Origin of the sequence: Flavobacterium sp. (assembly GCF_036515215.1) — a bacterium.
Taxonomy (GTDB): domain Bacteria; phylum Bacteroidota; class Bacteroidia; order Flavobacteriales; family Flavobacteriaceae; genus Flavobacterium.
Genome location: NZ_DATBVQ010000060.1, coordinates 1 through 57,671 on the forward strand (window position 1 = coordinate 1; position 57,671 = coordinate 57,671).

General features: G+C 37.9%; 42 protein-coding genes and 3 tRNA genes (1 of these 45 running past the window's edge). 25 read left to right on the plus strand and 20 right to left on the minus strand.

Annotated elements, in window-relative coordinates:
* Positions 1-65 precede the first annotated feature (65 nt).
* From VIH09_RS04425 to VIH09_RS04440, 4 genes are all read left to right on the plus strand, one after another.
* Positions 66-860, plus strand: coding sequence for a HipA family kinase (locus tag VIH09_RS04425; RefSeq protein ID WP_331578296.1), 795 nt, complete (start codon positions 66-68; stop codon positions 858-860).
* Entirely contained in the window at positions 838-1,221 is a 384-nt protein-coding gene (locus tag VIH09_RS04430; RefSeq protein ID WP_331578298.1) for a DUF3037 domain-containing protein, read from the plus strand. The genes VIH09_RS04425 and VIH09_RS04430 overlap by 23 nt, the downstream gene beginning before the upstream one ends.
* 116 nt (positions 1,222-1,337) lie before the next feature.
* Entirely contained in the window at positions 1,338-1,868 is a 531-nt protein-coding gene (locus VIH09_RS04435; RefSeq protein WP_331578300.1) for a carboxymuconolactone decarboxylase family protein, read from the plus strand.
* 129 nt (positions 1,869-1,997) lie between these two features.
* Positions 1,998-2,537, plus strand: coding sequence for an NADPH-dependent FMN reductase (locus VIH09_RS04440; RefSeq protein ID WP_331578302.1), 540 nt, complete (start codon positions 1,998-2,000; stop codon positions 2,535-2,537).
* Between the two features lie 191 nt (positions 2,538-2,728).
* Here VIH09_RS04440 and VIH09_RS04445 read toward each other — a convergent pair whose 3' ends face one another.
* On the minus strand, positions 2,729-3,226 hold the full coding sequence (locus VIH09_RS04445; protein ID WP_331578304.1) for an SRPBCC domain-containing protein: 498 nt from the start codon (positions 3,224-3,226) through the stop codon (positions 2,729-2,731).
* A 53-nt stretch (positions 3,227-3,279) separates the two neighbouring features.
* Positions 3,280-3,789, minus strand: coding sequence for a GNAT family N-acetyltransferase (locus tag VIH09_RS04450; protein WP_331578306.1), 510 nt, complete (start codon positions 3,787-3,789; stop codon positions 3,280-3,282).
* A 247-nt stretch (positions 3,790-4,036) separates the two neighbouring features.
* Here VIH09_RS04450 and VIH09_RS04455 point away from each other — a divergent pair, with 247 nt between their 5' ends.
* From VIH09_RS04455 to VIH09_RS04470, 4 genes are all read left to right on the plus strand, one after another.
* Positions 4,037-4,576 carry a YSC84-related protein gene (locus VIH09_RS04455; protein WP_331578308.1) on the plus strand — a complete coding sequence of 180 codons (540 nt, stop codon included), beginning with the start codon at positions 4,037-4,039 and terminating at the stop codon, positions 4,574-4,576.
* Between the two features lie 2 nt (positions 4,577-4,578).
* Positions 4,579-4,761 carry a hypothetical protein gene (locus VIH09_RS04460; protein WP_331578310.1) on the plus strand — a complete coding sequence of 61 codons (183 nt, stop codon included), beginning with the start codon at positions 4,579-4,581 and terminating at the stop codon, positions 4,759-4,761.
* Positions 4,762-4,977: 216 nt separating this feature from the next.
* Positions 4,978-5,391 (plus strand): nuclear transport factor 2 family protein, encoded by a 414-nt coding sequence (locus VIH09_RS04465; protein WP_331578312.1) that lies wholly within the window; start codon positions 4,978-4,980, stop codon positions 5,389-5,391.
* An 11-nt stretch (positions 5,392-5,402) separates the two neighbouring features.
* A complete protein-coding gene (locus VIH09_RS04470) occupies positions 5,403-6,290 on the plus strand; it encodes a helix-turn-helix domain-containing protein (RefSeq protein WP_331578314.1) in 888 nt (295 codons plus the stop codon).
* Between the two features lie 192 nt (positions 6,291-6,482).
* On the opposite strand, the gene VIH09_RS04475 is transcribed toward VIH09_RS04470, so the two are convergent.
* The 4 genes from VIH09_RS04475 to thrA all read right to left on the minus strand — a co-directional run bounded on the left by VIH09_RS04475 (position 6,483) and on the right by thrA (position 13,576).
* A complete protein-coding gene (locus VIH09_RS04475; protein ID WP_331578316.1) occupies positions 6,483-8,468 on the minus strand; it encodes a multicopper oxidase domain-containing protein in 1,986 nt (661 codons plus the stop codon).
* A gap of 315 nt (positions 8,469-8,783) precedes the next feature.
* Entirely contained in the window at positions 8,784-10,073 is a 1,290-nt protein-coding gene (gene thrC, locus VIH09_RS04480) for a threonine synthase (protein WP_331578318.1), read from the minus strand.
* A gap of 34 nt (positions 10,074-10,107) precedes the next feature.
* Positions 10,108-11,031 carry a homoserine kinase gene (locus VIH09_RS04485; protein ID WP_331578320.1) on the minus strand — a complete coding sequence of 308 codons (924 nt, stop codon included), beginning with the start codon at positions 11,029-11,031 and terminating at the stop codon, positions 10,108-10,110.
* Between the two features lie 97 nt (positions 11,032-11,128).
* A complete protein-coding gene (gene thrA / locus VIH09_RS04490) occupies positions 11,129-13,576 on the minus strand; it encodes a bifunctional aspartate kinase/homoserine dehydrogenase I (protein ID WP_331578322.1) in 2,448 nt (815 codons plus the stop codon).
* A gap of 683 nt (positions 13,577-14,259) precedes the next feature.
* Between thrA and hutH the strand changes: the two genes are divergently transcribed.
* Positions 14,260-15,759: a histidine ammonia-lyase gene (gene hutH, locus VIH09_RS04495; RefSeq protein WP_331578324.1), complete on the plus strand. Its 1,500-nt coding sequence runs from the start codon at positions 14,260-14,262 to the stop codon at positions 15,757-15,759.
* Positions 15,760-15,851: 92 nt separating this feature from the next.
* On the opposite strand, the gene rimK is transcribed toward hutH, so the two are convergent.
* Together rimK and VIH09_RS04505 are read right to left on the minus strand one after the other, a co-directional pair.
* On the minus strand, positions 15,852-17,243 hold the full coding sequence (gene rimK / locus VIH09_RS04500; protein ID WP_331578326.1) for a 30S ribosomal protein S6--L-glutamate ligase: 1,392 nt from the start codon (positions 17,241-17,243) through the stop codon (positions 15,852-15,854).
* Positions 17,244-17,382: 139 nt separating this feature from the next.
* On the minus strand, positions 17,383-19,932 hold the full coding sequence (locus VIH09_RS04505; RefSeq protein ID WP_331578328.1) for an ATP-dependent Clp protease ATP-binding subunit: 2,550 nt from the start codon (positions 19,930-19,932) through the stop codon (positions 17,383-17,385).
* Positions 19,933-20,192: 260 nt separating this feature from the next.
* Here VIH09_RS04505 and gyrA point away from each other — a divergent pair, with 260 nt between their 5' ends.
* Together gyrA and VIH09_RS04515 are read left to right on the plus strand one after the other, a co-directional pair.
* The gene (gene gyrA / locus VIH09_RS04510; RefSeq protein ID WP_331578330.1) at positions 20,193-22,814 is read left to right on the plus strand and encodes a DNA gyrase subunit A; all 2,622 of its coding nucleotides are present in this window, start codon (positions 20,193-20,195) and stop codon (positions 22,812-22,814) included.
* Between the two features lie 52 nt (positions 22,815-22,866).
* Complete coding sequence (locus VIH09_RS04515; protein WP_331578332.1) at positions 22,867-24,138, plus strand: tetratricopeptide repeat protein; 1,272 nt, start codon at positions 22,867-22,869, stop codon at positions 24,136-24,138.
* 53 nt (positions 24,139-24,191) lie between these two features.
* Here the strand turns inward: VIH09_RS04515 and VIH09_RS04520 are convergent, their stop codons facing one another.
* Together VIH09_RS04520 and VIH09_RS04525 are read right to left on the minus strand one after the other, a co-directional pair.
* On the minus strand, positions 24,192-24,953 hold the full coding sequence (locus VIH09_RS04520; protein ID WP_331578334.1) for a C40 family peptidase: 762 nt from the start codon (positions 24,951-24,953) through the stop codon (positions 24,192-24,194).
* A 72-nt stretch (positions 24,954-25,025) separates the two neighbouring features.
* A complete protein-coding gene (locus tag VIH09_RS04525; protein WP_331578336.1) occupies positions 25,026-26,204 on the minus strand; it encodes an acetyl-CoA C-acyltransferase in 1,179 nt (392 codons plus the stop codon).
* A gap of 241 nt (positions 26,205-26,445) precedes the next feature.
* On the opposite strand from VIH09_RS04525, the gene VIH09_RS04530 reads away from it, so the two are divergent.
* The 5 genes from VIH09_RS04530 to VIH09_RS04550 all read left to right on the plus strand — a co-directional run bounded on the left by VIH09_RS04530 (position 26,446) and on the right by VIH09_RS04550 (position 32,822).
* Positions 26,446-26,529: transfer RNA gene (locus VIH09_RS04530), tRNA-Ser, on the plus strand.
* A gap of 87 nt (positions 26,530-26,616) precedes the next feature.
* Positions 26,617-26,691 (plus strand) — tRNA-Pro (locus tag VIH09_RS04535).
* A gap of 22 nt (positions 26,692-26,713) precedes the next feature.
* Positions 26,714-26,787 (plus strand) — tRNA-Arg (locus VIH09_RS04540).
* A 345-nt stretch (positions 26,788-27,132) separates the two neighbouring features.
* Positions 27,133-32,055 carry a LamG-like jellyroll fold domain-containing protein gene (locus VIH09_RS04545; protein ID WP_331578338.1) on the plus strand — a complete coding sequence of 1,641 codons (4,923 nt, stop codon included), beginning with the start codon at positions 27,133-27,135 and terminating at the stop codon, positions 32,053-32,055.
* 107 nt (positions 32,056-32,162) lie between these two features.
* A complete protein-coding gene (locus tag VIH09_RS04550; protein ID WP_331578340.1) occupies positions 32,163-32,822 on the plus strand; it encodes a M15 family metallopeptidase in 660 nt (219 codons plus the stop codon).
* Here VIH09_RS04550 and VIH09_RS04555 read toward each other — a convergent pair whose 3' ends face one another.
* The 8 genes from VIH09_RS04555 to tsaD form a co-directional block, all read right to left on the minus strand.
* On the minus strand, positions 32,823-33,389 hold the full coding sequence (locus VIH09_RS04555) for a hypothetical protein (RefSeq protein ID WP_331578342.1): 567 nt from the start codon (positions 33,387-33,389) through the stop codon (positions 32,823-32,825).
* A 4-nt stretch (positions 33,390-33,393) separates the two neighbouring features.
* On the minus strand, positions 33,394-34,572 hold the full coding sequence (locus tag VIH09_RS04560) for a THUMP-like domain-containing protein (protein WP_331578344.1): 1,179 nt from the start codon (positions 34,570-34,572) through the stop codon (positions 33,394-33,396).
* Positions 34,573-34,574: 2 nt separating this feature from the next.
* Positions 34,575-35,666 (minus strand): AI-2E family transporter, encoded by a 1,092-nt coding sequence (locus tag VIH09_RS04565; protein WP_331578346.1) that lies wholly within the window; start codon positions 35,664-35,666, stop codon positions 34,575-34,577.
* Positions 35,667-35,820: 154 nt separating this feature from the next.
* Complete coding sequence (locus VIH09_RS04570) at positions 35,821-36,771, minus strand: zinc metalloprotease (RefSeq protein WP_331578348.1); 951 nt, start codon at positions 36,769-36,771, stop codon at positions 35,821-35,823.
* A gap of 726 nt (positions 36,772-37,497) precedes the next feature.
* On the minus strand, positions 37,498-38,454 hold the full coding sequence (locus VIH09_RS04575) for a zinc metalloprotease (RefSeq protein WP_331578350.1): 957 nt from the start codon (positions 38,452-38,454) through the stop codon (positions 37,498-37,500).
* Between the two features lie 603 nt (positions 38,455-39,057).
* Positions 39,058-39,696, minus strand: coding sequence for a DUF4159 domain-containing protein (locus tag VIH09_RS04580; RefSeq protein WP_331578352.1), 639 nt, complete (start codon positions 39,694-39,696; stop codon positions 39,058-39,060).
* Between the two features lie 19 nt (positions 39,697-39,715).
* The gene (locus VIH09_RS04585; protein ID WP_331578354.1) at positions 39,716-40,423 is read right to left on the minus strand and encodes a 16S rRNA (uracil(1498)-N(3))-methyltransferase; all 708 of its coding nucleotides are present in this window, start codon (positions 40,421-40,423) and stop codon (positions 39,716-39,718) included.
* A 3-nt stretch (positions 40,424-40,426) separates the two neighbouring features.
* Positions 40,427-41,449, minus strand: a complete 1,023-nt coding sequence (gene tsaD, locus VIH09_RS04590; protein WP_331578356.1) for a tRNA (adenosine(37)-N6)-threonylcarbamoyltransferase complex transferase subunit TsaD — start codon at positions 41,447-41,449, stop codon at positions 40,427-40,429.
* Positions 41,450-41,652: 203 nt separating this feature from the next.
* Between tsaD and VIH09_RS04595 the strand changes: the two genes are divergently transcribed.
* The 4 genes from VIH09_RS04595 to VIH09_RS04610 all read left to right on the plus strand — a co-directional run bounded on the left by VIH09_RS04595 (position 41,653) and on the right by VIH09_RS04610 (position 49,532).
* Entirely contained in the window at positions 41,653-46,083 is a 4,431-nt protein-coding gene (locus tag VIH09_RS04595; RefSeq protein ID WP_331578358.1) for a translocation/assembly module TamB domain-containing protein, read from the plus strand.
* Positions 46,084-46,486: 403 nt separating this feature from the next.
* The gene (gene pfkA, locus VIH09_RS04600; protein WP_331578360.1) at positions 46,487-47,473 is read left to right on the plus strand and encodes a 6-phosphofructokinase; all 987 of its coding nucleotides are present in this window, start codon (positions 46,487-46,489) and stop codon (positions 47,471-47,473) included.
* Positions 47,474-47,543: 70 nt separating this feature from the next.
* On the plus strand, positions 47,544-48,548 hold the full coding sequence (gene gap / locus VIH09_RS04605; RefSeq protein ID WP_331578362.1) for a type I glyceraldehyde-3-phosphate dehydrogenase: 1,005 nt from the start codon (positions 47,544-47,546) through the stop codon (positions 48,546-48,548).
* Between the two features lie 132 nt (positions 48,549-48,680).
* Entirely contained in the window at positions 48,681-49,532 is an 852-nt protein-coding gene (locus tag VIH09_RS04610) for an N-acetylglucosamine kinase (RefSeq protein WP_331578364.1), read from the plus strand.
* Positions 49,533-49,560: 28 nt separating this feature from the next.
* On the opposite strand, the gene VIH09_RS04615 is transcribed toward VIH09_RS04610, so the two are convergent.
* Positions 49,561-49,941: a RidA family protein gene (locus VIH09_RS04615; protein WP_331578366.1), complete on the minus strand. Its 381-nt coding sequence runs from the start codon at positions 49,939-49,941 to the stop codon at positions 49,561-49,563.
* A 61-nt stretch (positions 49,942-50,002) separates the two neighbouring features.
* Positions 50,003-52,756, minus strand: a complete 2,754-nt coding sequence (locus tag VIH09_RS04620; protein WP_331578368.1) for a putative LPS assembly protein LptD — start codon at positions 52,754-52,756, stop codon at positions 50,003-50,005.
* A gap of 82 nt (positions 52,757-52,838) precedes the next feature.
* Here VIH09_RS04620 and VIH09_RS04625 point away from each other — a divergent pair, with 82 nt between their 5' ends.
* From VIH09_RS04625 to VIH09_RS04645, 5 genes are all read left to right on the plus strand, one after another.
* On the plus strand, positions 52,839-53,981 hold the full coding sequence (locus VIH09_RS04625; protein WP_331578370.1) for an N-acetylmuramoyl-L-alanine amidase: 1,143 nt from the start codon (positions 52,839-52,841) through the stop codon (positions 53,979-53,981).
* A 44-nt stretch (positions 53,982-54,025) separates the two neighbouring features.
* Positions 54,026-54,991 (plus strand): MlaD family protein, encoded by a 966-nt coding sequence (locus tag VIH09_RS04630; RefSeq protein WP_331578372.1) that lies wholly within the window; start codon positions 54,026-54,028, stop codon positions 54,989-54,991.
* Positions 54,992-54,997: 6 nt separating this feature from the next.
* Positions 54,998-56,335: a (Fe-S)-binding protein gene (locus VIH09_RS04635; protein WP_331578374.1), complete on the plus strand. Its 1,338-nt coding sequence runs from the start codon at positions 54,998-55,000 to the stop codon at positions 56,333-56,335.
* Positions 56,336-56,478: 143 nt separating this feature from the next.
* Positions 56,479-57,270 (plus strand): (Fe-S)-binding protein, encoded by a 792-nt coding sequence (locus VIH09_RS04640; RefSeq protein WP_331578376.1) that lies wholly within the window; start codon positions 56,479-56,481, stop codon positions 57,268-57,270.
* A gap of 188 nt (positions 57,271-57,458) precedes the next feature.
* Positions 57,459-57,671, plus strand: the 5' portion of a protein-coding gene (locus tag VIH09_RS04645) for an ABC transporter ATPase (protein WP_331578378.1). The gene runs 270 nt beyond the window's last position; 213 of the gene's 483 nt are visible here — the first part of the coding sequence; it begins with the start codon at positions 57,459-57,461; its stop codon lies off the right edge, out of view.

The following is a 57,671-nucleotide window of genomic DNA, read 5'->3' on the forward strand; positions in this document are numbered from 1 at the left end:
AAGACCAAACAATCACTAATTTCAGCTTACTTATTTGTAAGTTTGTACTTCAGTAAATTCCGAATATGATAACCAACTTCAATCTTCGAACCGTAAATGTAACGCGGTACATCTCTCCTTTACGTGAAGGCGGCTCCCTGCCAGCTCTGGCGGAAGCCGACGATGATTTCAAATACGTGCTTAAATTCAAAGGTGCTGGTCACGGTGTCAAAGCCTTAATCGCCGAGTTAATTGGTGGTGAAATCGCCCGCGCCTTAGGCATGAAAATGCCAGAGTTGGTTTTTGCCAATCTCGATGAGGCTTTTGGAAGGACAGAAGCTGATGAGGAAATTCAGGATTTACTTCAGGGAAGTCAAGGGATGAATCTGGCTTTACATTTTCTTTCTGGCGCGATTAATTTTGATCCTGTTGTCACTATTGTCGATTCCGCTCTAGCATCGCAAATTGTATGGCTGGATGCGTATATCACTAATGTTGACCGTACCTTCAGAAACACCAATATGTTGATTTGGCGCAAGGAATTGTGGCTCATTGATCATGGCGCAAGTTTGTATTTCCATCACTCTTGGACCAATTGGGAAAAACATGCCCGAAGCCCTTTTGCTTTGATCAAGGACCACGTATTGTTGCCGCAAGCGGCAGTATTGTCTGAAACGGATACCGCTTTCAAAAAGCTGTTGACTCCCGAAGTATTGGAATCAATCGTAAACCTAATCCCAGAGGATTGGTTGCAGTGGGAAGAGGTGGAAGACAGCCCAGCAGAATTGCGAAACGTATACTTGCAGTTCCTACTAACCCGATTAAATCATTCAGAAATCTTTATTAAGGAAGCCCAAAATGCAAGAGAAAAACTTATATGAGTATGCCGTAATTCGCGTTGTGCCTAGGGTAGAACGCGAAGAATTCCTCAACGTAGGGATTGTTCTTTTTTGCAAAAAAGCCAAATTTATAAAGGTGATCCATTCCCTTGACGTCGACAAAGTGCTGTCCCTATCCGAAGAAGCGGATGTGGAGCAAATACAAATGAATTTATCCGCATTCGAGAAAGTGGCCCACGGCGCCAAAGATGGCGGACCCATTGGGCTGATGGACATTCCTTCACGCTTCCGTTGGCTAACGGCTCTTCGCAGCTCCGTAATCCAAACCTCAAGACCGCATCCAGGATTGTGTGACGATTTGGATAAAACAGCCAAACGCCTGTTTGAGGAGTTGGTCCTCTAAATAATTATACCGAGTAAAATCGTCCATCAACTGGAGTTTATTGTCCATTTTATACTGTTCGGTGCTGTCGCATCTTTGCTAAGTCAATATCGACAACCAATTTAAACAAAAATAAAATGACAACATTCACAGTTCCAACAAGAGAACAAGTAGCGCCGGCAAACCAAGACATTTTCGACAATTTACAAAAAGCTTTAGGATTTGTTCCTAATTTGTATGCCACGATTGCCCATTCCGATAACGGTTTATCTCGTTTTTTGGCGTATCAAAACGCAAAAACCTCTTTGAATAACAAAGAAAAAGAAGCGGTAAACTTAATCGTAAGCCAAGTAAATGGTTGTGTCTATTGCCAAAGTGCACATCTTGTTTTGGGTAAAATGAACGGCTTCTCTGAAGATCAATTATTGGATATCCGCAAAGGAAAAAGTAATGATAGCAAACTGAATTCGTTGGTGCAACTTTCGGCAGAAATCACTGCAAACAAAGGAAATGCTAGTACAGAATCAGTGGATGCTTTTTTCGCTCAAGGCTATACCAACGAAAATTTGGTGGATTTGATTCTCCAAGTGAGCGACAAAACAGCGATGAATTTTTTGCATAATTTGACTCAGGTGCCTGTCGATTTCCCTATAGCTCCCGCTTTGTAAATATAAGTCGCATTTATTCTTTTAGGCCTTACGGAAGAATTTTATAAAATAAGAAACGCATTCAAAAAAGTAAAAACTAAGCAGCAGCTATTAGTTTTTACTTTTTTACTTTTGAAACAAATAGGTAACATGAAACAAATCACTAGAATTGTTGCTATTTCGGGAAGTTTGAAATCGACATCGGCGAATACTAATATTTTGTGGGAAATGGCCAAAATCGCTCCGGAAAATGTCATCGTAAATATACTTGAGGGATTAGACCAATTGCCCCATTTCAATCCAGAAATAATCCAAGAAATTACTGCGGTTACTGATTTCAGAAACCAAATTAAAGCGGCAGATGGCGTTATATTCTCCACTCCCGAATACGCTTTTGGAGTGCCTGGCGTGTTAAAAAATGCCTTGGATTGGCTTGTCTCTTCTGGTGAATTGAATGGCAAAGCAGTTGCTGCGATCAGCGTGTCACCCTTGCACACTGGCGGGGACAAGGCTTTAGCGTCTCTGTTGTTGACGCTTTCTGCGCTGGGTACTACCAAGAGCCCAAATACTGCCGTGGCTATTGGAAGCATCAAAAGTAAAATGAATGAAACGGGGCAGATCACAAATCCTGGAACGCTTGGGGATTTAAACGCGATTCTAGCTTCTTTGTTAGACAGTATAAATCCATAAACAGCTTTTATGATTTTTTGGGCGTAACCCCAAAGCAGAAACCCCCGCTGTAGAATCATGAATCTGCCGCTTTGGGGTTGGGCTTTTGGCTGTATCTTTATTTTTTAAAAGGAAAAAAATAAAGGATGCCGCCGCAATCCCTTACGCGAGCGCTGCAAATGACAGCAGAAGTTTTAGGTTCAATAGGCTCGCTATATTTTATTTCCCTGAAACAAGGTTTCCAATTGCTCAAAACAGGCAGTAATTCCCTGTTCAAATCCCATTTCAATAATGGTTTCTACCTCCTTTTCGGTGGAATATACCATCTTGAATACAACCAAAGTGCCAGTCTCAGTTTTGGTAAAAACGATCGATCCTGTAGAAACGGGCAGGGCAGTGTTAACATTTCCGTCCTCATCACAAAAACTGTCTCTGATTTGAATACTTTCAAGGGGCGCAATGGCGATGTAATCCATGCGTCCCCAATGCTTTTCATTTTCAGGGCTTACCATGGCATATAGCCAATATCCGCCAACTTCGAAGTTCATGCTTTTGGTTTCCGCTTTCCACGGAAGTGGTGCCCACCATTTTTCCAGCAATTCGCTTTCGGTATAGGCGCGCCAGACTTTTTCAAGCGGGGCAGAAAACGCTCTGGATACACGGACTGATTTCTCTTTTAAATCTTTTACAACGACTGTTTTATTGTCCATTTTATTTCGATTTAGTATTTGTTGCTAGCCCGTTCGTTTTCGCGAAGGAATAGTTAGCCTAGTTTTTTCTCCAGTACCATAAACTCCAACGGTGTTTCTGATATCGGGATGTGTACCTCGCTTACAGGGAATGGTTCTCTCGCGCCAGTATCAACATAACCATGGCGTTTGTACCAGGAAATCAATTCTTCCCTGATTGATATTACCGTCATAATGATTCTAGTCAACCCCAATGCAGAGGCATGAATGTCGGCCTGCTGCAGTAATTTTTTCCCGACGCCGCTGTTTTGCAATTCGGGCGAAACCGTCAGCATGCCTAAATACAGTTCTTGTTCCTTCGCCACTAGCAAAACGCAACCTATAATCCGTGAGTTCTCGGTAAATTTAAGAATAGTGTTTTTCGCATTCTCCAATGTTTTCGTTAGCTCCTCTTCGGTGGTTCTGATTCCTTCCAGAATGTTCGCTTCTGTGGTCCATCCTTTTTTCGAGGATTCCCCGCGATAGGCTGAATTGATCAATTTATTTAATTGGGAAACATCCCCTAAAGTTGCTTTTGTAATCATGCGTAATGGCTTTTGTTTTTTGTTTTTCAAAGGTAGAAAAAAGCATAACAAAATGGCATTAGGTTCCAGATCTTGTTTGTCTCTAAATTATGGAGGGATTCTCCAATTTTGATTAAAAAAACATCCAATAAAGGTAATTAAAAATAAATCATATTTTATTGATAGTCAGTTAAATAAGTGGTTATTTTAAGAAAATAAGCTTACCTTTGAAAGTAGAAAATTCACAACAATTTAATATATTAAAGACATGAAAAATTTAAATATTATTTGGGTAATAGTGATGGCATGTGCACTAAATATATCACCAGTATTTGGGCAATCGAGAGCCAAAAAGAATAAAATTATCGCTGACAGTCAAACTGCAAAGGCGGAGTTCATTGCACAAGACGGGCTCATGAAAGGTCTTTTTGATAGGGCTTATGGTTATGTGATTTTTCCCAACGTAGGCAAGGGAGGGCTTGGCGTTGGAGCGGCGGCCGGGAATGGTGCCGTTTATGAACGGGGTAAGGTCATAGGAATGGCAAAGATGTCGCAACTGAGTATAGGATTCCAGGCGGGAGGGCAAGCCTACAGTGAGGTGATATTTTTCGAGTCCAAAAAGGAACTGGATCGTTTCAAAGACAGCCGCTTCGAGTTTGCCGCCCAAGCTTCGGCCGTGGCCGTGACCGAAGGCGCTTCGGCTAATGTGAAATATACTGACGGTGTGATGGTGTTCACCATGGAGAAAGGTGGACTCATGTATGAGGCTTCCATTGGCGGTCAGAAGTTTAAGTATAAAAGGTTGTAAGTGTGCTTGATGCACTTATTGGTCGGGAAATTTGGGATTTATCGGTTCACATTGTGGTCGCGAGCTTCCCAATCATGGCAGCTGCAACTTATAATGCATTCATTTCTTCTTGTGTTTGCGACTGGGACGCTAGCGCCGGCGTTTCGGCCGCAATCTTTCAGTTTTTCGTGGGTTTCAATTTTTGATTCACTTTATATTTTCTTAATACAATGCTTTCAATTTGTATTGGGATCAATTTTTCCTTCGAGGTGACCATATATTTGACTGGATAATCTATTTCCAAAAAAAACAATTTTAAAAAAAGAGAAAATTGTCCATGGCTTTGCGTGCATTCTCCATTATTGTTCTGTGATTATGTGATAACTTTGTTATTATTAAAAGTAATCACTAATAATCAACTGATGGAACAGAAACTGCCCCTTCCGCCGTTTAACATGGAAACCGCTTTGCAAAAAGTGCAACTGGCCGAGGATGCCTGGAACAGCAAAGACCCGGAACGGATTGCCTTGGCATACACCGTCGACACAGTATGGCGCAATAGAACCGAATTCATCAACGGCAGGGAAGCGGTGAAGGAATTCCTGAAAAGCAAATGGGAAAAAGAGTTAAATTACACCCTCAAAAAAGAGCTTTGGGGTTTTCGCGAAAACCGAATGGCGGTGCTTTTTGAGTACGAATACCACAACGCCGACGGACAATGGTTTAGGGCCTATGGAAACGAAAACTGGGAGTTTGACGAGAACGGTTTGATGTGCAAACGTTTTGCCAGCATCAACGATCTAGCCATTGACGAAAAAGACAGAAAGTTTAGATAAAACGCTCTTTTATGACAGATAAAAATGCCCATACTTTAGTCAATCCCCAAAACGGGAATCTGGCTTTCAAACTCTTTACTTTTGAAGACAACAGTTCTTTCGACCACTTGCAACGGCTGAATTACTATTCGCTGATATGGATTAAAAAAGGAAAAGGTACCGTAAAAGTGGATTTCTCTGAGCATCATTTTCAGGAGAATGTTTTGTTGGCTTTTGCGCCATACCAGCCTTTTATGCTGTCCACCCAAGAAAAAATAGAGGGAGTTGTGTTGAATTTTCATCCCGACTTTTTCTGTATTCACAAGCACCAAGCCGAGGTCGCTTGTAACGGTATTTTGTTCAATAACATTTACGAACCGCCATTTGTTTCGATCGATGAAGCCGCCGAGAACACTTTAGATATGGTTTTGGAACAAATAAAGGTAGAAATGCAAAATCCGGCTTTGGCACAATACGAACTGCTGATTTCCTATCTGAAGATTTTCCTGATTACCGCTTCCCGATTAAAAGCTCAGTCGGAAGTTCCTGAATCAAAAGCGGTTTTGGATGCTAAAGAACCGTTCGTGCTTCAGAATTTAAAGAACTACATCGAACTTCATTTCAAGACGAAACATTCCGCAAGCGATTACGCCGATTTGTTGCACCTGACTCCAAAAGCCTTGGCGAAAATCACCAAGACGCATTTCAATAAAACCCTTACCGAGTTGATCTCGGAGCGTATTATCATTGAGGCCAAAAGAGAATTGTACCTGACAAACAAGGCAGTCAAAGAAATCGCTTACGAATTGGGGTATGAGGACGAGCATTATTTTAGCCGTTTCTTCAAAAATAATGCTGACGTTTCTCCTCAAATGTATCGAGATACGGTGGGTTTTGCCCGCGCCATGACTACGCCATAAAAACCGTCACTTCGAATGATTTTAAATGGCAATGGCCTTGCTTTCTGAAATTGTATCGAGAAGCCAAGATTATTTCAGGATTCTCGATACTTCATTCTTTTATGCTCTAACGCAGCAGTCAACTCGAATTGACACATACACAACCGGGGAGCAATAATGCAATCTAAAAATGTTACAATATTCTCCTTATAATTAACGCTCCAGCAGCATTTTATAAGTTTGATTTCCGTCAACTCCTTGTATGAGCAGAAAATAAATTCCGCTTCCAATCTTGTTGTTTCCTGTTCCTGTTCCGTTCCATGGTAAATTATAAATTCCTTTTTCATAATATGCATCAGTAAGTGTGGTGATATGCTGCCCAAAGAGATTGTAAATTTCTGCCTTGTAATTTCCGCTGATTCCAGCTTCTAACTTGATGGTGGTTTGGTTACTGAACGGATTGGGGGCAATATTGGCATTGAATGACCCGTTCCTGTTTTCCGCTAGGAGTGTAGCCGGCATATCTCCCACATAAAAGGGGCGCATCATATCATGGTCCTCATGAGAGAGAATATGACAATGCCATACATACAAACCCTTGAGGTCAAATCGTGCCCTAATCCGCGTAACTTCCCCCGGATACATCACGGCTGTGTCTTTCCATCCGCTTTCATCGGCAGTTGGGAATTTGGATTGCCCCTGTAATTGAAGTGAAGAAGGATCGCCGGGAACGTAGCGTGCTACGTTGAATTTTTGCCTGCTCACAATTTGATAACTCACCAAATGCAGGTGAACGGGATGCGCGTCGGGTGTAGCGTTGATCACTTGCCATTCTTCTAGCGCATTGTGCATTGGATTTTCAGTAATGGGGGAATTGAAATCCAACGCGCCGAGTGCTGAGGTTCCTAATTGTGGTTTGAGGCGCTCAAACTCATCTTCTTTTTCAATCAGTAGAAGCTGACGCGTATTATCGGGAGTACCTAATGCCGCAATTGGGGTAGTCCTGAGAACAGGAGGAATCACACTGTTATCCGCTCCGTTAAGCGCAAGATTAACTCTGAATGCCATGATTTGTCCCGCAACCCTGGGATCGACGGTTTCCCCCGTCGGAAAAGGCGAACGTGCATTATTTTTCATGATTAAGGTTTGTCCAAAGAGCGCGGGATCCGAAAAATCGACGATTACGTCTTTACGCTCTCCCGGAGCCAGCAACATCTGATTTAACGTGACTGGAGCATTTAGCAATCCGCCGTCAGTACCAATTTGAATAAAAGGAATGGTATTGCCTAAAAATAATTTATAAAAACGGGAGTCAGAGCCATTGAGAAAACGAAAACGGTATTTCCTTGGTTCCACGTTCAATACTGGCCATGTTTTTCCGTTTACAACAATGAAATCCCCGAACATTTCGGGTAATATACTTGGGTTTGGTTGACCTGCTTCCTCTGGCATCGAAGGATAAAACAATTGTCCATCGTCCGTAAACATTCGATCTTGTATTACAATGGGAATTTCATAATTTCCGGATGGCAGGTTAAGGTTATCTTCAGATTCTTCGCGCAATAAATAAAAACCGGCAAGCCCGGCATAGACATTTAATCGCGTTATCCCCAAGGCATGGTCGTGGTACCATAAAGTGGTTGCTTCCTGGTCATTAGAATAATTATATACCTGTTGAGACCAGTATGGCCCGGTTTCACCGAAGTCGGGAGTGAACCATGCTTCAGGGTTTCCGTCGCTGGCAGATTCGACATGACCGCCATGAAGGTGCGTCACCACTGGCACTCCATAATTTGGATAATTTTCGGATAAAATAGAAGTGTCAACAGGCAGCAAGTGCGCAAGAGGATTGTTGCCGTCCACTAACTCATTTTTCCATTTTACAGTGATGGGAGTATTTTTTCTAGCCTCGAATGTCGGACCGGGATAACTGCCGTTGTAGCCCCAAACAGTTGTATACATTGGGTTACCGGAGCCGTCCTTCAGTCCCAAATCCTGTTCAAACTGCGTCATGCTCACTTCATAATAAGTTCCACCGGGTACGACAGGCTGAATTACCGACGGAATAGGTAAGGGACTAACGAATTTTTGTTGCGTGGATGGATCCAGTAAAGACTGACCTTGGGCGTCTGTCGTTGCAGCCACCAACATTCCTGTGATTAACACAAACAATGTTCTCATTCTGTAATTTTTTGCCATGATGCTTCGTTTTTAAAATTAATAATTTTAAAATTAGAAGTAGGTCCAGAAAGAAAAAGGTAAGATTTGGAGGGGCTAAATTCGGGTCGATTGCCTAAATAAAGATAAATAAATTTCTTGCTAAATCAAAGCCTAAAACGGATATTTTTTAACTTATCTTTTTAATTTTCAATATTTTATGATTTGAATAAGCCTATCGGAAATTGCCTCGTCAGAACGCAAAATTAATTTTCTGAATTTCAATCGATGATCCATAAAAAAACGACCGAAAATTACCTCCCAGTCGTTAGTATATAATAATACGCAATTTGAGATTTATCCCAAAAACGCTTTCAGTTGCTCGTAGGTTTTGATTTTGGTACTCACTTTATCTTTCCCGAGTACGCTTTCAATTTGTGGAGGGATCGGCAGTTTTACGTTTAGTGCTGGTTCGACAGTATCCAAAAACTTGATTGGGTGGGCAGTTTCAAGGAAAATGCCAACAGCATTCGGGTGGTTTTGGAGTTCTTTTTTCAGTCCCAGATATCCAACGGCACCATGCGGTTCCGCGATGTAACCGTCCGTATTGTATATGGTTTTCATGGCGGCTAAAGTCTCTGCATCGGTGAACGTAAACGAGGAAAAATCTTTTTTGAACTGTTCCAAATCGTTTTGGTACATTTCCTGGATGCGGATGAAATTGCTCGGGTTTCCCACATCCATAGCATTCGAAATCGTTGCTCTGGATGGTTTAGGGTCGTAAATTCCGTTTTCCAAGAATCGTGGCACGGTATCGTTCACATTGGTGGAGGAAACAAAATGTTCCACCGGCAGTCCCATTTTTTTGGCGATGATACCCGCACATATATTCCCGAAGTTTCCGCTCGGACAGGAGAAAACCAAAGGTTTGTTCTGTTTTTTGAGGGCTTTATAGGCAAAGAAGAAATAGAACATCTGTGGCAACCAGCGCGCGATATTGATCGAATTCGCCGAAGTCAGATTGTGGTGTTTCAAACTGTCATCCAAGAACGCTTTTTTGACCATGTCCTGGCAATCGTCAAAAACGCCGTCCACTTCAAGAGCCTTGATGTTTTGTCCCAGCGTCGTCAACTGTCGTTCCTGAATGTCGCTCACTTTGCCCGACGGATAAAGGATAATCACCTCGACTCCCTTTACGCCAAGAAAACCGCTTGCAACGGCACCGCCAGTATCACCCGAAGTAGCGACAAGTACCGTGTTTTTACTATCTTTTTTGTCTCTATTGAAATATCCCAAACAACGGGACATGAATCTTGCGCCCACGTCCTTGAAAGCCATCGTGGGGCCATGAAACAATTCAAGGGAATAGATTCCTTCTTCGACTTCCACCAGCGGGAAATCAAAACAAAGCGTTTCGGCAATGATTTCTTTCAATTTGTCTTCTGGAATTTCGTCACCCACGTATTGACGAATGGCCTGATATGCAATCTCTTCGTTGCTAAGGTTTTCGATAGTGTCAAAAAAACTTTGCGGCAAAGGCGTTATCGTTTCCGGAAAATACAATCCTTTATCGGATGCCAGACCCTGTATTACCGCTTCTTTAAAAGAAACTTTTGGGGCGTTATGGTTTAAACTGTAGTATTTCATTTTTTGTTTCATTGGGAGGCACGAAGCCATCTCATTATCTAATTATTCTAACGCCATCAGGATTCACTTTTGAAACGTGAATCTCGTACGGCAAATTCATTTTGTCATAAATGGCACTCATGGCTTTGGCAATTTGATTGGCTGTTGCCTCTCCTTTGCTTAAAGCAAAAATAGAAGGACCAGAGCCTGATATCCCAGAACCAAGCGCTCCGTTTTCTAAAGCCGTCTGTTTGACCAGATCGAAACCGGGAATCAATACGCTTCTCAAAGGCTCCACGATCTCATCATGCAGTGATCGACCGATTAAATCATAATCTTTGGTGTACAGACCGGCAATCAGTCCGCCCACATTTCCCCATTGCATGATGGCGCTTTTCAGGGAAACCGTTTGCTTCAATACTGAGCGCGCATCGGATGTTTTTAACTCAATTTGTGGATGCACCACAGTGGCATACAATTCAGAAGGACTTTCTATTTTGATTATGTCCAGCGGACTGTAACTGCGCACCAATGTAAAACCTCCCAACAGGGCAGGAGCGACGTTATCGGCATGGGCATTTCCGCAAGCCAGTTTTTCGCCTTGCATGGCAAAAGGAACCAAATCTTTAATTTCAAATGGTCTTCCCAGCAATTCGTTGATGCCAAAAACGGCACCCGCTGAACTGGCCGCGCTGCTGCCGATTCCGCTTCCCGCCTTGATGTTTTTGTAGATTTCTATATCAAAACCCGCATCAGACCTTAAAGCGTCAAGCATAGCCAATGCGGCAACTCCCGCCACGTTTTTTTCGGTTTCAAGCGGTAGGTCGGCACCCACAAGTTTTGTGATGCGAATTCCTTTTTGGTCTGATTTCCGAATAATCATTTCGTCACCCACATTGTCCAAACACAAGCCAAGGACATCAAAGCCACAGGATAGATTAGCGATTGTCGCAGGACAAAATATTTTTATTTCGTTCATATATTTTTGTTTCAGGTTTAAAGTTTAAAGTTTCAGGTTAAAAAAAAGTGTTCTTCAACAACGATCTAACTTGAAACATTAAACTTGAAACTAATTTTTATACATTCCCAATTCTGATCACATCGGCAAAAATACCCGATGCCGTTACGGCTGCTCCGGCCCCGGCCCCTTTAATCAATAAAGGCTGATCTACATAACGGTCTGTGTAGAACAATACGATATTGTCTTTTCCTTCCAAATTATAAAATGGATGCTCTTTTGGGATGAACTGCAAACCGACGCTCGCTTTTCCGTCTTCAAATTGAGCCACAAACTTTAATCGGCTATCTTTTTCATTCGCTTCGGCTAAAATGCTTTCGAAATGACTGGCGTGTGCAATTAAGGACTTAAAGAAATCCTCATTATTAGCTGTTTCCATACATGCTGCAGGAAGAAAAGATTCGTTTTCTATTTCTTCAATTTCCATTTTGTATCCGCTCTCACGAATCAGGATTAATATCTTTCTGGCGACGTCAATTCCGCTCAAATCAATCTTTGGGTCGGGTTCCGTGAATCCTTGTACTCCGGCTTCTTTTACCACATCATGGAAAGAATTGTTTTCATCGAAATTATTGAAGATAAAGTTCAAACTTCCTGATAAAACAGCCTGTATTTTATTGACTTTATCACCCGATGCAACTAAATTTTTTACGGTGTCAATAATAGGTAATCCTGCGCCAACATTCGTTTCAAACAAGAATGGGGCGTTGTATTTTCGAGATAAGTTTTTAAGGTTTTTGTAATTATCGAACGCCGATGAACAGGCTATTTTATTACAAGTTACCACTGCTATATTTTGTCGTAAAAAATGTTCGTAAGTTTGAGAAACACTTTCGTTCGCCGTGATATCCACAAAAATACTGTTACGTAAATTGAACGCTTTTACATTAGAAATGAAAGCTTCCTTATCTGCAATTTCGCCTTTTTCCAAAGCTGATTCCCATTTTTTTAAATCAATGCCGTCTTCATCAAAATGCATTTTTCTGGAATTGGACAATGCGATAACTCGCAGGTTTATTTTTAAGTTGTCTTTCAGGAATTTATTTTGTTGTCTGATTTGGTCGATGAATTTTTCGCCAACATTTCCAACTCCCATAACGAACAGGTTCAATTGTTTAGTATTGTCTTCAAAAAAACGCTCGTGAAGTGTATTCAATGCTTTTTTGACGTCTCTTTCATTGATTACAGCCGAAATGTTTCTTTCGGATGCACCTTGGGCAATCGCGCGAATATTGACGTTGTTTTTTCCTAAAGTGCTGAACATTTTACCGCTCAGTCCTTGGTGGTTTTTCATGTTTTCACCAACTAAGGCGATGATGCATAGGTTTTTCTCCACGATGCAAGGATCGATTTTGTGCTGTAAAATCTCTATTTCAAACGCTTTATTTATGGCCTCTTCAGCCGCTTGGGCATCTGAATTTAGAATTCCTATACAAATGGAATGTTCAGAGGAAGCTTGGGTAATAAAAATAACATTGATATTCTCATTTGATAAAACTTCAAACAGTCTTTTTGAAGAGCCCGAAACACCAATCATTCCAGGTCCTTCAAGCGTAATCAAAGTGATGTGTTCGATATGGCTGATTCCTTTTACGGGAGAACCATTCGAGAGGCTATTGTTTGATATAAAGGTTCCTTCTGCCTCTGGTTCGAAAGTGTTTTTGATATGAATAGGAATGTTCTTTCTCAATACCGGCTGAATAGTTGGAGGAAATAAAACTTTGGCGCCAAAATGGGACAACTCCATGGCTTCTTGATATGAAATAGAGGTAATGGGTTGGGCCTGTTTTACGATTTTTGGGTTGGCAGTATACATTCCATTCACGTCAGTCCAAATTTCCAAATCAGTTGCGTCTAACGCGGCAGCCATGATTGCGGCAGTATAATCAGATCCGCCCCGACCCAAAGTGGTATTGATTCCGTCAAGGGAGGAAGCGATAAAACCTGGTATAACAACAACTCGGGAATCATTCGAACCAATAAAATCAGCGATTAATTGGTTTGTAACTTCAAAATTAACCGCCGCTTTTCCAAAATTATTATTGGTTTTAATCAATTCACGGCTGTCTTTATAACTGCTGTTTTCTAAATTTTGTTTTAGCGCTTCGGCAATGATGTAGGATGACAGTAGTTCACCGAAACTCAAAATTGTGTCGGATGTTCTATTGGATAATTCACCCAAAAGAAAACAACCATCCAATAAAGTCTCCAGATGGTTTATGATTCTCTTGATGTGGCTTAGCGAACCGCTCTGTTCGCTAACAGGAATCAATTCTTTTAAAGCGTCCAGATGTTTTTTCTCTATATCGGCAACAATCTCTTTATATGTTTCATCATTAGAGGCCGCCTTTTCAGAAGCCAATTGCAGTAAATCAGTAACTTTGCTGAGCGCTGAAACTACTATGATCAATTGGTCTTGTTTTGCTTTATTGGATACGATGTCTAGGACACGTTTTATATTTTGGGCATTGGCTACTGAAGTCCCGCCAAATTTTAATATTTTCATTTTGTTCGTTTTGATTTAAAAAAAAAGCAACTTATTTATACATCCAGTAACTTTCTTTCTTAAAAAAGAAAAATAGTACGATAGGATTATATGTAAAATGTATACCCCTAAGGGGTAGTAGTCGTTGTAGCAGTAAATGTAGCGGTAACAGAAATCTCAACCCAAATTTGAGTTGTTATCGAAGAGTGATATGTAGATCTGTTGTCTTTCATTATTGTTTTCCAAAAATACAGTTTTTTATAAAGAGCAAAAAAACTTTTCTCTGTTTTTGCGAATATTTTAATAATCCAATGAGAATTTGCTTCCCGCTGAGCATTTCTCATTTTATGCGCTTATTGGCGGGACAATCGGGATTTTTTCTCAAATGCAGAGTCTGCAAAAACGTGTTTATGATTCTTTTTTTTCAAATTAGGATGCCAATTTGCCCTTGTTTCGACTTGATAAACAAGGTATTCGTTTATTATGTGGGCTAATTGCATTTTTGAATGCCGTTTGACACAGTAAAATGTAGGAGTTCGGCATATTTTTGAAACCGCATTGCCATAAAGGAAGAATATTCTTGTGATTTCTGCATCAAGTTCATTTAATCAATATTTTTTGACATAGTTTTTAAATTATTGACAATATATGTTGCTTTTTAATATTGATTTATTGAATTTTGGCTACTCAAAATTCAATGCAAAATGGACAATACACATTATATAAGTACTGAGGTGCTTTCTCTCGAAATAGTGCAAGAAATTATTTCGCAACACAAATTATTGGAATTGTCTGATGAGGCCAAAATAAACATTCAAAAATGTCGTGATTTTTTAGATAAAAAAATGGCTTCCCATTCGGAGCCTATTTATGGTATAAACACTGGTTTTGGGTCGCTTTGCAATGTGAAAATCTCAAACGAGAACCTATCTAAACTGCAGGAAAACTTAGTGAAATCGCATTCTTGCGGTACCGGTGAAGAAGTCCCGACTGCCATTGTAAAATTGATGTTGTTGCTTAAAATTCAATCTTTGAGCTACGGACATTCGGGAATACAATTGCAAACGGTGGAGCGACTAGTTGCCTTTTACAACAATGATATATTGCCTGTAATTTACACCCAGGGTTCGTTAGGTGCCTCAGGGGATTTAGCTCCTTTGGCGCATCTGTCATTGCCGTTGTTAGGTGAGGGTGAAGTGTATTTTGAAGGCAAAAAAGTACATACAAGTGTGGTAATGAAACACTTTGACTGGGAGCCAATCATATTGAAATCCAAAGAAGGTTTGGCTTTGTTGAACGGTACTCAATTCATGAGCGCATATGGAGTCCATATTTTAATGAAAGCGAACAAGTTCTCTTATTTGGCTGATCTAATAGCGACAATCTCTTTGGAAGGATTTGATGGTCGCATCGAACCATTTCATGAACTGATACATTTCATCCGACCTCACAAAGGGCAAATTGTAACCGCTAGCCGCGTTAAAGGATTTTTGGAGGGCAGTGAAATCATCGAGCAAGAGAAAACGCATGTGCAAGATCCGTATTCTTTTCGTTGTATCCCCCAAGTTCATGGGGCTTCAAAAGACGCTTTCGAGTACGTGAAAAAAGTATTCAAGACAGAAATTAATTCGGTTACGGACAATCCCAATATATTTATCGAAAGCGACCAAATTATATCCGGAGGTAATTTTCACGGACAACCTTTGGCATTGGCATTGGATTTTATGGCAATTGCTTTGGCTGAATTAGGAAGTATTTCAGAGAGAAGGACCTATCAATTGATTTCAGGATTGCGCAATCTGCCTGCATTTTTGGTGGACAATCCCGGATTGAATTCCGGATTGATGATTCCCCAATACACGGCAGCCAGCATTGCAAGTCAGAACAAACAATTGGCGACACCATCAAGTATTGACAGTATAGTATCGAGCAATGGCCAAGAAGACCATGTAAGTATGGGAGCAAACGGAGCCACAAAAGCATTGAGAGTGATGGATAATATCGAGCGCATTTTGGCAATAGAGTTAATGAATGCATCCCAAGCCATTCAATTCAGAAGACCCTTGCAATCCGGCGATTTTATCGAAATGTTTTTAACGGCCTACAGAGAAGAGGTTCCTTTTATAAGAGAAGACCGCATTTTGCATTATGATATCGAAAAAACGGTGTCTTTCTTAAACAGTTTCCAGATCGAGGAAGATTGATTAGCTTAGTTTTTTAAAACAAAAAATAAAAAAAAACCATCCGAATTTTTGAAATTGGATGGTTTCATTTTTTATGTCAAATTAGAAATATGCTATATAGATTGGGGCCGAATTACTTTATTCTTGAAGTTCTTTTCGATGGCCTTAATCATTTCACCCGCTATATCTTTATTTGTCGCTCCTTCGATTCCTTCCAGTCCCGGAGAAGAATTAACCTCCAATAGTAAAGGACCTTTTGAAGAACGGATGATATCGACCCCTGCCACTTTCAAATCCATCGCTTTTGCCGCTTTAATCGCGATGCGTTTTTCTTCCATGGTCACATTTATAACCGAAGCGGTTCCGCCAAGATGAATGTTGGCTCTAAACTCACCAGGCATGGCTTCACGTTGTATTGAAGCTACCACTTTACCATCTATTACAAAACAACGAATGTCTTTTCCGTTCGCTTCTTTGATAAACTCTTGGACTAATATATTTGCATTAACGCTTTTAAAAGCATTGATTACACTTTCAGCAGCTTTTTTTGTTTCGGCCAAAACAACTCCTTTTCCTTGAGTTCCCTCCAATAATTTCACAATCAGCGGCGATCCTCCAACCATTTTGATTAAATCATTGGTATCTAATGGTGAATTGGCAAACCCAGTTGTTGGAATACCTATTCCGCTATTTAGGAGTAACTGTAGTGAATATAATTTGTCTCGAGATTGCGTAATTGCGCTTGCCGAGTTCAAACAAAATACTTTTAATGCTTCAAATTGTCTAGTTAAGGCGCATCCGTAAAAGGTGATGCTCGGTCGTATCCTTGGAATAATGGCGTCAAATTGGTTCAGAATTATCCCGCCTCTATAATGAATTTCTGGTGTATCCGCATCAAGTTTCATGTAGCATTCCTTGATGTTTAAAAAATGCATTTCGTGACCGCGCATTTCACCTGCCTCCATGATTCTTTTGTTGCTGTATAGTTCAGGGTTGCTTGCTAAAACACCAATTCTTAAGCCCGTTTTCGCTTTTTCGGTATTCTTATATAACTCTTTAAGGCTGTCAGATGTAGGTTGGCCTAAAAGGTATTGTTGTTCAGGATCAACCAGAACTCTTCCGCTCATGGCTTCTCTTCCTAATAACATACGAAACCCCATTGAATCTCTATTGGTCAATGTCATTTCAATAGGCCATTGGGAATCCCCAATTTGTAAATTGGTTTGAATCACATAGCGTTGTTCTCTAAAGCCACTGGAGCTTTTTACGATTCGTTTGTCGATTAAAGGCGCCTCACAGTGGATAACTGTTTTGAGGTTGTTCTGAATCGGGTTGATGTCAAATCGGACCCAGTTAGCCTCGTTTTTGAGGAAAGGGGCTATGTTTATGGCATGTAAGGCAGATGTTTTTGCACCCGAATCTACACGTGCTTTTATTGTAGGAATTCCCAATTCAGGAAATGAACACCATTCTTCGCTACCAAGGATTACTTTATTTTGTGACATATGTTAATTTGTTTGAGCTGTAATTAATGTTCAAATGTAAATATTTGTTTTTAATAATAACGGGGAATTGATATAAAGAATAAACCCGCTATGTTATAAAAACGTAACGGGTTTGCTTTTTGATCGCTGATTAAACTTTTTATTGATTTGTAGGTTCCTCAGCTTTATGAACTTTTACGGTCAATTCTTGTGCGCCATCTTCAATGTCCATGAAAATGTCGTCGCCCGAAGCAATTTTAGAAGTGATAATCTCTTCTGCAAGTGCGTCTTCTACGTATTTTTGGATGGCTCTTTTTAATGGTCTTGCGCCAAATTGTCTGTCAAAGCCTTTTTCTGCAATGAATGCTTTCGCTTTATCCGAAAGGCTCAAATTATAACCTAATTCAGACACTCTAGCATATAGTTTTTTCAATTCAATTTCGATAATCAGATCGATATCGTGTTTCTCTAGAGCATTGAATACTATTACGTCATCGATTCTATTAAGGAATTCTGGCGCAAATGTTTTCTTTAACGCATTTTCAATAATGCTCTTAGAATTATCATCGGCTTGTGCCACTTTTGCTGCAGTACCAAAACCTACGCCTTGACCAAAATCTTTTAATTGTCGAGCTCCGACATTGGAAGTCATTATGATGATAGTGTTTTTGAAATCAATTTTTCGACCCAAACTATCAGTTAAATATCCATCATCAAGAACTTGCAATAACATATTAAATACATCTGGATGCGCTTTTTCTATCTCGTCCAACAGAACGACACAATATGGTTTTCTGCGAACTTTCTCTGTCAATTGCCCACCTTCTTCATAACCGACGTATCCCGGAGGAGCACCAACCAAGCGGGAGATTGCAAATTTCTCCATGTATTCACTCATATCGATTCGTACCAAAGCGTCTTCAGAATCAAATAATTCCTTTGCGAGTACTTTAGCCAATTGTGTTTTTCCAACTCCAGTCTGTCCAAGAAAGATAAACGAACCAATTGGTCTGTTCGGATCTTTCAACCCAGCACGATTTCTTTGGATGGAACGGGCAATTTTCATCACTGCCTCATTTTGACCAATAACATTACTTTCAATAAGTTCAGGTAATTTGGCCAGTTTGTTGCTTTCCGTTTGCGCGATGCGATTCACGGGGATTCCAGTCATCATCGATACTACATCTGCGACATTGTCTTCTGAAACTTCAATTCGGTTGTTTTTCGCATCTTCTTCCCATTGTTCTTGGGCTACAGCCAATTCTTTTTCGATGCGTTTTTCATCGTCGCGAAGCTTGGCCGCTTCCTCATATTTTTGTTTTTTGACAACGACATTTTTTAATTCTCGAATATCCTCTAACTGGCGTTCCAGATCCAGGATTTTTTTAGGAACCTCGATATTGGTGATATGCACACGGGAACCCGCCTCATCTAAAGCGTCAATTGCCTTGTCCGGCAAGAATCGTTCGGACATGTACCTATTCGTTAATTTTACACAGGCCTCAATTGCCTCGGGAGTGTAAGTAACGTTATGGTGGTCTTCGTATTTGTTTTTGATATTGTTCAGAATTGTGATCGTTTCTTCAACAGAAGTTGGTTCTACGATTATCTTTTGAAAACGTCTTTCTAAAGCGCCGTCTTTTTCGATATACTGTCTGTACTCGTCAAGTGTGGTAGCCCCAATACATTGAATTTCTCCTCTTGCCAAAGCAGGTTTAAACATATTGGATGCATCCAAGGAACCGGTAGCTCCACCAGCGCCAACGATAGTGTGTATTTCATCTATAAAAAGGATGATGTCGTCATTTTTTTCCAATTCGTTCATCACTGCTTTCATGCGCTCTTCAAACTGTCCTCTGTATTTAGTACCTGCAACAAGACTGGCTAAATCTAGAGTTACGACGCGTTTGTTAAACAAAATTCGTGAAACTTTCTTTTGTATGATGCGTAAGGCTAAACCTTCTGCAATGGCAGATTTACCAACACCTGGCTCACCGATAAGGAGCGGGTTGTTCTTTTTGCGTCGGCTCAAAATCTGGCATACGCGCTCAATTTCTTTTTCTCGCCCCACAACAGGGTCTAGTTTTCCTTCTTCAGCCATTTCGGTTAAATCCCTTCCGAAATTGTCCAAAACGGGTGTTTTAGACTTTTTGTTGGATTTATTGGCGGGATTATTAAAATTCCCTTCTTTTAGACTGTCATCTTGTCCTGAATCATCATTGTATGAGTCAGTTGCTCTTGGTAAATTCTCTAAGAATTCTTCTTCGCTTGGTGTCATATTTATATATTGTTCTTTAGCTACGTCATAATCAATTTTTAATTTATTCAATAGCTTGGTTGTCGGATCGTTTTCATTTCTTAGAATACATAATAATAAATGAGCTGTGCTTACGGAAGAGCTTTGAAATACTTTTGCTTCTAAAAAAGTTGTTTTCAATGCGCGCTCCGCCTGACGGGTCAAATGAAGGTTTTTCTTCTCAATATTTGTATCTATAGTAGGGTTTGCAGGGCTTAGTACTTCTACTTTTCTGCGTAAATGGTCTAAATCAATAGACAGGTTATTTAAAATTTGAATTGCTTTGCCACTTCCATCGCGAAGGATACCTAGCATCAAGTGTTCTGTTCCAATGAAGTCATGACCTAGTCGCAAGGCTTCCTCCTTGCTATAGGTAATAACATCTTTTACTCTTGGTGAAAAATTATCATCCATAATTTATGTATTGATTGTATGTGTAAATTTAGTGAATTACCATTTTAAAAACAAAAATCGTTCCTTAAGAAGTCATGTCAGCTAATTGACGAAAAAATGATGAAATAGAGTCAAAAAAAGCACTTTTTTTATTAAACAAAAACAAGTCCAATTTTGTTAATAAATCATTGAAATAAGTATGTTAAAATACTTTCAAAAATTTCAAAAAGCCGTATATTGGCACGTTTTGAAACTAATATAATTTTTTAATATAACAACTTATGTCTGAAGGAGAAAAGTTAATTCCTATTAACATTGAAGATGAAATGAAAACAGCTTACATCGATTATTCGATGTCAGTAATTGTGTCAAGAGCGCTTCCAGATGTTAGAGACGGCTTGAAACCAGTACATCGAAGAGTACTTTTTGGAATGCATGATTTAGGCGTTAATTCACGATCTGCACATAAAAAGTCCGCAAGAATCGTCGGGGAAGTTTTAGGAAAGTATCACCCACACGGAGATACCTCCGTTTATGATGCCATGGTTCGTATGGCTCAAGAATGGAGTTTACGTTATTTATTAATTGACGGTCAAGGTAATTTTGGGTCCGTGGATGGAGATAGTCCCGCAGCGATGCGTTATACGGAGGCCAGAATGCGCAAGATTTCTGAAGAAATTTTGGCGGATATAGATAAAGAAACTGTTGATTTTAAATTGAATTTTGACGATACATTAGAAGAACCAACGGTTATGCCGACTCGTGTTCCTACCTTATTAATAAATGGGGCAACTGGAATTGCAGTAGGTATGGCAACCAATATGCCGCCTCACAACTTAACTGAGGTGATCAACGGTACATTGGCCTATATGGACAATAATGATATTGAGATTGACGAATTAATAAATTATATAAAAGCGCCAGATTTTCCTACAGGTGGTATAATATATGGTTATGAAGGCGTTCGTGAAGCGTTCAAAACGGGTAGAGGTAGAGTAGTGATGCGCGCCAAAGTTGGTTTTGAGGAAGTGGATGGTCGTGAGTGTATCATTGTTACCGAAATTCCATACCAAGTCAACAAGGCAGACATGATCAAGCGTACTGCGGATTTGGTTAACGATAAAAAAATTGAAGGGATAGCAAACATACGTGACGAATCGGATAGAAACGGTATGCGTATCGTTTACATCTTGAAGCGTGACGCTACACCTAACGTAGTTTTAAATACGCTATATAAATATACGCAACTGCAATCGTCTTTTAGTGTAAATAATATTGCAATTGTAAAAGGTCGTCCTCAAATGTTAAATTTGAAAGACCTTATTCATTATTTTGTAGAGCACCGTCATGATGTAGTGACTCGCAGAACGCAATTTGAATTGAAAAAAGCGGAAGCAAGAGCACATATTTTGGAAGGTTTGATTATCGCTTCAGATAATATCGACGAGGTAATTGCCTTAATCAAAGCGTCAAAAAGTACTGAAGAGGCAAGAGAAAAATTAATCGAAAGATTTAATTTGTCCGATATTCAATCTCGTGCTATTGTAGAAATGCGTTTGCGTCAATTGACAGGTCTTGAACAAGACAAGTTAAGAACCGAGTACGATGAAATCATGAAGTTGATAGAGCATTTAAAAGCTTTGCTTGCTGATGTAAACTTAAGAATTGCTTTGATTAAAGAAGAACTAGTTGAAATCCGTGATAAATATGGTGATGAGCGCCGTTCACAAATTGAATATTCTGGTGGTGATGTTAGTATCGAAGATTTAATTGCTGATGAAAATGTGGTGATTACCATTTCGCATGCAGGATACATAAAAAGAACCAACTTAACGGAATACAAAACTCAAAATAGAGGAGGAGTTGGTCAAAAAAGTGCTGGGACGAGAGATCAAGATTTCTTGGAGCACATGTTTGTGGCTACGAATCATCAATATATGATGTTCTTTACGCAAAAAGGGAAATGTTTTTGGATGCGTGTTTATGAAATTCCTGAAGGAAGCAAAACAGCCAAAGGTAGAGCCATTCAAAACCTTATAAATATTGAGAGCGACGATAAAGTGAAAGCTTTTATTTGCACCCAAGATTTAAAAGACCAAGATTATATTAAGAGTCATAATTTGGTTATGGTAACCAAAAAAGGACAGGTTAAGAAAACATCATTAGAGAAATATTCTAAGCCAAGAGTGAATGGTGTTGCCGCAATTACAATTAGGGAAGGGGATGAGTTATTGGAAGCAAAATTAACAAATGGCGAGAGTCAAATCATACTTGCAGTTAAGTCAGGTAAATTAGTTCGTTTTGAAGAAACTAAGACCCGCCCAATGGGTAGAACCGCATCTGGAGTTCGTGGAATCACCCTAAAAGATGATAGTGATGAAGTTATTGGCATGGTTACTGTAAACGATATGAGCAGCGAGATTTTGGTTGTTGCCGAAAATGGTTACGGAAAACGTTCAAGTCTTGATGAATACAGGATTACAAACCGTGGAGGTAAAGGGGTTAAAACTCTGAATATTACCGAAAAAACAGGAAATCTAATTTCTATTAACGCAGTTACTGATGCGGATGATTTAATGATAATCAACAAATCAGGATTGACAATCAGAATGGCTGTCGAAGACTTGAGGGTTATGGGTCGTGCCACACAAGGGGTAAAACTGATCAACATCAAAGGTAACGATTCAATCGCTGCTGTTACAAAAGTAATGAAAGACGATGCCGAAGAAACTGTGATTGATGAAGACGGAAATGTTGTTGAAGCTGCAGTTATCGAAAGAGTAAAACCAGTTCTTGAGGTTCTTGAAGATGAAGAAGGTGGTGATGAAGAGGGAGATTCCGATGATGAAGAAGTTGAGGAAGGCGATGTCGAAGAAGATGATTCTGAAGATGACGAGGATTAACAAAGCAATTATAATAAACAAGAATAATTTTTAAACAAAAAACAAGAATACCATGAAAAGTAAATATGTAATATTAGCGTCAGCTTTATTAATCTCAGTTGCTACTTTTGCGCAGAAAGATGAAATAAAAGCAGCCGAAAAAGCATTAAAAAAAGGAGAGTCAAAAGAAGCTGCAACTATTTTACAAGGTGCTGAATCTTTGATTTCTAGTGCATCAGATGCTGAAAAAGCCCAGTTTTTCTTCGTGAAAGGAAACGTTTATTTAGACTTGGCAAACAAGGGTATCGATGCAGATAAGAACTTGTCTTTAGCCGCGTCGGCGTATTCCGATTTAATAGCTGCGGAAAATACATCAGGAAAATCAAAATATTCTACTGAAGCCGCTAAATCAATAACGCAAATTAAATACAAGTTAATAAACAATGCGATTGCCGATTCCAAAGCTGAAAAGCATGCAGAGAGCGCAAAAAAATTGTACGATGCGTACTTGTTGGATAAAAAAGACACCCTAAATCTTTACTATGCAGCTTCTACTTATGTAAACGCAAAGGATTATGACACAGCGTTAAAAATGTACGAAGAGTTGAAGAAATTGAACTATTCCGGAAAAGGAACAAATTATTTAGCGGTAAATAAATTAACCGGCGAAGAAGATCTTTTTACTACCGCTCAGGAAAGAGACAGAATGGTGAAAATGGGAACCCATGAAAAACCTACAACAGAGGTTATTCCTTCAAAAAGAGGCGAGATATACAAAAACATGGCTTTAATTCTGGTTCAGAACGGTAAAACAGAAGAAGCAAAAAAGGCTATAGCAGAAGCAAGAGCTGCAAATCCTGACGATACCTCATTAATTTTAACAGAAGCAAACCTTTATTTGGAAACTAAGGATTTTGACACCTATAAGAAATTAATAAGCGAAGTGTTAGCTAAAAACCCTAACGATGCGGATTTAGTCTTTAATCTTGGTGTACTTAGCGCCAATGCTAAAAATACCGTTGAAGCAGAAAAGTATTATGAAAGAGCGATCGAAATTAATCCTAAATACCTTAACGCTTATATAAATATGGCGGCATTGAAGTTGGAGGCTGAAGGGGCGATAATTAATGAAATGAATAAATTGGGAACTTCAGATAAGGATATGAAGCGTTATACTGTTCTGAAAACACAGAGACAAAACATATTTAAAGCAGCGATACCATATCTGGTAAAGGCTTTAGAGATAGACCCTAAAAATCAAGACGTTTCAAAGACTTTGTTAGGGGTTTACAGTGCCTTAGAAATGACTGCTGAGAAAAAAGCTTTAGAAGCTAAAATGAAATAACACATTTTGCATTAGAACAAAAAAAACCTATCTGATTTCAGATAGGTTTTTTTTTATATTATTTTTTTGATAACTCGGAGTTTGTGTGTGTGTTTGTTAATCTCCGCATTGTAAATTCCGAGATGATCCAGTCGATCGATTCTTACTTTTCCGCTGGCGTGGATAATATAATTGTTTTCCATTATTATGCCCACGTGTATGATATTGCCTTCCTCATTATCAAAAAATGCCAAATCCCCGGGTTCGCTTTCCTCTATAAAACTGAGTGCTTCTCCTTGTGTTGACTGCTGTGAGGCGTCGCGTAACAATTTATAGCCATTTAGTTTATATACCATTTGGGTAAAACCGGAGCAATCGATTCCAAAAGGAGTTTTTCCGCCCCAAAGATAGGGCGCGTTTAAATATAAAAAGGCTGTGTCTATCAGGTTTTTTTTATCCTTGATTCCTTGAACCTTGGTTCCTTCAAAATCAAAATTGGTCGTGTTTATTTCGTCATGATCGATAAACGATAATGAAGATCCTAGTGGAATTGGGATCAACAAATTAGAAGCGCCAGTTACGTATTCGATTAAATCGGAATTTAATACAATTGAATCATCGGAAAGTAAATCGTAGCTCGATTCAGAAATGTTTTGATATTGTTTTGAATCGACCCATCCTTCGTATCCGTCAAATTGCATTTTGATGCGGGACCACTGTTTTGATTGCTCTAAAATTTCGAAATGTTCCCCAAACAAAACTTGGGACACGATTTCACTTTTATCATTTGCTTCAAACCGAAGTGGTATTATAGCCAGATTACAAATTCCGAACATTTAGGTTAATTTATTAGTTAAGAATTATGCGTTATAGGTTTTAATTCTATAACGCATAAGTTATGATTGTTTTTAGGCTCTTTCTATCACAATTGCCGAAGCACCACCGCCGCCATTACATATAGCAGCCGCTCCAATTTTACCGTTATTCTGTTTCAGTACATTCAACAGTGTAACAATTATTCGGGCTCCAGAACAGCCGAGAGGGTGTCCCAGTGAGACCGCGCCACCATTTACGTTAACTTTGTCATTGTCTAAGCCTAAAATTTTCGCGTTTGCCAATCCGACAACTGCGAAAGCTTCATTGAACTCAAAGAAATCAACATCAGTTGTAGTTAATCCTACTTTGTCTAAAGCTTTAGGAAGTGCTTTTGACGGGCTTGTTGTAAACCATTTTGGTTCTTGTGCAGCATCAGCGTAACTTTTTATAAAAGCTAAAGGTTTTAATCCCAATGAAAGGGCTTTATCTTCGCTCATTAGAATCAATGCTGCCGCACCGTCATTAATTGTAGAAGCATTTGCAGCCGTAACGGTACCCTCTTTAGTGAATACTGCATTTAATGTGGGGATACGATCGATTTTTACGTTTGTAAATTCTTCGTCTTTGAATATCATTATTGGGTCGCCTTTCCTTTGCGGAACTGCAACAGGAACTATTTCATTATCAAACTTTCCGGCTTCCCAGGCTTTTGCAGAACGATCGTACGATTGAATCGCATAATTGTCTTGGTCTTCTCTGGTGAATTTATATTCAGATGCACACAAGTCAGCGCAAACTCCCATTGCGTTATTGTCATAAGCATCAGTCAAGCCGTCTTTTTGCAACCCGTCAACCATAGTTGCTGGGCCAAATTTTGTTCCCGCTCTCAAATGCATGTAATGAGGGGCCAAACTCATGTTTTCCATTCCCCCTGCGACAACAATTTCTGCGTCGCCACATTGTATTGCCTGTGCTGCCATCATTACGGATTTCATTCCTGATGCACACACTTTATTTATTGTAGTACAGGCTACGCTATCAGGTAAGCCAGCATAAATTGCTGCTTGACGCGCAGGAGCTTGTCCTACACCCGCCTGAATCACATTGCCCATAAAAACTTCATCGACTAAATTTGGATCTAAATTTATTTTATCTAATGCTCCTTTTATGGCCGCTGCCCCTAACTTGGGAGCAGAAACGGTAGATAATCCCCCCATAAAACTTCCGATAGGTGTTCTAACGGCAGAAACGATAACAACTCTTTTGCTCATAACTTATATAATGTTGGTTTATGTAGCAAATTTAATCTTTTTTATACAAATTTTGATTTTGATTTGGGGATTATATTTTTTCGAAAACAAAAGCGCTTTTTATGATATGCTATATGTTTGACTGTGAAGTGTTTTTATAAAAATGTCAAAAAACATTAAAAAAAAGCCTGAAAATAGTTGTGAGTAATGCAAAGAAGTCTTAAATTTGCAACCGCAAAACAGGACACGTTTTCTTGAGCTTGGAGGGGTGCCAGAGTGGTAATGGAGCAGTTTGCTAAACTGTCACCGAGCAATCGGTGCCAGGGTTCGAGTCCCTGTCCCTCCGCGTAATTTTTTCATGTTGTGAAATTGGCATTTCAAGGATCGTAGCAATGCGAGAAACATGGAATTTTTAAATGATGTTATTGTTTTTCGGGGTGTAGCGTAGCTCGGTTATCGCGCCTGCTTTGGGAGCAGGAGGCCGCAGGTTCGAATCCTGCCACCCCGACTAAATTTTTTACAAGAGCAATGGAGGCATAGCTCAGCTGGATAGAGCACCTGCCTTCTAAGCAGGCGGTCGAAGGTTCGAATCCTTCTGCCTTCACAAACACCCTATAAACTCTCCGTTTATAGGGTGTTTTCATTTATACTCTTAGGGTTCTCGCTCGACGAGTTTATATCAGAATGTGTGCGCAACAGTTATAGTATGCGCATCAATGGAATTTTGCGCTTAGCGGTAAATTATTAGTGAACATCTTCAATTTGAATTTTATATTTCCGCAACTATTAATTTAGTTATTTACAAGAAAATGCTTACAGATTTCATTAATAAAGCACATAATGATGTGCGTTATCGTTAAAAAATGTTTTTAAACGCAATTAATTAATATTTTATTATAATTTTAACGCATATAATAGGTTAAATACAAATTTCAAAAAAAATACCACATTGAAACAAAATTACCCAAAAAATCTATTAATTGTCTGTGCGTTTTTATGGACTTTGGTTGCTTTTTCTCAGCAGAATCAAGTGATTTATGTGAGTTATGGCAATCCAGCAATTAATATTCCCTATAATGGAACTGTTAGTTTTGGTTCATCTACCGAAATCGAATTTGCGATCACTAACATACCTGATGGAAACGGAAACCCTTCGTTGGTTTTGTCAAACCCGGAAGTTACCTTAAGCAACACCAATTTTGTTGTTTCATCGCGGCCATCTGAATTCAATATAAAGAAAGGTGATGTCAGTGTTTTCAGAATACGAAAAAATAATTTTGCTTGTAATAGTTCCCCACAATCTACGATTGTTAGTGTGCACTCCAATGGCAAAAATTACACGGAATTTACATTTATTATAACCTTTACAAATGCGCCGTCGATCTCTGTATTAGGAGGTACGCCAACACAACCTGTACCTAACGGACAAATTGTTCCAAATTCAGCAACTGGAACCTTATTTGGAACTGTTACTGCTGGAGCGACCGCCACAAGAAATTATCTAATTGTCAATACGGGTACCTGTTCGCTAACGCTTGATCCATTAACATGTTTCGGCTACGACCCTATAACGGGAGTACAATCTACAGATTTTTTAATATATGTTCCACCGACACCTTACGGTTATCCGGTTGGTACTTCTGGTGGAAACGTCATTCCGCCTGGAGGAGCATCATATATTGTTGTTTTATTTCATCCGCAAACTCCTGGTATTAAATCGGCAATAATTTCAATTCCCAGTAACGATACAACAAAAGACCCATATTATTTTGTCGTAAGTGGTGAAGTATATAATCCAAACGTAACAGGACCGGGAGGAGGAAACCCAGATTTTAGACTGTGGCTCAAGTCTACCAGAGGAGTAAGTTTATCTGGAACTAATTATGTGCCTCTTTGGAAAGATTTGGGATCAACGGGTAAAGATGCTACGCAATCCGAAGCGGTAAATCAGCCAACATATATTGATGCGGCCGTTGATATTAGTGATGGAAAAGCTGGGAACATTAATTTCAATCCTGTTGTAAAATTTAAAAATGATGGGGTCTCATTGAGTCAATTCTTATATAATACTGATAACGGATATTATACGCATGAAACTTTAATTGTTATGGAACCGGATGTAGCGATAGACGGATCTACTTCGCCTATGACTATTATTTCAGGAACTTCGGCTGCAAACCCTTCATATCCAATTGTTGGAGGTGAACATACTGGTGTCGGATTGGGTAATTTCACGACACGTTTTGCAGATGAAAGATTGTGGTTCAGCCAATGGCAGGATAATATCGGTAGTTTTTATAGTATGGCGGATAATTACGGCGATTATTCAAAAGCAGGAATTATAAATACTCGAAATAAGACAATCACTGCCTCAGATGGAATCGAGATGTTATTCAATACCAATTTACTAGGAAGTTTAACGACGAATACAACTTATGCAAATTTAGGATATAGTGATCCGGGGCCTCCTGTTCTTTTTAAAGGAACCCCTTATAATATTGGAAAAAATATAAATAGCGGTTCCACTTATGGAAATCTTAATGGTAGGGTGGCGGAGATAATTTCTTATGCTTCCCGTGTACTTGATGAGAATAGGCCCAAGATTGAAACCTACCTTGCCATAAAATACGGTATAACTTTAGGGGTAAACGGGACCAGTAAAAATTATCTTGATTCAGGGGGGACTGTCATCTGGGATGTTACCGCTAATGCTGGTTATAATTATAACATTGCCGGAATTGGCGAGGATGTGGCTTCTGATTTATATCAAAAACAATCGAAAAGCGGTAATGACCCCAATGAAGTAACCATAGGTATGGGAGTTATCGCAGCAACTAATAACGCTAATATAAATGAGTTTAAAAAAGACCGTGATTTTTTAGTTTGGGGATCTGATAATGGGACCTACATTGCAGACGGTACCAATACCATCACAATAAACAGCGGACTAACCACCTCGACAACTCGAATCAACAAAAAATGGAAAATTGTTGAAACTAAAACGGATGTTAATGGCGATGTTGAAAATGTATTTGTAGGCATTCCTGTAACAGCTTTTAGTGCGTTTCCAAAATCAGCTGATGAAGAATATGCATTAATAGTTAGTGATAGTCCTGCTTTTGCAGATGCCGATATTATAGATATAATACCTTTAAAAACTATAGGGGGCATTTTGCAAACATGGTATGATTTTGACGGGACCAAATATTTTACCTTTGGGAAAGCTCTAAAAGTTACGGTAAAAGAAGACATAAATATTAACGCCGCTGATGATTTTTTAGTTGGGGAGTATGCCTTAAATCTAAATAGTGGTTCATTTACGATAGGTTGTTGGTTAAGAAATGATGGGAGTAGCACTGCCAACAGAACTATAATTAGCAAGGGGGTTAATTTAGAATTACGTTTGAATGCGCAACATAAAGTGGAAGCATATTGGGATGGTGTTTTAAGATTTCAGTCAAGTACTGCAATTGCGGATGGAAAATGGCATAACATCGTTGCCGTGTATTATGCTGGAGCTGCCGACTTTTATGTAGACGGAGTCATAGAATCTTCTACATTTAATCTCACAAATCCATCGCCTAATTATTCCAGGTTTTCAGTTGGAGCGCTTTATGTTAATAAAAATGACATCAGAACGCCATTTAATGGTGAAATCGATGAGATCAATATTTGGAACATGGCATTATCGTCAGACCAGATAAATTACCTAATGAATCAAGAGGTTGAAAAACATTCAAACGGTAATGTTAATGGTAAAGTAATCCCGCAAGGAATTTCTAAAAATGAATTTAAAACAATTCCATGGACTGAACTTAAGGCATATTATGATTATAATGTGTATTATGGTACAACTATAGAAGGTTTAACTGATGACCGCAATTTTTTACGAATAAAATATTTAAAAAAAGACAAACAGATTCTTAATGCCCAGACTGCGCCATTGCCTTATGAGACAGTTTCAGATGGTGCATGGAGCGACTCCGCAATCTGGAAAAACGGTTCTTTGCAAACTATTCCTGGCAATAATTCTATTATTGATGGTACCAGATCAGTAGACGGAAACATTGTTAAAATCAAAAACAATGTAACATCAGTAGGAAACAAAACTGTTTTGGGGCTTTTTGTTGACGGTACTGACGCAATTACCTATAAAACACTATCGGCAAATAATGACACTAAAGTTCAGGTTTCCCATTATTTAAAATTGGATGGTTTAATTGATTTGACAGGTCGCTCACAACTGGTTCAGACACTTGATAGTGAACTTGACGCCAATAGTATAGGATTCATAAAAAGAGACCAGCAAGGGACTGTTAATAAATACAATTATAATTATTGGTCTTCGCCTGTAGGACCAATAAATGGAACTGCTAATAATAACAATTATACGGTTGCGGGAGTTTTTAAGGATGGCACAACGATTGGAGATCCTAAAGATATAACTTGGATAGGAGGCTATAATGGTAGTGTTTCACCTTTTAGCCTAGCAAGGTATTGGCTGTACAAATTTGAGAATGGAAGTGAATATGCCAATTGGAAACACTTTACTGAAACAGGTCTCATTAAACCTTCTCAAGGATTTATCGTTAAAGGTGCTGGGGCAGTAGATACGAGCAATTTGATAAACCAAAATTACACTTTTAAAGGTAAGCCGTACAATGGGCTTATTAACGGTAATTCAGTACTGCCTAATAACTTATTTTTGGTTGGAAACCCATACCCGTCAGCTTTAGATGCTTTTGAGTTTATAAAAGATAATATTTCCACTGCTAATGGAGGTAATAATAGTATTGATATAATCGATGGGACATTGTATTTTTGGGAACATTCTCCTAGTAATGCCACTCATGTACTGTCTGGCTATACTGGTGGATATGCAACCTTAACTTTAGTGGGTGGTGTTGCTCCTTCGGCACCTATCGGCATAACTGGCGTGGGCACAAGCACTAAAATGTCATACCAGTATATACCTGTAGGTCAAGGCTTTTTTGTAAACGGTGACGTAAGTATTGCAACATCGGAGCCAATTATTTTTAATAATAATCAAAGGGCTTTCGTTAAAGAAAATAGTGTAGATGATGTTCTTGCTCCAATTTCAAATACCTTATTTAAAAACAGCAGTAGCAGCAAATCTAAAATAGTAGACCATTTCAATGACAACAGGAATGATGTGGTTTACAATAATTACAACACAAAAATCAGACTTGGTTTTAATACCTCTAATAATTTTCACAGGCAATTGTTACTAGGATTCATGAACGAGAATGCAACTGATGGTGTTGATCTTGCATATGATGGTTATCAAATAGATACTCAAGATAATGATTCTTATTTTCTGATCGATGATGGGGAATATACGATTCAAGGTGATGGTTATTTCGATGCCAATAAAGCCTATCCGATAGGGGTAAAAACCGATACAATTGGTACGGTTAAATTTATGGTGGATGCCACGGAGTTTCTGCCTGCAAATACAAGTATTTGGATACAAGACAAAGAAACGGCAACTTTTTATGATATTACTAAGGACGCGGTTGAAGTCAATCTGGCAGCCGGCACGTATAATAACCGTTTTGAATTAATGTTTAAAACAGAAAAGTCTGAGGTAGTTGCAGAAAACGAATTGCCGGACTCAACACTATTGATTTACAACGATGACGTAAAGAAGAAATTGTTTATAACTAAGAATAAAGAAATTATAATTAAAGACGTTTTGGTATACAATATTCTCGGACAACGGATCATAGCAGTTGACAAGATAGCAGATTCTGACACGATTGAAATTCCTTTCAATGTCCAAAGCGGAACTTATATTGTTAAAGTTAATACCAATAAAGGAGCGGTCAGTCAAAAAGTTTTGAAACAATAACATTGTAGTTTTCTACAGTAATAAAAAAAGGACACTAGAAATAGTGTCTTTTTTTATTTTGCCCCTACAAATCATTTCAAATGTTATATTTTTATAAAAAAGTAGATATGAATCCTTCCCTTAAATTTTGCTTGTTAATTGGTTTGTTTTCATCGTGTATTTCTTGTAAAGCGCAAGTTCATGTTCCTTCAAATGAGGCAACTTACAAAACAGTCGTAAACGACACGACCTTTGTTAACCTGAAAGACTACAGCGGCGATTTCGTGTACGATATGAAATATGCTACCGAGGATAATTTTTTGAAAGCTAAGGTATACGATTGCTCCGAATGTTATTTGCGTATGAAAACGGTAAATGCTTTGATTGAGGCCAATAAGGAATTTGTCAGAAGAGGATATAGGATTAAACTTTTTGATTGCTACAGGCCTTTGGACATTCAAAAAAAGATGTGGAAAATTGTCTCAAATCCCATATATGTAGCTGATCCCGCAAAAGGATCGATTCACAATAGAGGAGGGGCGGTGGATATAACTTTGGTTGATGCAGCAGGAAAAGAGCTCGATATGGGGACAGCTTTCGATTTTTTTGGGATTGAAGCGAGTCATAATTACACTAATCTTTCTGAGACAATTATAGAAAACAGGAGACTGCTGAAAAGTGTGATGACAGCGACTGATTTTAACTCCTTTGACTCTGAGTGGTGGCATTATAACTTAAAATCAGCGTTGAATGACAAACTATCGAATGTGAAATGGGATTGTGACTAATTACATAATACATCGCAAATTATCCATAAAATAAGTTTCTGGCTCATATACCTGATTGTCTAACTCTGATCTGAAAGTTTTCTTAATCACGTAATCTTCTGTTTCGGTCAAATATTTAATCCTCATTAAGGACATGGGAGAACTTTTTAACTCTTCCAGGCTTCCTTTCATAAACATAAAATTACCGATAGTTAGTCGATTGTCAAAATTTTTATCGTCGCGAATCATGGTGCCGCAATTTTCCGCATCAATATGAACTAAGGTTATTATTTTTCCATTGTTTAACTGTAAAAATAATTTTGAATTTTTATCAAAACAATTTGCTTTCAAAAAGCCTTTGCTCTTTTGGATAAGTTGGACATTTAAGGTTGGCAGACCGTCCGTTAATTCTAGTGAAAAAAAGATAAAATCGGAATTACCGGCAAAATTTTTCTCGCAAATCATATAGGTCTTGGTCGATTTATAATCGCCTATGGAATCAGAAACGTTTACGCTATATTCACATGGTTTTTGCGCAAATGCACTTAAGCTTAAAAGAAAAAAGGCTACTATAATTAACTGTTTCATTTTATTATATTTTGGTGCAAATTAAAACTATTTTATTGTTATTTTCATCAGTTGAAAAGAAACAATACAGATTTCCGCCTTGTTTAATTTTCCATTTTTTTCGGATATTTTCAACCGTATCCGGAAAATTTCTGGTTGTAATGTTTGCTTTTTTGTTTTCCAAAAAGGTTTTCATGTCAGTTTTGCTGTACGGGATACAATTTTGAATTTCAAAAGCCCTTCCGGGGAACGGAATTAGATTTGTAGAAGTATATAAATGGGAATGTTTGTGAAGTTTATCTAGGTTGTAAAACAATCCCACTTCGTCAAAACCTCCTGATTTCATGATGGCGCTGTTGGGTTCGTAAAGATATTTTTGGGGTAAGCCATAGTTTGGCGTTTTGTCATTTTCATTCAAGATAAAATCAAAGGTCTCCGTTTTTTCCTTTAGCAGGTTGACGGTCTTAATGGTAACCTTTGAATTGTAATTGGAGTGCAATTCCCATAGAAGCTCTTTTACTTCATTTTCTAATGCAACAATGTGAATCGTTTTTACATTTTTAAGCTCTGATAGTCCAGCCGAAATATCGAGTAGCGGCGCTGTCTTTACGAGTATGGAATCCGTACTGTTAAAGTAGCAATCAAGATTTTCAGGAACGTTTGGCAGGCAGTCCTTAAGCATGAATACTTTGCCTTTGGCATCGTTTCGCCTAGAAGGATCAATATAGATCCAGTCCCATTTTTTATTTAATGTTGCTAAAGTCGATGAGCTATCTCCTGCGTGGCATGTAATGTTGTTTGCTTTTAATTGTTCGAAATTGTGCCTGACTATTATAGAGAGTTCAGAATTGATTTCGCAATGGGCGACCGCTTTTATTTTTTTGGAAAAGTAAAAATCATCCACGCCAAAACCACCGGTCAAATCGATAAGTGATTCTCCTGAAACAAGCGATGCTTTATAGGAAGCGGTTTTTTCCGAAGAGGTTTGCTCTATTGATATTTTACTGGGAAAAACAATGTTTTTTGTGGCAAACCAGTTCGGTAATTTGTCCTTTGCCTTTGCTTTAGCTTCAATTTGGTTCAATATAGATATCCATTTCGCATTTGGAAATGGGTTTTTTTGAAGAGCCAAAGTTGAAATTCGTTTGTCGACATTATCATTAATAAACGCTTGAATTTCGGGATTTAGTATCGTCAAATCCAAAATCATAGTTTTTTAGTTAATAGGCGAATCAGCGTGTTCTCTGGGAAAAATTCTTTTCCGATTACCTTTATAATCGTGTAAAAGGGGACGGCAACAATCATTCCTAATATACCAAAAAGGTAACCGGCTATCAAAATCACCAGAAATATTTCCAGAGGATGTGAACTGACACTCTTGGAAAAAATGATCGGTTGTGAGAAATTGTTGTCGATGATTTGCACAATCCAGAATCCAATTAAAACGTAGATTGTGGTAGGTAAAATTTCGGATTGGAAATCACTTCCCAAATTACTCATCATTGTTAAAATGGCGGCTAACACGGACGCTATTAATGGACCAATGTATGGAATAATGTTTAGCAAAGCACATAAAAAGGCTATGATAACGGCATTAGGAATGCCAAAAATTACTAAAACAATCAGGTATAAAAGAAATACAATAAACAATTGCAGCAGCAAACCGATGAAATAACGAGATAACAAGTAATTGATTTTATCCAAAGAATTCAAAATTTTATCTTCATGACTGTCAGGGATTAGTTTCCTGGCCCCTTTCATAAATACGACGCGATCTTTTAAAAAGAAAAAAGTTATAAATAGCACGGCGCCTAATCCTATCCCAAAGCTGCTGATTGTGCTAAGGATTGCATTTAAAAAATTAGGGATGAGGTTAAAGTTTATTTTAGAGGTAATATTAGCTTCTTTTAACATTTCTGAGGAATCAATATGATAGCTCTCCAAAAACAAGGCGAATTGATTCAGTAACTGCCCAATATTTTTTTCGATTTCAGCGGTATTAAGAAGTGATAAATTTTCCCCTTGTGCTAAAATCAGTGGAATAAACATCATGATGAATCCCAGGATAATGAGTATGAATACGACAACGGTTGCAATGGTCGCGAAAAGATGATTAAATTTTAACCGCTTTTTGAAAAAATGTAAAATGGGAAGCCCAATCAATGTTAGGATAAGTGAAACGGCCAAATAGATCAGCACAGTCTGGATTTTATAGAAAAAGAATAAAACTAAACTGCTTACTACGACTGTTAATAATGCGCGAAGAATCCCATTTGAAATGGTTTTTGATGTAATCATAGCATAAAGTGTATTTGCGGATAAAGATAAAAAAACTCGTTAATATGCAACGAGTTTTTCAAGCCTAATGTCAGATGCTCTCTCTTAAAATAAACATTGTAAAAAAATACCCGCTAACAAGTAGCGGGTATATAAAATAGATGTTTTTTTTTAATTAGATACCGAAACCGGATCTAGCACCTCCAGAAACAAATAGAGCTGACATTCTTGATTTTTGACCTTCAGTGAACATATACATTCCTCTATCGTCAGTATAATCCATGTAGTTCATCGTCATTTCGTTGTGATCGGGTAAACAAGTACTTACGTAAGGATATGTTGGCACTCCGAAATTAGAAGTTTTGTGAACAGGAGTGTCAGAAACAAAATCGTTTCCACAAGAAGCATCACCCCAAATGTGTCTTAAGTTCATCCAGTGACCTACTTCGTGGCTTGCTGTTCTTCCTAAATTGTATGGATAAGCTGCTCCATCAGACACTCCAAAATAATTGGAATCGATAACTACTCCATCAGTTGCGCTAGATCCTCCAGGAAATTGGGCATAACCCAAGATTCCGCCACCAATGGTACAAGCCCACATATTAAGTGTCGTTTCAGGTGAGGTAGGATTGATTCCGCCTCTTTTGGCATTTTTCATCACATCTCTGGTTCCCCAAGACGTTTTTTTGGTTGATTTTCTAACAATATTTACAAGTTCGAAAGTGATTCCAACATTTGCGGCAACTCCAGCAAATTCGGAAGGTACGCTATTGAAATCAGGGTTGGTAGCGGTAAAATCTTCATTAAGGACATCAATTTGAGATTGTATTTGGGCATCAGAAATATTTTCTGCCGCAGTCCTGTACAAAACATTCACTACCACCGGGATTACAATTTTCCCATTCACTAAACGATTGGTTAACATCGCTTTTTGGGTAAAGGCTTCAATTTGGTTCATTCTCAAAGCTAAAGTGGGATCAGCTTTCATTTGCTCTGCTAACACATCTTGTGCAGCGCAGCCTCTTTTTGAAACTGCATTTGTTGCAGAAGTTGTAGCTTCTGTCTGGTCATTTTGACACGAAAAAAGCATCATAAATGCCATGGCGGATAAAAAGATTTTTTTCATAATAATTTGTTATAAATTTTGGTATTTGGTTAATAGTGGGGCAATTATATAACAATTTAATGGTTTTTTAAAATTATTGTCACAAAAAAAGAAAATCTTAGTACCGTCATTTGGCTATTTTTTGTTAATAAAGGGAATGAAAAATAGGGCAGCTAAAAGCAATTTAGGAAGTAAATCCATAGACTAATAAATTGTCGTCTGCCGTAATTTTAGTTTGTAATGTTGGCTTTTTTTTATTGGCATAAGTACCACTTTATCAGGCAGATGTGTATTTTTTTGGCGCCGTTTTTTATGCTGTTGTTCTTGTGCGCGCTCAGCTGTTTGATAATTAGATGATTGCTAGTTTTTGACCTAAATACTTTGCTTACTTTTTTCTTAAAATATTGTTAATAAATAAAACAAATTATTTTTAAAAAAGAAGGGGAGACGGAAGTTTTTTTTGGAGTAACTAGAATTTAATGCAATTCTGTGTTAAAAAAATACGGCAAAACGAATGGTGAGAATTGTTGTGCAATAGTTGGGTTGCTGTAGCGATTTTTTTGAGCGAACTTAATACCCGCGGTTAATCTCTACGATATGCAATTGGGTTTAGCTAAAAGTGGATTTGTGAAGCAACTCACAGAGACAAAATAAATTAAAGTACAATTTTAGGTTTTAGAATTTGAAAAAGGACATAAAAAAACCCGCTAGCAAGTAGCGGGTTTAGAAATTCTATAGTATTTAACATTAGATACCAAAACCAGATCTAGCTCCGCCAGAAACGAACAAAGCTGACATTCTTGATTTTTGACCTTCAGTGAACATAAACATTCCTCTGTCATCAGTATAATCCATGTAGTTCATTGTCATTTCATTGTGAGCAGGCAAACAAGTACTTGCGTAAGGATATGTTGGTACACCAAAGTTAGAAGTTTTGTGAACAGGAGTGTCAGAAACTAAATCGTTTCCACAAGAAGCATCACCCCAAATGTGTCTTAGGTTCATCCAGTGACCTACCTCATGACTTGCCGTTCTTCCTAAGTTGTATGGGTAGCTAGCACCTGAGTCACTAGAAACTCCAAAATATTTACTATCAATTACCACTCCATCAGTAGCAGCAGATCCTCCAGGGAATTGAGCATAGCCTAAGATTCCACCACCAACGGTACATGACCATATGTTAAGCGTATTGCTTGGCGAAGTAGGGTTAATTCCTCCTCTTTTTGAATTTTTCATGGTGTCTCTAGTTCCCCATGAAGTTTTAGTAGTTGATTTTCTAACTACATTTACCAATTCGAAAGTAATTCCAACATTTGCGGCAACTCCGGCAAATTCAGCAGGTACAGCTGAAAAATCAGGGTTAGTTGCAGTGAAATCTTTGTTTAGAACGTCAATCTGAGATTGTATTAGAGCATCAGAGATGTTTTCAGCCGCAGTTCTGTACAAAACATTCACTACAACAGGGATTACGATTTTACCGTTTACTAAACGATTGGTTAACATCGCTTTTTGTGTAAAGGCTTCAATTTGGTTCATTCTCAATGCCAATGTTGGATCGGCTTTTAATTGTGCGTCTAGTACATCTTGAGATGCACAACCACGTTGCGCCACTGCAGCAGTTGACAAATCGGTAGAATCTGTTTGGTCATTTTGACAAGAAAACAACATCATAAATGCCACTGCGGATAAAAGAACTTTTTTCATAATTGATTGGGGTATTTGTTAAATAAACTTGCTTTGGTTAATTATGCCGCAATTTTATAACAAAAGAATTAAAAAAAAAATTTTTTTTATGAAATTTTTTTAAAAAAATTAACAGAAAATTAAGAGGGCTTATTTGGCGCGCTTTTGCGAAGAAAGACGAAAAATTATTTATTTTTTTTAACGAGTTAATTCTTATAATTTATAAATTTGAAACACCTGGTATTCCATAAACAATTTTAATTGACAGTTGAACAAGTTCGGAAGAAAGGCTTTGCCGCCGGTTATGTTTTTTCAATTATTGTGCGGCAAGCCACTAGGGATATGTCGTAAAAATTTATTTCTTCGATTTAGATAGTTTTTTGTTGAATTCTTAGAACTCCTATTTCACTAATTGGTTAGTGGTTTAGTTTCATTTGACATTTGGTAGATAAAAGATAGCCTGCGGTAAGAGTTGTTAGTGTTGGATAACATATTGCCCTTAAATAAATGGCGATATCAGGTCAATCATTATTTCTTTAAAAAAAAACTGTAGTGGGGAATTATTTCGATCAGGTGACCTTTTTTTAAAAAGGTCCTTTTTTGGTTTTTATAGGTGTAAAATATTCAATTATTAAAAATATAGTTGATAATGTTGGCACCCATTTTTAGGGCTTTTTCGCGAACTAAAGTTGGGTCGTTGTGTACTTCGGGGTCTTCCCAGCCGTCACCTAAATCGCACTCGAACGTATAAAGTAATACGAGCCTATTGTCAGAAAAAATTCCGAATGCCTGCGGGCGTTTGCCGTCATGTTCATGTATTTTGGGTAACCCATTAGTAAAAAGAAATGGTTTTTGAAAGATGGCGTGATTAGCGGGTATTTCTATCAAGTCATTATTTGGGAATATTTTCTTTATCTCTTTCCGAATGTATTGGTCCATCCCGTAATTGTCATCAATGTGAAGAAAACCACCCGAAAGCAGGTATTTGCTTAGATTAGCTGTCTCAGCGTCGCTAAAAACAACGTTCCCATGACCAGTCATATGCACGAATGGATAGGAAAAAAGATCTGGACTCCCCGGCTCCACGTTAGCTGGTTTGACTTTGATGCGGGTATTGATGTTAGAATTGCAATATTTGATCAAATTGGAAAGTGACGTCGGATTGGCATACCAATCCCCACCGCCACCATATTTTACCAATGCGATTTCTTGAGAAAATGAAGTGATAGAGATTAACAGTAAAACTGAATATATTCTTTTCATAATTCTTTTTTAAATGGGATTACTCTTCATTAAAGAAAACGACGCTGTGACAGGCTACTATAGCTGCAGTTTCTGTTCTCAGCCTTGTATTTCCCAATGATACGGGGATAAATTGTTTTTCAATTGCCAAATCGATTTCCTTCTCTGAAAAATCACCTTCCGGGCCTATAAGTAAGGTAACGCTTTGATTTGCTGCTAAAACAGATTTCAATGTTTTCTTATCCGTTTCTTCGCAATGCGCGATCAACAGTAAACCTTCGTTTTCGCGTTTTAAAAATTCTTTAAAAGTAATTGCTTCGTTTAATTTTGGAAGATATAGTTCGTTGGACTGTTTCATGGCGGTCAGAATAATTTTATCAAACCGCTCGTTATTGATTACTTTGCGTTCAGAACGGTCACAAATGATAGGTGTGATTTCACTGATTCCGATCTCGGTTGCTTTCTCCAGGAACCATTCGTATCTGTCATTCATTTTTGTTGGCGCAACCGCAAGATGCAAATGGAATTTTGATGCTGGTTTTTTTTCGAAGGAAATGACTTTAACGGTACATTTACTATCGGAGGCTAATGTGATTTCAGTTTCGAATAAATAGCCTGCCCCGTTCGTTACAAATAAGATATCGGTGTCTTTTTTTCGCAGTACTTTTATGATATGTTTGCTTTCCTCTTTGTCAAAAGAAAAGGTTTCAGTAGTCTCGTCGATATTTGGATTGTAAAATAATTGCATAATTTAGAATTGAATTCGTGCTTTTGAAACCACTGCTGCAGTTTCGAATTTTTGGGATAAAAACTTTTGATAACCTACAATTCCAATCATTGCAGCATTATCGGTGGTGTATTCGAATTTTGGTACAAATGTTTTCCATCCGTATTTTTGTTCGGCTTCTTTCAGGGTTTTCCTAATACCGGAATTGGCTGATACACCTCCGCCAATAGCGATTTGCTTTATGCCGGTTTCTTTTACGGCTAATTTTAATTTGTCCATTAAAATTTCAACTATCGTATGTTGAATAGAGGCGCAAATGTCCGCTAGATTCTCCTCTATAAAGTTGGGGTTCTCCAATTTTTTCTTTTGTACAAAATAAAGAATGGCCGTTTTTAGGCCTGAAAAACTGAAATTCAATCCGGGCACTTTGGGTTTTGTAAACGCAAAGGCCTTTGGATTCCCCAATTGCGCGTGCTTGTCAACCAGTGGCCCTCCAGGATAGGGCAGTCCGAGTATTTTTGCACTTTTGTCAAAAGCTTCACCCACGGCATCATCCGTTGTTTCTCCGATAATGGTCAAGTCAAAATAATCATTCACTTTGACGATCTGCGTGTGGCCGCCACTTATCGTTAGCGCCAAAAAAGGGAAACTCGGCTTTTCATATCCTTCTTCAACAATAAAATGGGCTAATATATGGGCATGCATATGATTGACCGCAATAAGCGGGATTTCGAGGGCTAAAGCCATTGATTTAGCAAAGGAACTTCCCACAAGGAGTGACCCCATTAATCCCGGACCCTGAGTAAATGCTATCGCTGACAACTGCTCTTTTTTAATATTGGCGCTGCGAAGTGCGGCATCGATCACGGGAACAATATTTTGTTGATGTGCACGTGAGGCCAATTCTGGAACGACACCGCCATATTGTGTGTGAATCAATTGATTTGCAACAACATTTGACAGTACTTTATCGTTATGTAATACGGCTGCCGCCGTGTCATCACAGGAACTTTCGATAGCTAAAATAAAAACCTCTGTATTTTGCATAAAAGGGCACAAATTTTGAATTATATTTGACGTGCCGCTTTAATTTTTTTATTTTTACGGCGCAGCCAAAATTAAAGAATTTTTATTAAAGGTGCCGCTCTTTCCTTGGGCAAAATAATTAATTAAAAAATATAATAACTTTAGGTATCAAAAAATTCGTTAAAATAATTTTCCGCGTTATTCTGGGGCTTATCCTGCTATTATTGGCACTCGGTATTGCTCTTTCTTTGCCTTTCATTCAGACTAAAATAGCGATACATTTCACAAACAGTATTAACAAAGATTACGGAACTAATATTGCTATTGAAGGAGTTAGGGTCTCTGTTTTTGGCGGTGTGAAATTTAAGAATGTCTTAATTTTGGATCATCATAAAGATACACTAATTTATTCTAAAATTATTAACACCAACATTTTAGAAGGTAAAAAAATATTAGATGGTGATTTGATTTTTGGGAATATACGTTTAGATGGCTTGTTGTTTAACTTGAAAACCTACAAGGGCGAAAAAGAAACCAATATTGATAAATTCATCAATGCTTTTAACACTGGAAAACCGTCAGGAAAACATTTTTTACTGAAAGCAAATCGGGCATACATTTCAAATGGACATTTTATCTTGAGCGATGAGAATAAGAAAAATCCCAAAGAAGTCGACTTAACCAGACTGAATGCAAGCATCAGCGATTTCCTGTTATATGGCCCTGCCGTAAAAACAACCATTAATAGAATGTCGTTTCAAGACCATCATGGTTTGTATGTGGTGAATTTGAGCTCTAAGTTTAGCTACACCAAAAAAAGTATAAAGCTTGAAGCTCTTGATTTATCCACTAAGGAATCAAAATTTAATGGGGATGTCTTTTTAAACTACAACATCGAGGATTTTTCGGGTTTTACTGACAGGGTCAAGTTTGATATACAGATTAATTCTTCAAAATTGGCTTCTAATGACATTAGATATTTTTACAATGAATTAGGCAAAAATCAATTTTTCACAATCAAAGCAAGCATTAAGGGCCCCCTAAATAATTTAAATATCACAAAGTTAAGGCTCGTTGATTCCAATAATTCTCAAATAATAGGTAATGTAAACTTCAAAAATATTTTCGGGAATGACGAACAAAAATTTTTCATGGACGGAAATTTCGAGAAAATTTCAAGCAGCTATGAAAAATTGGCGCGTTTGCTTCCAAATGTATTGGGCAAGAAATTGCCCAAAGAGTTGAAGAAATTTGGGAATTTCATCTTAATCGGTAATTCGCAGTTGAGTGCGACTGAACTTGATGCCGATTTCTCTATGGATACCGAGTTGGGAAAAGTGCAATCGCAATTGGAGATGAAACGTATCGATTTTATCGATAAAGCTTCATATACGGGTAATATTGTTTTGGAAGATTTTGATATAGGAACTTTATTGGAGCGGGAAGATTTGGGCAAAATCACAATGAACATTGACGTCGATGGTATAGGGTTCACTGAAAAATATCTGAATACGGCCATAAAAGGGGATGTTAGCAAAATAGATTTCAAGGACTATACCTATAATAATCTAGTGCTAAACGGGAACTTTAAGGCTCCCAATTACAAGGGACAAATTTCTGTAAACGACCCGAATCTTACCATGAATTTTGATGGGCTGTTGGACTTGAGTAATAAGGACAATAAATATGATTTCCATATCAATGTTGAGAACGCCGACTTGCACAAGTTAAAGCTGGTTAAGGATTCCGTTTCGGTTTTTAAAGGGGACGTGATTGCTCAGGTCAGCGGTAACACAATTGACAACCTGCAGGGAAACATCTACATTACAAAAACATCGTACCAAAATGAAAAAGACACCTACAGTTTTGACGACTTTAATATAAATTCAAGTTTTGATCAAGATCGGGTACGTACGATTACCGTAAATTCTCCTGATATCGTTCAAGGGGAAATTGTGGGTAAATTTCAGTTCGACCAGTTAGGCAATTTGGTTAAGAATTCTTTGGGCAGTTTATATACAAATTTCAAACCCAACAAGGTAAATAAAGGGCAGTTTTTAAAGTTTAATTTCACCATTTATAATAAAATCATCGAAATATTTTATCCTGAAATTTCCATTGGATCAAATACAGTCGTAAAAGGGAATATTAAATCTGATATTCAGGAGTTTAAAGTCAATTTTAATTCTCCACAGATTATCGCTTCGCAAAACACATTCGATAATATCCGTGTATCCATCGATAATAAAAACCCGCTCTACAACGCCTATTTAGAGTTAGACAGCATCAAAACCAAATACTATAAAATTCGTGATTTCAGCTTGATAAATGTAACCATGAAAGACACCTTGTTTTTTAGGTCTGAATTTAAAGGAGGACCGCAAGGGGAGGATTATTTCAATCTGAATTTATACCATACGATAAACAAGAAGAATGAAAATGTAGTAGGTATCAACAAATCCGAGATGAGATTTAAAGATTATCTATGGTATTTGAATGAAAATGAAACTCCAAACAATCAGATCGTTTTCGACAAGTCTTTTGAGAATTTCAATATCGATGACATTATACTGTCACATGAAAATCAAGCCATATCGCTTAAGGGGACTATAAAAGACAAAATAAATAAGGATTTGAAATTAAGTTTTAAGGATGTGGATTTATTTAAAATCACGCCCGAAAGCAGCGGGTTTGTATTTAACGGAAATATAAACGGTGCTGTTAATTTCAAGCAAAATAACGAAGTCTATAAACCAACCGCCTCATTAGTCATTGATCATTTAAACATTAATAAAACCGATCTGGGAGTTTTTAAATTCGATATTGAAGGGGACCAAAACCTGGAGAAATTTACCATAAACTCTTTTATGGAAAATGAAAATATAGAATCCTTTAACGCCTATGGGAATTTCAAGATTGTAAATAAGGAAACGGTTCTGGATATGAATTTGAAGTTGGCCAAATTCAATTTGGGCGTATTAAGTTCATTAGGAGGGGATGTAATATCTAACATTAGAGGACTGGTCACAGGAAACGCGACAATCAAGGGAAATGTAAACAAACCGGACATTAGCGGACGCCTTTACGTAGATGATGCAGGTTTGACAATTCCTTATCTAAATGTGGATTATGAGCTGGCTGACCGATCAGTTATTGATCTGGCCGATGAAAGGTTTTTGTTTAGAAACAATACGCTGACCGATTCAAAATTTGGCACCAAGGGAACGCTAAATGGAAATATTGAACATAATAATTTTGCGGACTGGAAATTAGACTTATCTGTTGATTCCAAAAGGTTGCTGGTACTCGATACAAAAGATAAAGAAGATGCCGCATACTATGGTACTGCATTTATTGATGGTAGTGCAACTATTAAAGGCCCCACCAACGGTCTTTTTATTAAGGTAGAGGCAAAATCCGAAAAAGGCACCGAGGTTAAAATACCCATTAATTCCGCCGAGAGTGTCAGCGAGAACGCTTTTGTGCATTTTTTGACCGAAAAAGAAAAGTACAACATAAAGATGGGAATCGTTGAGGATACCCGAAGATATAAAGGACTCGAATTAGAATTCGATCTTGATATCACTCCTGATGCCGAAATTGAAGTGATTTTAGACAGGAATTCAGGGCATGGAATGAAAGGAAAGGGTTTTGGTTCCTTATTGCTTAAAATCAACACATTAGGGAAGTTTAATATGTGGGGTGATTTCCAGGCGTATGAAGGAAGCTATAACTTCAAATATGGAGGGCTTATAGACAAGAAATTTGATGTCAGAAAAGGTGGCTCCATAATATGGGAAGGGAATCCAATGAAAGCGCAATTGAATTTGGAGGCGGTGTATAGAACCATCGCTAACCCTGCAGTTTTATTGGATAACTCCTCTTTTAACAGGAAAGTGCCAGTGGAAGTGATCATCGGAATTCATGGTGATTTGGCCAGTCCGGAACCTGATTTCAATATCGAGTTCCCTACGGTCAGTAATGTTTTGAAGTCAGAGATTCAATATAAACTGAATGATAAGGACGTTAGACAAACACAAGCGCTGTATTTATTATCCTCGGGAGGTTTTTTAAGTTCTGAAGGGGTGAGTCAGTCTGATTTTTCGGGAAGTCTGTTTGAAACGGCTTCGAGTTTATTGGGCGGAATAATCCAGTCGGATAATGAAAAGTTTAAGGTCGGACTTAATTACATATCGGCTGATAGAAGGATAGGAAGAGAAACGGACGGTAGATTTGTGGCGACCATTTCTTCGAAAATTAATGAAAGGATAACGATAAACGGGAAGGTAGGGGTTCCATTTGGAGGGATAAATGAGTCCGCAATTGTAGGGGATTTAGAAATTCAATACAGGGTAAATGAAGACGGAACACTAAACTTGCGTATGTTCAATAGGGAAAACGACATTAATTATATAGGACAGGGAATCGGTTATACTCAAGGAATTGGTGTTTCGTATGAGGTCGATTTCGATACCTTCAAAGAACTGGTCAACAAAATATTCAAAAACCACATATTAGGTTCTGAAAAAGCGGCTACTGACCAATTTCAAGATTCGAACTTAGCTCCAGAGTACATTAATTTTTCGCAACCTAAAGGTCCGATGCCTGAAAATCCCAAGAAAAATCAGGAAGCTATAATACCGGAGGAAGACTAGCTTATTTTAGGGATTGATATTATTGCGTAATTTAGCAGCTTGTTAAGTCATTTTAATGTTGCATAGCGCTCGGAATAATCGACGGACTGCCTTTTTTTCTTTCAAAAAAGACAGCTTACACATACTTCTCCCGTTTTTCATGCTCGCAAAAAAGGAAGTTTGCACACCCAATTCGTATTTTTTAATAGCTGTCGCCAAAATCCAGAGGTTATTGCCTTGAATTAGTTAATTATCAAATAAAAATTAGAAAAATTAACTTTTGTTAAAAAAAACGGTTCTTTTTTTGATTTTAATAAAACTTATTAACGAAAACGTTTGAATTTAGTCCGCTTAACTAAATTAGTAAAAACATAACGCTAAAAGTGCAATATGTTTGCTAATTTTACACTTTAACACTTAAATAATGCCAAAAACAATAAAAAAAGTAGGGGTTCTTACTTCAGGTGGGGATTCGCCCGGAATGAATGCCGCAATTAGGTCGGTCGTTCGAACTTGCGCTTACCATAACATAGAATGCATAGGAATTTATAGGGGATATCAGGGAATGATTGAAGGTGACTTCAAAGAAATGGGACCTCGAAGTGTGAATAATATTGTCAATAAAGGCGGTACGGTTTTAAAGTCGGCTCGTTCTCTTGAATTTAAAACTCCAGAAGGCAGAAAAAAAGCGCACGCACATCTTGTGAAAGCAGGAATAGAAGCTTTGGTGGTAATTGGAGGAGACGGGACATTTACCGGAGGTATGATCTTTAATGCGGAGTTTGATTTTCCGGTAATGGGAATACCGGGAACTATCGACAATGATATATATGGGACCAGCCATACTTTAGGGTATGATACAGCCTTGAATACGGTGGTGGAAGTGATCGATAAGATTAGAGACACAGCCAGTTCACATAACAGATTGTTTTTTGTGGAAGTTATGGGTAGAGATGCGGGGCATATTGCTTTGAATGCAGGAATAGGTGCGGGAGCCGAAGAAATTTTAATACCTGAGGAAGATTTAGGCTTAGAGAGATTACTGGATTCATTACAAAAAAGTAAGGCTTCAGGGAAATCTTCAAGTATCGTGGTAATCGCAGAAGGCGATAAAATTGGTAAAAACGTATTTGAATTAAAAGATTACGTAGAGGCAAATTTACCTGAATATGACGTGAGAGTTTCCGTTTTAGGCCATATGCAACGTGGTGGTTCCCCGTCTTGTTTTGATAGGGTTCTGGCCAGTAGGTTAGGTGTGAAGGCGGTCGAGTCATTATTAGAAGGAAAATCAAATTATATGGTTGGTTTGCAAAATGATAAGGTGACATTGACGCCGCTGGAACAAGCAATAAAAGGTAAAACTGAAATTGATAGAGAATTATTGAGAGTTTCGGACATAATGTCAACATAAAAAGAAATTGAAGTTTATTGTGAGGAAATTAGACTTTGAATAAGTTAAACAATAACAAAAATTAAAAAAGATGTCAAAAGTAAAATTAGGAATAAACGGTTTTGGTAGAATAGGAAGAATTGTTTTCAGAGAATCTATTAACAGAGATAATGTAGAGGTTGTGGCAATAAATGATTTATTAGATGTAGACCATTTAGCGTACTTGTTAAAATATGATTCAGTTCACGGACGTTTTAATGGAACAGTTGAAGTTAAAGAAGGACAACTTTTTGTAAACGGAAAAAACATCCGTATTACTGCAGAAAGAAATCCTGCTGACTTGAAATGGAATGAGGTTGATGTTGATGTAGTGGCCGAGTGTACTGGTTTTTTTACTACAATTGAAACTGCAAATGAGCATATCAAAGGTGGTGCAAAAAAAGTGATTATTTCTGCCCCATCCGCTGATGCGCCTATGTTTGTAATGGGTGTAAATCATGAAACTGCAAAAGCTTCTGATTTGATCGTTTCTAATGCTTCTTGTACAACGAACTGTTTAGCGCCATTGGTTAAGGTTATAAATGACAATTTTGGAATTGTTGAGGGTTTAATGACTACTGTTCATGCTACCACTTCGACTCAAATGACAACTGACGGGCCTTCCAAAAAAGATTGGAGAGGTGGACGTGCTGCTTCATGCAACATCATCCCATCTTCTACGGGAGCTGCTAAAGCAGTAGGAAAAGTAATTCCTGAATTGAACGGGAAATTGACAGGAATGTCTATGCGTGTTCCTACAGTAGACGTTTCCGTGGTCGACTTAACTGTAAAAGTAGCGAAAGAGACTTCTTATGAAGAAATTATGGCAGTGTTGAAAAGCGCATCTGAAACTACAATGAAAGGTATCTTAGGATACACTGAAGATTTAGTAGTGTCTCAAGATTTCGTTTCAGATCCTAGAACATCTATTGTTGATGCCAATGCAGGAATCGGATTGAACTCTACTTTTTTCAAAATCATATCTTGGTATGATAATGAATACGGTTACTCAAGTAAATTGATCGATTTATCCGTGCATGTTGCAGGATTGAAATAACAGAATATTTTTACAAAATCCCGTTATTATTTTATTTTAACGGGATTTTATTTTTTTATATTTATATTGTATCGGTTTTAACCATATCGATCTCAGATTGAAAGAGAAACCAAAAACCAAAAACACGAAAAGATGAGATTAATAGTTGATAGTGGCTCTACAAAAGCCGATTGGATAGCAATTGATGATAATGGCAAAGTGTTGTTTACGACACAAACATTAGGATTAAATCCTGAGGTACTTGAATCGGATGAAATTATCGAACGTCTGAACGATCGTTTTGATATTCTACAAAACAAGAAAAACGCAACGCATTTGTTTTTTTATGGTGCGGGCTGCGGAACGGATAGAATGAAACTTAACCTGTCGCAAGTTTTTAAAAATTATTTCGAAAATGCGATTGTTTCAGTGGAAGAGGATACTTATGCAGCTGTCTATGCGACGACGCCTAAGGGACAAAAAGCGATTGTCAGTATATTAGGAACTGGGTCGAACTGTAGTTATTTTGACGGTAAAGAACTGCAACAAAAAGTGCAATCATTGGGTTATATTGTGATGGATGATTGTAGCGGTAATGTTTTTGGAAAAGAATTAATCAGAAAATACTATTTCAATAAAATGCCAAAAGAATTGGCAGCACAATTTGAAAAAGATTATGATCTAGATCCGGATGCCGTGAAACACAAATTATACAAAGAGCCTAACCCAAATGCGTATTTGGCCACTTTTGCCAAGTTTTTAATTCAGCATAAAGACACGGAGTTTTGCAAAAAAATTATTTTTAGGGGAATGAAGTCTTTTGTGAAAAATTATATAAGACAATACGATAATTGCAAGGAAGTGCCAGTGCATTTTGTAGGTTCTATAGCGTTCTATTTGAAGGATGAGCTGCAACAGACTTTTGACAAATACGATATGAAATTAGGGAACGTGCTACGTCGACCAATAGATGGACTAATTGCTTACCATATAGCAAACAAATAATTTGTAATGTTTGTGTTGGCGATACTAATTAAAGTATCGCGATCATAGAAATTTCTACATTTACATTCTTTGGCAAGCATGCCACTTGAACCGTTTCACGTGCTGGAGCGGTTTTCTCGTTGAAATAGGAAGCGTAGACCGTATTTATATTGCCGAAATCATTCATGTCCATGATGAATATGGTCGTTTTGACCACGTTTTCAAAGGTCATTCCCGCTTCATCCAATACCGCTTTCATGTTTTGCATTACTTGTTGCGTTTCAGCTTCGATATTATCTGTCACTAATGCTCCCGTTTCTGGGTTTAGGGCAATCTGTCCTGAAGTGTAAAGCGTGTTCCCTTTAAGGACAGCCTGGTTGTAAGGACCAATAGGAGCGGGGGCTTTCTCGGTAAAAATTATCTTTTTCATGCTGCAAAGGATTATATGGTAAAATTATGTTTAAATATTAAAGATGTGAAAATAATTGGAATTAACGAGTTGTGTTTGTACTTCGTTTTTCCCATTTGATATCACTTAAGACACCTGATTTGATTCCAATAAAGAAGCCCCAATTGGCATTTGTTCCAAATGGAGTCCAATTAAAATCCATTCTCCAACTCAATAGATCGCGTTCGAAACGCAATTGGGTGAAGGTTACACCGTTCTGTACGAAATCATAACCGGTTGATATTCCTGCTTTCCATTTGGGCGTCAAATCAGCATTGGCGGAAATCATTATCGAGTTTCCGATAATTTTATTCTCCCTATTGTTGTTCCCATAGGTTAAGGAATAGGCAAATGTCATATCCCAAGGCAGCTTAGAATTGAAAAACGCTGCTATTTTGTCTTCACCCTCTTCTTCACTTCCGTCAAACTGGCTTTTCGTATTGTCATTTACCACCGTATTTTTTCCGAAAAGATCATCCTCACGTCCACCGTTTCGTTGACCTTGAACATTTTTATCTTCCTTGGCTCCGTCTTTTTCCGAGCTCGAAAGGGAATAATTCAAAGTCATATTGGCACTCGTCATCCTAAAGAGACTCCCCCCATTATCAATATTGAAGAGATTAATTCTTTTTCCAGAATTGTCAATGGCGTAGGGGTCCAAGGTTGCCCCAAAATTGACATTCATTTTATTGTCCAATAGCTGAGTTCCGCCGCTAACCCTGATTGGCGACCAAGCAAGCGCAGTTACTCCGTCTGCGTCCAAATTATAACTGCTTGATAAATTAAAGTTATTGAGCAGCATAATTTTTTTAGCCTCGACTTTGGTGCTGTCTTTGTCTGTTACTTTAGCTTCAAAAGTATTGCTCAAGTCAAACCCCAATGTGTTCGAATTGTTTAAACCTGGAGCGCCAAAAATCCCTTTTTCAAAACGTGAATATTGTTTAATTGTAGTTCCGCTGGCATCCAAAGCATAGGTGTCATAATATTTTTCGAAACTTGGGGTGTAACCGTAGGAAACGGATGGTCGCATGACGTGTCTGATAGATTGAATTTTTTTGCCTTCGCCAAAATTAAACGTACCGTAAATGGTGGTTCCCACGCTGGATGAAAAAGAGTAGGTTCTATAAGCATCAAAACCATTTACGGTTTTGTCCACTACTTTACTTTGGTCGGCATCATAATTTCTCTCAATTGTTTTGGCATACCATACTTCCTCGTAGTTTAAAGAAGAAGACGCGCTAAAATATTTAAACAATTTAAAATTGGTGCTTAAAGGGATGGAGTGTTGTACACCCAGCTGGGCATCTCTAAACATTTGCGGTTTAAAGAATAGTGAGTCTGTAGTAGTTATGGTATTTCTGCCGCTTAGATTATATTGTAAATTTAGATTCTTGATGAAACCTTTTTTAACCCCGTCTTTTCCTACGAAAGGATAAATGCGATCCACACTAAGCTGAAGTGTAGGCAATGTCATGTTAATTACTTCCGTTTGTGTGTTTTGCGAATGTGTTGCAGACAATGACATTCTAACTTGTGGTACGGAATTAAATGTTTTTGAATAAGAAATGGACGAGTTTAAAGTATTATTGAGATTTGAACCAATATTCGCCTGGTTTATGGATTGTTTAAAGTATTTACTGCTTCCAAGATTCACGGAGGCCGAAAAACTGGAATTAGGGTTCGCTTTGGAATCCCTGGAATGGGACCACTGTAAATTATAGATTTTTTGTTTTAGATAATCGGGATAACCCCTCTCACTGGTTATCAAGTTTTCGAACCTGAAATTTAGATTGCCTCGGTAGCTGTATCTTTTTGCATAAGATGATTCAAAACGCATCCCGTAACTCCCATTGGTATAGTAGTCTCCCGATACGGTTAAATCGTAATGATCGTTTAAAGCAAAATAGTAGCCTCCGTTTTGTAGCGAAAACCCCCTAAGATTGGAGTCATTATAACTGGGTAATATCAATCCTGAAATATTAGTCTCTTTACTCATTGGAAAATAAGCGAAGGGCAGCGCTATTGGGGTTGGAACGTTTGCGATGACCATGTTGGTTAAACCCGTGACCACTTTTTTGCCCGGAATAAATTTTACTTTATCGGTTTGGAAATAATATTCAGGATTATCGATGTTTTTTGAAGTGGTAAATCGAGCGCCTTTTAGAAAGTAAACGGAATCATTCTCCTTTTTTGTGATTTCGGCTTTGATTTTAAATTCCCCTTGATCAGACCGTGAATTCCAAATTAAGGCTTTTTTTGTCTTGAAATTAAATCGAATAGAGTCTGGCTCCACCACATTCTCCCCTTGCTTGAAGTTGGGGTATTGGGTGTATTTACCTGTGGAATCTTTTATTCTTCCGGCATAGACTTCATTTTTTTCATAATCCATCACTATTATTCCTGCCTTCAATTCAATGTCTTGATAATATAGCTCTGCCTTATCGTAGAGGGTAATGAGTTTTTTCTTTTGATCAATGCGGGCATATTGCTCGGCCTTGTATTTTACTTTTCCGTCAAGAAACACTTTGGCGGGTCTTATGCTATCTTTTTTTATGATGGTATCGGCTTGTGTTTTGGTGTCTACTGTCTCTTTCCTTTCAGCATTAACGATAGATGAGGATGTAACCGCTTCTTTTTTATTGGGTATGGCGGTCGTTTTTTTTGATATATCTTGGGAATATAAATTTCCATATCCCATTGTTATGAAAAATGATAGTAAAACGATATTAAATAAGTTTGTCTGCAAAGGTTTAAATGCTATTTTTGTAAAATTATGGCTTGTTTTTTGAAGTGTCAAACTTACATATTATTTTTTGTCAAAAATAATCAAATAAAATTTTTTATAGCCTTAGTATTTTAATTAAATTAACCTTAGAATTATGCTCATATTAAATAAAATTAAAGTGTCACTTACTTTTTTTCTAATTACGATCTCTTTTGTAACTTATGGTCAAACCAACAACTTTAAAGTAACCTTAGATGCAGGCCATGGCGCCCATGATTTTGGCGCTGTGTATAATGGGCACGTCGAAAAAAACATTGCTTTAGCGGTTGTGTTAAAAGTGGGCAAACTATTGGAGGCTAACTCTAAGGTTGATGTTACTTATACCAGGAAAACGGACGTGTTTATTGACTTAGTTGAAAGAGCCAATATTGCAAACAGGGCTGATGCCAATATTTTTGTTTCGATTCATTGCAATGCAAATCGAAATACTGCTGCTGATGGTACGGAAACCTACGTAATGGGTATGAATAAGGTCGCGTCTAATTTAGAGGCCGCCAAAAAGGAGAATTCCGTAATTACATTGGAGAAAGATTACAAACGCAAATATGAAGGTTTCGATCCAAACTCCCCGGAAACCATGATAGGGTTGACTTTGATGCAGGAAGAATATCTCGACAACAGTATATCGTTGGCAAGTAAAATAGAAAATTCATTTGAGGCACTAGGAAAAAAAATAAGGGGAGGTGGTGTGAAACAAGCTCCGTTTATGGTGCTTCACAAAGCATATATGCCAAGAGTCTTAATAGAAATGGGATTTATTTCTAACTATACTGAGGGGAATCTGTTAGATTCAGAATCTGGGCAAATTGAAATAGCGACAGCAATTGCGAGCGCAATCATCAGTTATAAAAACGAATATTATGGCACTGGGGCTGTCGAAACCTATGAAGTAAGGCCATCCCAAAAAAATGTAGAAAATAACAGTAGGGAAGTTTCAACCTCGGTTGAGTCTAAAAAGCCAATAGCCAAGCAAGACAGTTCCGATGTTCTGTTTAAAGTGCAAATTTCAGCAAGCGGAAGAAAAATGGAACTGAGCCCAAGAAATTTCAGGGGACTAAGAAGCATATCGATGGACTACGACAACAATGTATACAAATACATGTACGGTGAGACTTCTGATTATACGGAATCAATGCGTTTATTGGAGGAGGCAAAAGCAAAAGGCTATGATTCTGCTTTTTTGATTGCCTTCAAAAACGGGAGAAAGATTAGTATTCAAGAAGCAATAAAATTATAGCAAGTTCATTATTTTATATTAAATTTGTCAAAAATACTTACATTTTGAAATTAACGAGAGAAATAAAAACAGCAATTTTAGTAATTGCGTCGATATTATTATTTATTTGGGGGTACAGTTTCTTAAAAGGAAGAGACCTTTTCAGCAGCTACAAAACATTTTACGTAGAATATCAAACCGTCGAAGGTTTAGCAACAGCTGCTCCGGTAACTCTAAACGGATTGGTTATAGGTAAAGTTAACAATATCACCATTGAGAAAAATACTGGCAAGTTAGTAGTTGAACTTCAGATAAAAACCGATTTTCCAATTTCAAAATCTAGTGTTGCAATTATATATGAGCCAGGTTTCATTGGAGGAAAACAAATTGCGATTGAGCCTAATTTTAACGATCAATCGGTGTCAGAAGATGGGCAAAGATTAAAAGGGGAAATTAGATTGGGACTTACAGAAACTGTGGGTGATAAGTTAGCGCCCATTCAAGAAAAATTAGAAAAGATAATGGCTAACGCCGATGTTCTGATTACAGGGGTCAATAACGTCTTAGATAAGAAAGCCCAGGAAGATTTAAGAAAAAGCCTAAGTGAATTGAGTTTTACTATGGAACAGTTCCATAAAGCTTCTTTGAGCATGAATAGCATCTTGGATGATAATAAAGCTCAAATAAAAGGAGTTGTAACCAACTTCAGTAAAATTTCAGACGATTTTTCAAAAATTTCCGATTCATTAAATAAAGCCGACCTAGGAAAAACGGTAAAAAACCTGAATGAAACATTAGCTAAAGTTGATGGTATAATGAACGGTTTGAAATCCGGAAATGGAACAATGGGTAAATTGTTGAATGACGATGCTTTGTATAATAATTTAGATAAAACCTCCAAAGAGTTAGAACTTTTACTTCAAGACGTCAGACTTCATCCTACAAGATATATAAACATTTCTGTTTTCGGGAAAAAGGACAAGCCGTACAAAGCGCCAGTTAGCGATTCAATTTCACAAAACAAAAACTAAATTTTAATGAGCTATTTAGACAATATATTATTTGCCATATTATTGGTCGTTGGATTTGGTTACTTTTTTAGCAACATAAAAAAAATCAAACGAAACATAAATTTAGGTATAGAAGTGGACCGGAAAGATAATCCGGGTGCTCGTTGGAAAAACATGGCCATGATAGCCATGGGCCAATCCAAAATGGTCAAAAGACCGATAGCTGGTGCGCTCCATATTGTTGTTTATTTAGGTTTTATAATCATTAACATCGAGCTATTGGAAATCATCATCGATGGTTTATTTGATACGCACAGAGTTTTTGCCTTTTTAGGGTCATTGTATGACGTCCTAATAGCCTCTTTTGAGATATTGGCGTTGCTGGTTTTGGTTGCGGTAAGTGTTTTTTGGATAAGAAGGAACGTAATAAAGCTGAGACGTTTCGCTATGGGGGATTTGAAAGGATTTCCTAAGAATGATGCCAATTATATACTTTATTTTGAAGTCGTTTTAATGGCTTTGTTTTTATTGATGGATGCATCTGATTTGCATTTGCAAAACGTACCGGGTGGTTTTTCCCATTTCATAAAAGCAGGCTCTTTTCCGGTAAGTCAATTTATTGAGCCAATATTTAACGGAATGGCAAATGAGTCCGTGATGATTCTTTTTGAAGTTTTCTGGTGGCTGCATATTGTGGGTATTCTAGTTTTTATGAACTATTTATATTTTTCAAAACACCTACATATACTACTGGCTTTCCCAAACACCTATTTTGCCGACTTGAATCCTTTGGGACAGTTTGATAATCTAAAGGCGGTTACCAAGGAAGTTAAAATGATGATGGATCCAAACGCTGATCCATTTGCGGCAGCGCCAGCACCGGTAGAAGGAGATGTCCCCGCTAAATTTGGAGCGAGCGACATTCAGGATTTGAATTGGGTGCAATTGTTAAATGCGTATACCTGTACCGAGTGTGGCCGATGCACTTCGGCCTGTCCAGCCAATATAACGGGTAAAAAATTGTCCCCTCGAAAGATTATGATGGATACCAGGGATAGGATGGAAGAAGTAGGTAGAAATATTGATGCCAATAAGGGCATTTTTATTCCGGACAACAAAACCTTGTTAAACGACTATATTACAGCCGAAGAACTTTGGGCTTGTACATCCTGTAATGCATGTGTTGAGGAATGTCCCGTAAACATAAGTCCTCTTTCTATTATCATGGACATGAGACGTTATTTAGTTATGGAACAAAGCGCTGCGCCAATGCCGTTAAACACCATGATGACCAATATAGAGAATAACGGAGCGCCATGGCAGTACAATCAACAGGACAGGTTAAATTGGAAAAACGAAAATTAACCGGAAATAGAAGCATTCCCAAAAAGGCAGAGCGGGAATTTTTTAGCAAAAAATGACCATCACGGTTAACTAACAGGAATAAAAATTAGATTTCGAATTTTCAAAACATGAAAGTTTGATCTTTAAACTTTAAACAAAAATATATGTCAGAGAATTTAATAGTGCCAACTATGGCAGAAATGCTAGCCCAAGGGAAGCAACCGGAGGTATTGTTTTGGGTGGGTTGTGCAGGAAGTTTTGAAGATAGGGCAAAAAAAATAACGAAAGCATTCGTACGAATTTTAAATCGTTCAAACGTTTCTTTTGCTGTGCTTGGTACGGAAGAAAGTTGTACTGGAGATCCCGCAAAAAGGGCCGGAAATGAGTTTTTGTTTCAAATGCAAGCAATGATGAACATTGAAGTTCTGAATGCTTATGAAGCGAAGAAAATTGTGACTGCTTGTCCGCATTGTTTTAATACTTTAAAAAATGAGTATCCTGAACTGGGCGGGAAATATGAAGTGGTGCATCACACAGAGTTTTTGAAATCCCTTTTAGATGACGGAAGATTGACAATCGAGGGAGGACAGTTCAAAGGGAAAAGAATCACATTCCATGACCCATGTTATTTGGGAAGGGCCAATAAAGTTTATGAAGCTCCAAGAGATTTGATTCTTAAACTGGATGCCGAATTAGTTGAAATGAAACGTTCTAAAGCTAATGGATTGTGTTGTGGTGCCGGCGGAGCGCAAATGTTTAAAGATGCCGAACCCGGAAACAAGGAAATCAATATCGAAAGAACTGAAGAGGCATTAGAAATGAAACCTGATATTATTGCTGCGGGTTGTCCGTTTTGTAATACGATGATGACCGACGGAGTGAAAAACAAGGAAAGAGAAGGAGATGTAAAAGTTATGGACATCGCCGAACTGATTGCTAATGCAGAAGATTTGTAATTAAGCGAACAAAAGTATAATTGAAAGGTTAAAACGTCATTCGTTTTAACCTTTTTTTGTTTTTTGATAGTTGTCCCAGCTTGGTCAGTATATTTTTTAATGCATTTCAGAATAGAATATTTTTTTTTATGGACATAGATTTAGTTATGTAAATTGAAAGCCTTATTTTTGTAGAATAAACAATTATTATGTTAGTAGATTTTAATACACTTCCTGAAGAATCCAGAATTTGGATCTATCAGTGCAATCGCAAATTTTCGGACGCGGAGTTTTCCGAAATAGAAACGGCCTTGGAATCCTTTCTTGAAGGTTGGGCTGCACACGGCACTAGCTTGGCATCCTCATATCAACTAAAATACAATAGATTCATTATAATAGCCGTTGATCAGGACGTTCAGGCG

Bases quoted from the DNA above. Each gene is read 5' to 3' on its own strand.
- VIH09_RS04425 (WP_331578296.1), top strand. From the start codon at position 66: ATGATAACCAACTTCAATCTTCGAACCGTAAATGTAACGCGGTACATC.
- VIH09_RS04430 (WP_331578298.1), top strand. From the start codon at position 838: ATGCAAGAGAAAAACTTATATGAGTATGCCGTAATTCGCGTTGTGCCT.
- VIH09_RS04435 (WP_331578300.1), top strand. From the start codon at position 1,338: ATGACAACATTCACAGTTCCAACAAGAGAACAAGTAGCGCCGGCAAAC.
- VIH09_RS04440 (WP_331578302.1), top strand. From the start codon at position 1,998: ATGAAACAAATCACTAGAATTGTTGCTATTTCGGGAAGTTTGAAATCG.
- VIH09_RS04445 (WP_331578304.1), bottom strand. From the start codon at position 3,226: ATGGACAATAAAACAGTCGTTGTAAAAGATTTAAAAGAGAAATCAGTC.
- VIH09_RS04450 (WP_331578306.1), bottom strand. From the start codon at position 3,789: ATGATTACAAAAGCAACTTTAGGGGATGTTTCCCAATTAAATAAATTG.
- VIH09_RS04455 (WP_331578308.1), top strand. From the start codon at position 4,037: ATGAAAAATTTAAATATTATTTGGGTAATAGTGATGGCATGTGCACTA.
- VIH09_RS04465 (WP_331578312.1), top strand. From the start codon at position 4,978: ATGGAACAGAAACTGCCCCTTCCGCCGTTTAACATGGAAACCGCTTTG.
- VIH09_RS04470 (WP_331578314.1), top strand. From the start codon at position 5,403: ATGACAGATAAAAATGCCCATACTTTAGTCAATCCCCAAAACGGGAAT.
- VIH09_RS04475 (WP_331578316.1), bottom strand. From the start codon at position 8,468: ATGGCAAAAAATTACAGAATGAGAACATTGTTTGTGTTAATCACAGGA.
- thrC (WP_331578318.1), bottom strand. From the start codon at position 10,073: ATGAAATACTACAGTTTAAACCATAACGCCCCAAAAGTTTCTTTTAAA.
- VIH09_RS04485 (WP_331578320.1), bottom strand. From the start codon at position 11,031: ATGAACGAAATAAAAATATTTTGTCCTGCGACAATCGCTAATCTATCC.
- thrA (WP_331578322.1), bottom strand. From the start codon at position 13,576: ATGAAAATATTAAAATTTGGCGGGACTTCAGTAGCCAATGCCCAAAAT.
- hutH (WP_331578324.1), top strand. From the start codon at position 14,260: ATGGACAATACACATTATATAAGTACTGAGGTGCTTTCTCTCGAAATA.
- rimK (WP_331578326.1), bottom strand. From the start codon at position 17,243: ATGTCACAAAATAAAGTAATCCTTGGTAGCGAAGAATGGTGTTCATTT.
- VIH09_RS04505 (WP_331578328.1), bottom strand. From the start codon at position 19,932: ATGGATGATAATTTTTCACCAAGAGTAAAAGATGTTATTACCTATAGC.
- gyrA (WP_331578330.1), top strand. From the start codon at position 20,193: ATGTCTGAAGGAGAAAAGTTAATTCCTATTAACATTGAAGATGAAATG.
- VIH09_RS04515 (WP_331578332.1), top strand. From the start codon at position 22,867: ATGAAAAGTAAATATGTAATATTAGCGTCAGCTTTATTAATCTCAGTT.
- VIH09_RS04520 (WP_331578334.1), bottom strand. From the start codon at position 24,953: ATGTTCGGAATTTGTAATCTGGCTATAATACCACTTCGGTTTGAAGCA.
- VIH09_RS04525 (WP_331578336.1), bottom strand. From the start codon at position 26,204: ATGAGCAAAAGAGTTGTTATCGTTTCTGCCGTTAGAACACCTATCGGA.
- VIH09_RS04550 (WP_331578340.1), top strand. From the start codon at position 32,163: ATGAATCCTTCCCTTAAATTTTGCTTGTTAATTGGTTTGTTTTCATCG.
- VIH09_RS04555 (WP_331578342.1), bottom strand. From the start codon at position 33,389: ATGAAACAGTTAATTATAGTAGCCTTTTTTCTTTTAAGCTTAAGTGCA.
- VIH09_RS04565 (WP_331578346.1), bottom strand. From the start codon at position 35,666: ATGATTACATCAAAAACCATTTCAAATGGGATTCTTCGCGCATTATTA.
- VIH09_RS04570 (WP_331578348.1), bottom strand. From the start codon at position 36,771: ATGAAAAAAATCTTTTTATCCGCCATGGCATTTATGATGCTTTTTTCG.
- VIH09_RS04575 (WP_331578350.1), bottom strand. From the start codon at position 38,454: ATGAAAAAAGTTCTTTTATCCGCAGTGGCATTTATGATGTTGTTTTCT.
- VIH09_RS04580 (WP_331578352.1), bottom strand. From the start codon at position 39,696: ATGAAAAGAATATATTCAGTTTTACTGTTAATCTCTATCACTTCATTT.
- VIH09_RS04585 (WP_331578354.1), bottom strand. From the start codon at position 40,423: ATGCAATTATTTTACAATCCAAATATCGACGAGACTACTGAAACCTTT.
- tsaD (WP_331578356.1), bottom strand. From the start codon at position 41,449: ATGCAAAATACAGAGGTTTTTATTTTAGCTATCGAAAGTTCCTGTGAT.
- pfkA (WP_331578360.1), top strand. From the start codon at position 46,487: ATGCCAAAAACAATAAAAAAAGTAGGGGTTCTTACTTCAGGTGGGGAT.
- gap (WP_331578362.1), top strand. From the start codon at position 47,544: ATGTCAAAAGTAAAATTAGGAATAAACGGTTTTGGTAGAATAGGAAGA.
- VIH09_RS04610 (WP_331578364.1), top strand. From the start codon at position 48,681: ATGAGATTAATAGTTGATAGTGGCTCTACAAAAGCCGATTGGATAGCA.
- VIH09_RS04615 (WP_331578366.1), bottom strand. From the start codon at position 49,941: ATGAAAAAGATAATTTTTACCGAGAAAGCCCCCGCTCCTATTGGTCCT.
- VIH09_RS04625 (WP_331578370.1), top strand. From the start codon at position 52,839: ATGCTCATATTAAATAAAATTAAAGTGTCACTTACTTTTTTTCTAATT.
- VIH09_RS04635 (WP_331578374.1), top strand. From the start codon at position 54,998: ATGAGCTATTTAGACAATATATTATTTGCCATATTATTGGTCGTTGGA.
- VIH09_RS04640 (WP_331578376.1), top strand. From the start codon at position 56,479: ATGTCAGAGAATTTAATAGTGCCAACTATGGCAGAAATGCTAGCCCAA.